54 protein-coding genes (2 of these 54 cut by a window edge) are annotated in these 56,503 nt (G+C 73.2%); 19 read left to right on the forward strand and 35 right to left on the reverse strand.

Annotation, left to right across the window (positions count from 1 at the left end; translation table 11 throughout):
• The 3 genes from H505_RS0120690 to H505_RS0120700 all read left to right on the forward strand — a co-directional run.
• Window positions 1-260: the end of an SUKH-4 family immunity protein gene (locus tag H505_RS0120690; protein WP_026403505.1), read on the forward strand. The gene continues 394 nt to the left of window position 1, outside the view; 260 of the gene's 654 nt are visible here — the last part of the coding sequence; its start codon lies beyond the left edge, outside the window; it ends in the stop codon at window positions 258-260.
• 66 nt (window positions 261-326) lie between these two features.
• Window positions 327-2,375: a WD40 repeat domain-containing protein gene (locus tag H505_RS0120695; RefSeq protein ID WP_157433072.1), complete on the forward strand. Its 2,049-nt coding sequence runs from the start codon at window positions 327-329 to the stop codon at window positions 2,373-2,375.
• A 12-nt stretch (window positions 2,376-2,387) separates the two neighbouring features.
• Complete coding sequence (locus tag H505_RS0120700; protein WP_084550588.1) at window positions 2,388-3,242, forward strand: nucleic acid/nucleotide deaminase domain-containing protein; 855 nt, start codon at window positions 2,388-2,390, stop codon at window positions 3,240-3,242.
• Window positions 3,243-3,246: 4 nt separating this feature from the next.
• On the opposite strand, the gene H505_RS0120705 is transcribed toward H505_RS0120700, so the two are convergent.
• Entirely contained in the window at window positions 3,247-3,603 is a 357-nt protein-coding gene (locus H505_RS0120705) for a hypothetical protein (protein ID WP_125621424.1), read from the reverse strand.
• Between the two features lie 299 nt (window positions 3,604-3,902).
• Window positions 3,903-4,337 carry a very short patch repair endonuclease gene (locus H505_RS0120710; protein WP_084550591.1) on the reverse strand — a complete coding sequence of 145 codons (435 nt, stop codon included), beginning with the start codon at window positions 4,335-4,337 and terminating at the stop codon, window positions 3,903-3,905.
• Between the two features lie 125 nt (window positions 4,338-4,462).
• Between H505_RS0120710 and H505_RS0120715 the strand changes: the two genes are divergently transcribed.
• Window positions 4,463-4,819, forward strand: coding sequence for a hypothetical protein (locus tag H505_RS0120715; protein ID WP_026403510.1), 357 nt, complete (start codon window positions 4,463-4,465; stop codon window positions 4,817-4,819).
• Between the two features lie 30 nt (window positions 4,820-4,849).
• Here H505_RS0120715 and H505_RS43325 read toward each other — a convergent pair whose 3' ends face one another.
• Entirely contained in the window at window positions 4,850-5,593 is a 744-nt protein-coding gene (locus tag H505_RS43325; protein ID WP_034519002.1) for an ABC transporter permease, read from the reverse strand.
• On the reverse strand, window positions 5,590-6,486 hold the full coding sequence (locus H505_RS0120725; RefSeq protein ID WP_026403511.1) for an ABC transporter ATP-binding protein: 897 nt from the start codon (window positions 6,484-6,486) through the stop codon (window positions 5,590-5,592). The genes H505_RS43325 and H505_RS0120725 overlap by 4 nt, the downstream gene beginning before the upstream one ends.
• A gap of 100 nt (window positions 6,487-6,586) precedes the next feature.
• On the opposite strand from H505_RS0120725, the gene H505_RS0120730 reads away from it, so the two are divergent.
• The 4 genes from H505_RS0120730 (at window position 6,587) to H505_RS0120745 (ending at window position 11,417) form a co-directional block, all read left to right on the forward strand.
• On the forward strand, window positions 6,587-7,684 hold the full coding sequence (locus H505_RS0120730) for a sensor histidine kinase (protein ID WP_051300955.1): 1,098 nt from the start codon (window positions 6,587-6,589) through the stop codon (window positions 7,682-7,684).
• Complete coding sequence (locus H505_RS0120735) at window positions 7,681-8,346, forward strand: response regulator (protein ID WP_026403513.1); 666 nt, start codon at window positions 7,681-7,683, stop codon at window positions 8,344-8,346. Before H505_RS0120730 ends, H505_RS0120735 begins: the two co-directional genes overlap by 4 nt.
• Before the next feature lie 163 nt (window positions 8,347-8,509).
• Entirely contained in the window at window positions 8,510-9,376 is an 867-nt protein-coding gene (locus tag H505_RS0120740) for a helix-turn-helix domain-containing protein (RefSeq protein ID WP_034519003.1), read from the forward strand.
• Window positions 9,377-9,461: 85 nt separating this feature from the next.
• Complete coding sequence (locus H505_RS0120745) at window positions 9,462-11,417, forward strand: ABC1 kinase family protein (RefSeq protein WP_026403515.1); 1,956 nt, start codon at window positions 9,462-9,464, stop codon at window positions 11,415-11,417.
• Here H505_RS0120745 and H505_RS0120750 read toward each other — a convergent pair.
• A complete protein-coding gene (locus tag H505_RS0120750) occupies window positions 11,351-12,526 on the reverse strand; it encodes an MFS transporter (RefSeq protein WP_157433074.1) in 1,176 nt (391 codons plus the stop codon). The genes H505_RS0120745 and H505_RS0120750 overlap by 67 nt on opposite strands.
• Before the next feature lie 106 nt (window positions 12,527-12,632).
• Here H505_RS0120750 and H505_RS0120755 point away from each other — a divergent pair, with 106 nt between their 5' ends.
• From H505_RS0120755 to H505_RS43330, 4 genes are all read left to right on the forward strand, one after another.
• The gene (locus H505_RS0120755) at window positions 12,633-13,250 is read left to right on the forward strand and encodes an alpha-ketoglutarate-dependent dioxygenase AlkB (protein WP_199747832.1); all 618 of its coding nucleotides are present in this window, start codon (window positions 12,633-12,635) and stop codon (window positions 13,248-13,250) included.
• 143 nt (window positions 13,251-13,393) lie between these two features.
• Window positions 13,394-16,156: a right-handed parallel beta-helix repeat-containing protein gene (locus tag H505_RS0120760; RefSeq protein ID WP_245592587.1), complete on the forward strand. Its 2,763-nt coding sequence runs from the start codon at window positions 13,394-13,396 to the stop codon at window positions 16,154-16,156.
• A 101-nt stretch (window positions 16,157-16,257) separates the two neighbouring features.
• Window positions 16,258-17,040, forward strand: coding sequence for an ArsR/SmtB family transcription factor (locus H505_RS0120765; protein WP_026403519.1), 783 nt, complete (start codon window positions 16,258-16,260; stop codon window positions 17,038-17,040).
• 11 nt (window positions 17,041-17,051) lie between these two features.
• The gene (locus tag H505_RS43330) at window positions 17,052-17,612 is read left to right on the forward strand and encodes a maleylpyruvate isomerase N-terminal domain-containing protein (RefSeq protein ID WP_211238522.1); all 561 of its coding nucleotides are present in this window, start codon (window positions 17,052-17,054) and stop codon (window positions 17,610-17,612) included.
• A 16-nt stretch (window positions 17,613-17,628) separates the two neighbouring features.
• On the opposite strand, the gene H505_RS0120775 is transcribed toward H505_RS43330, so the two are convergent.
• The 6 genes from H505_RS0120775 to H505_RS0120800 all read right to left on the reverse strand — a co-directional run bounded on the left by H505_RS0120775 (window position 17,629) and on the right by H505_RS0120800 (window position 25,019).
• Window positions 17,629-18,531: a hypothetical protein gene (locus H505_RS0120775; protein WP_026403520.1), complete on the reverse strand. Its 903-nt coding sequence runs from the start codon at window positions 18,529-18,531 to the stop codon at window positions 17,629-17,631.
• 103 nt (window positions 18,532-18,634) lie between these two features.
• On the reverse strand, window positions 18,635-21,148 hold the full coding sequence (locus H505_RS0120780) for an ATP-dependent Clp protease ATP-binding subunit (RefSeq protein ID WP_026403521.1): 2,514 nt from the start codon (window positions 21,146-21,148) through the stop codon (window positions 18,635-18,637).
• Between the two features lie 565 nt (window positions 21,149-21,713).
• Window positions 21,714-22,040: a histone-like nucleoid-structuring protein Lsr2 gene (locus H505_RS0120785; RefSeq protein ID WP_026403522.1), complete on the reverse strand. Its 327-nt coding sequence runs from the start codon at window positions 22,038-22,040 to the stop codon at window positions 21,714-21,716.
• Between the two features lie 946 nt (window positions 22,041-22,986).
• Window positions 22,987-23,607 carry an RDD family protein gene (locus H505_RS43335; RefSeq protein WP_051300957.1) on the reverse strand — a complete coding sequence of 207 codons (621 nt, stop codon included), beginning with the start codon at window positions 23,605-23,607 and terminating at the stop codon, window positions 22,987-22,989.
• Window positions 23,608-23,623: 16 nt separating this feature from the next.
• Window positions 23,624-24,499, reverse strand: a complete 876-nt coding sequence (locus H505_RS43340) for an RDD family protein (RefSeq protein ID WP_051300958.1) — start codon at window positions 24,497-24,499, stop codon at window positions 23,624-23,626.
• Window positions 24,500-24,503: 4 nt separating this feature from the next.
• Window positions 24,504-25,019 (reverse strand): amino-acid N-acetyltransferase, encoded by a 516-nt coding sequence (locus H505_RS0120800; protein ID WP_325052927.1) that lies wholly within the window; start codon window positions 25,017-25,019, stop codon window positions 24,504-24,506.
• A 448-nt stretch (window positions 25,020-25,467) separates the two neighbouring features.
• On the opposite strand from H505_RS0120800, the gene H505_RS51795 reads away from it, so the two are divergent.
• Window positions 25,468-26,412 carry a C40 family peptidase gene (locus tag H505_RS51795; RefSeq protein ID WP_245592588.1) on the forward strand — a complete coding sequence of 315 codons (945 nt, stop codon included), beginning with the start codon at window positions 25,468-25,470 and terminating at the stop codon, window positions 26,410-26,412.
• A 214-nt stretch (window positions 26,413-26,626) separates the two neighbouring features.
• Here H505_RS51795 and H505_RS0120810 read toward each other — a convergent pair whose 3' ends face one another.
• The gene (locus tag H505_RS0120810) at window positions 26,627-26,857 is read right to left on the reverse strand and encodes a LuxR C-terminal-related transcriptional regulator (protein WP_026403525.1); all 231 of its coding nucleotides are present in this window, start codon (window positions 26,855-26,857) and stop codon (window positions 26,627-26,629) included.
• Window positions 26,858-27,331: 474 nt separating this feature from the next.
• Between H505_RS0120810 and H505_RS0120815 the strand changes: the two genes are divergently transcribed.
• Window positions 27,332-28,447, forward strand: coding sequence for a LacI family DNA-binding transcriptional regulator (locus H505_RS0120815; protein WP_026403526.1), 1,116 nt, complete (start codon window positions 27,332-27,334; stop codon window positions 28,445-28,447).
• A 22-nt stretch (window positions 28,448-28,469) separates the two neighbouring features.
• Here the strand turns inward: H505_RS0120815 and H505_RS51075 are convergent, their stop codons facing one another.
• Complete coding sequence (locus H505_RS51075; protein ID WP_051300959.1) at window positions 28,470-30,044, reverse strand: serine/threonine-protein kinase; 1,575 nt, start codon at window positions 30,042-30,044, stop codon at window positions 28,470-28,472.
• 93 nt (window positions 30,045-30,137) lie between these two features.
• Window positions 30,138-31,628, reverse strand: coding sequence for a bifunctional lysylphosphatidylglycerol synthetase/lysine--tRNA ligase LysX (gene lysX / locus H505_RS0120825; protein ID WP_026403527.1), 1,491 nt, complete (start codon window positions 31,626-31,628; stop codon window positions 30,138-30,140).
• A 32-nt stretch (window positions 31,629-31,660) separates the two neighbouring features.
• Between lysX and H505_RS52460 the strand changes: the two genes are divergently transcribed.
• Entirely contained in the window at window positions 31,661-31,786 is a 126-nt protein-coding gene (locus tag H505_RS52460; RefSeq protein ID WP_281173473.1) for a hypothetical protein, read from the forward strand.
• Here the strand turns inward: H505_RS52460 and H505_RS0120830 are convergent.
• The 11 genes from H505_RS0120830 to H505_RS0120880 all read right to left on the reverse strand — a co-directional run bounded on the left by H505_RS0120830 (window position 31,765) and on the right by H505_RS0120880 (window position 43,651).
• Window positions 31,765-32,547, reverse strand: a complete 783-nt coding sequence (locus H505_RS0120830) for a type III pantothenate kinase (RefSeq protein ID WP_026403528.1) — start codon at window positions 32,545-32,547, stop codon at window positions 31,765-31,767. The genes H505_RS52460 and H505_RS0120830 overlap by 22 nt on opposite strands.
• A 14-nt stretch (window positions 32,548-32,561) precedes the next feature.
• Window positions 32,562-33,419 (reverse strand): carboxylating nicotinate-nucleotide diphosphorylase, encoded by an 858-nt coding sequence (nadC, locus tag H505_RS0120835; RefSeq protein WP_026403529.1) that lies wholly within the window; start codon window positions 33,417-33,419, stop codon window positions 32,562-32,564.
• The gene (locus tag H505_RS0120840; RefSeq protein WP_026403530.1) at window positions 33,416-35,080 is read right to left on the reverse strand and encodes an L-aspartate oxidase; all 1,665 of its coding nucleotides are present in this window, start codon (window positions 35,078-35,080) and stop codon (window positions 33,416-33,418) included. The genes nadC and H505_RS0120840 overlap by 4 nt, the downstream gene beginning before the upstream one ends.
• Before the next feature lie 196 nt (window positions 35,081-35,276).
• Entirely contained in the window at window positions 35,277-35,714 is a 438-nt protein-coding gene (gene panD / locus H505_RS0120845) for an aspartate 1-decarboxylase (RefSeq protein ID WP_026403531.1), read from the reverse strand.
• Complete coding sequence (gene panC / locus H505_RS0120850; protein WP_026403532.1) at window positions 35,714-36,580, reverse strand: pantoate--beta-alanine ligase; 867 nt, start codon at window positions 36,578-36,580, stop codon at window positions 35,714-35,716. The genes panD and panC overlap by 1 nt, the downstream gene beginning before the upstream one ends.
• A gap of 70 nt (window positions 36,581-36,650) precedes the next feature.
• Entirely contained in the window at window positions 36,651-37,580 is a 930-nt protein-coding gene (locus H505_RS0120855; protein WP_026403533.1) for a Rossmann-like and DUF2520 domain-containing protein, read from the reverse strand.
• 243 nt (window positions 37,581-37,823) lie between these two features.
• A complete protein-coding gene (locus H505_RS0120860) occupies window positions 37,824-40,328 on the reverse strand; it encodes an ABC transporter permease (RefSeq protein WP_026403534.1) in 2,505 nt (834 codons plus the stop codon).
• Window positions 40,328-41,101: an ABC transporter ATP-binding protein gene (locus H505_RS43350; protein WP_034519008.1), complete on the reverse strand. Its 774-nt coding sequence runs from the start codon at window positions 41,099-41,101 to the stop codon at window positions 40,328-40,330. Before H505_RS43350 ends, H505_RS0120860 begins: the two co-directional genes overlap by 1 nt.
• A gap of 238 nt (window positions 41,102-41,339) precedes the next feature.
• Entirely contained in the window at window positions 41,340-41,630 is a 291-nt protein-coding gene (locus H505_RS0120870; protein ID WP_084550599.1) for a chaplin family protein, read from the reverse strand.
• A gap of 142 nt (window positions 41,631-41,772) precedes the next feature.
• A complete protein-coding gene (locus H505_RS0120875) occupies window positions 41,773-42,465 on the reverse strand; it encodes a response regulator (RefSeq protein WP_026403536.1) in 693 nt (230 codons plus the stop codon).
• Window positions 42,458-43,651, reverse strand: coding sequence for a sensor histidine kinase (locus H505_RS0120880; RefSeq protein ID WP_026403537.1), 1,194 nt, complete (start codon window positions 43,649-43,651; stop codon window positions 42,458-42,460). The genes H505_RS0120875 and H505_RS0120880 overlap by 8 nt, the downstream gene beginning before the upstream one ends.
• A gap of 110 nt (window positions 43,652-43,761) precedes the next feature.
• Here H505_RS0120880 and H505_RS0120885 point away from each other — a divergent pair, with 110 nt between their 5' ends.
• Complete coding sequence (locus tag H505_RS0120885; RefSeq protein WP_341849568.1) at window positions 43,762-44,772, forward strand: SAM-dependent methyltransferase; 1,011 nt, start codon at window positions 43,762-43,764, stop codon at window positions 44,770-44,772.
• Window positions 44,773-45,187: 415 nt separating this feature from the next.
• On the opposite strand, the gene H505_RS0120890 is transcribed toward H505_RS0120885, so the two are convergent.
• The 4 genes from H505_RS0120890 to H505_RS0120905 form a co-directional block, all read right to left on the reverse strand.
• A complete protein-coding gene (locus H505_RS0120890) occupies window positions 45,188-46,345 on the reverse strand; it encodes an RNA polymerase sigma factor (RefSeq protein ID WP_026403539.1) in 1,158 nt (385 codons plus the stop codon).
• Entirely contained in the window at window positions 46,342-46,749 is a 408-nt protein-coding gene (locus H505_RS0120895) for a YciI family protein (protein WP_026403540.1), read from the reverse strand. Before H505_RS0120895 ends, H505_RS0120890 begins: the two co-directional genes overlap by 4 nt.
• Window positions 46,750-46,864: 115 nt before the next feature.
• Window positions 46,865-48,067: a cytochrome P450 gene (locus H505_RS0120900; protein ID WP_245592589.1), complete on the reverse strand. Its 1,203-nt coding sequence runs from the start codon at window positions 48,065-48,067 to the stop codon at window positions 46,865-46,867.
• A 174-nt stretch (window positions 48,068-48,241) separates the two neighbouring features.
• Window positions 48,242-49,651 (reverse strand): aminotransferase-like domain-containing protein, encoded by a 1,410-nt coding sequence (locus tag H505_RS0120905; RefSeq protein WP_026403542.1) that lies wholly within the window; start codon window positions 49,649-49,651, stop codon window positions 48,242-48,244.
• Between H505_RS0120905 and H505_RS0120915 the strand changes: the two genes are divergently transcribed.
• Both H505_RS0120915 and H505_RS0120920 read left to right on the forward strand, forming a co-directional pair.
• Complete coding sequence (locus tag H505_RS0120915; protein WP_051300960.1) at window positions 49,650-50,591, forward strand: DMT family transporter; 942 nt, start codon at window positions 49,650-49,652, stop codon at window positions 50,589-50,591. The genes H505_RS0120905 and H505_RS0120915 overlap by 2 nt on opposite strands.
• A gap of 60 nt (window positions 50,592-50,651) precedes the next feature.
• Entirely contained in the window at window positions 50,652-51,059 is a 408-nt protein-coding gene (locus tag H505_RS0120920; protein WP_026403545.1) for a RidA family protein, read from the forward strand.
• A 23-nt stretch (window positions 51,060-51,082) separates the two neighbouring features.
• Here the strand turns inward: H505_RS0120920 and H505_RS43355 are convergent, their stop codons facing one another.
• A complete protein-coding gene (locus tag H505_RS43355) occupies window positions 51,083-52,414 on the reverse strand; it encodes a PH domain-containing protein (RefSeq protein WP_157433075.1) in 1,332 nt (443 codons plus the stop codon).
• A 218-nt stretch (window positions 52,415-52,632) separates the two neighbouring features.
• The gene (locus H505_RS43360; protein WP_245592590.1) at window positions 52,633-53,298 is read right to left on the reverse strand and encodes a PH domain-containing protein; all 666 of its coding nucleotides are present in this window, start codon (window positions 53,296-53,298) and stop codon (window positions 52,633-52,635) included.
• Between the two features lie 78 nt (window positions 53,299-53,376).
• On the opposite strand from H505_RS43360, the gene H505_RS0120935 reads away from it, so the two are divergent.
• Entirely contained in the window at window positions 53,377-54,537 is a 1,161-nt protein-coding gene (locus H505_RS0120935) for an NADH-quinone oxidoreductase subunit D (protein WP_026403546.1), read from the forward strand.
• Between the two features lie 295 nt (window positions 54,538-54,832).
• Here the strand turns inward: H505_RS0120935 and H505_RS0120940 are convergent, their stop codons facing one another.
• The 4 genes in view from H505_RS0120940 to H505_RS0120955 are tightly spaced (each overlapping or abutting the next) and all read right to left on the reverse strand, a layout consistent with a single transcriptional unit that may run on beyond the window.
• A complete protein-coding gene (locus H505_RS0120940; protein WP_026403547.1) occupies window positions 54,833-55,309 on the reverse strand; it encodes a DUF3180 domain-containing protein in 477 nt (158 codons plus the stop codon).
• A complete protein-coding gene (gene folK / locus H505_RS0120945) occupies window positions 55,306-55,893 on the reverse strand; it encodes a 2-amino-4-hydroxy-6-hydroxymethyldihydropteridine diphosphokinase (RefSeq protein ID WP_026403548.1) in 588 nt (195 codons plus the stop codon). The genes H505_RS0120940 and folK overlap by 4 nt, the downstream gene beginning before the upstream one ends.
• Entirely contained in the window at window positions 55,890-56,255 is a 366-nt protein-coding gene (gene folB, locus H505_RS0120950) for a dihydroneopterin aldolase (RefSeq protein ID WP_026403549.1), read from the reverse strand. Before folB ends, folK begins: the two co-directional genes overlap by 4 nt.
• A protein-coding gene (locus tag H505_RS0120955) for a nuclear transport factor 2 family protein (protein WP_034519016.1) crosses the window boundary here: on the reverse strand, window positions 56,252-56,503 show its 3' portion. 186 nt of this gene lie beyond the right edge of the window; only the last 252 of its 438 coding nucleotides appear in the window; its start codon lies beyond the right edge, outside the window; its stop codon occupies window positions 56,252-56,254. Before H505_RS0120955 ends, folB begins: the two co-directional genes overlap by 4 nt.

The following is a 56,503-nucleotide window of genomic DNA, read 5'->3' on the forward strand; positions in this document are numbered from 1 at the left end:
TCGCCTACTACATGTACGCGATCGAACGGGACCGCGAACGCTACAGCCGGGAATTCGCCCTCTCGATCGAACGGGACGCCGACGACCCCCGCGACGAAGCGGACGCCTACCTCGCGGCCGCCCGCGCGCTGGCGGCCGAACTCCACGAAGTCGACCCCACCCCGTTCGTCAACGGGATCGACGAGGCGTGGGAGGACGACGGCGAGGGCCCCTGGGCGTGGATCTTCCGCGACATCTCCGAGGGAGGATGGTCCGCCTAGAAGAACCCCTACCGTGGTACCGAACCGGTCGGCGGCTGAGACCGCTCCCCATCTCGGAAGGAAAGCGTGACGAACCAGGCGCCTCTCAACGTGGGCGCGGGCCGGCTCCCGGCCATGGCGACCGTCCGCCGATGGGCGCAGGACCACCTGCGTCCCGCCCTGTGCATGGTGACGGGCTCCCCCTCCTCCGGGAAGAGCCGCCTGATCGCCGAGCTGATGGCGGACGACGCGTTCGCCGCGCGCTTCCACGCGTTCGTCCCGCTCCGCGGCATGACCCTCGCATCGGCCACCTGGGCGCTCGCCGAACAGCTCAGCCTCCCCGGCGAGACGCCCGAAGGGCTGCTCGCCGTCCTCGCCGCCGACGCCCGGCGCACGATGATCGTCGCCCCGTCCCTCGACGAGAGCGGCACCCTCTGCGACGGCGCGGAAGCGGCGAAGATCGTCGAACGGCTGCTGCGGCCGCTGACCGACCTGCACCACGTCCGCCTCCTCGTCGAAGGGCGTCCCGAGCACCTCGCGTTCACCGCGCACGCCGACGTGATCAGCCTGGACGACCCCCAGTACACCGACCGGACCGCGTTCACCGAATGGCTCGGGCGCACCGCCACCGCCATGCGGGCCGACCCCCGCCTCGCCGCGGCCGCCGCGCAGTACTACCCGAACGCCGGCCTCGCCGAACTGGCCCTCCGCGCCGGCCCCGGCGACGACGTCGTGGGCCGCTGGCTCCGCCTCGTCCACCCGCAGGCATGGCCGGCCGTGGAGGCCCTGGCGTCCGCCTACGAGGACCTCGACGCCGACACCTGGTACCGCTGGACGACCGCGCTCACCGGCGACCCGCAGCGCGCCCGCGCCGCCGTCACCGCCGTCGTGCCCCTCGTCCAGCGCGTCGGCGACGGCTACCTCCTCGGCTGCCGCCCCGTCGTCGAAGCCATCCGGCGCGCCCGCACCCCCCAGGTCACCGCGCACATCGACCGGGCCCTCGGCGCGAGCCTGTACGCGTCCGTCCCGCAGGCCGGCGGCAGGCCCGACTGGTCCCGCGCGTCCGGCTACGTCCTGCGGCACCTCGCCCGCCACGCCGTCGAGTCCGGCGTCGCCCGGCAGCTCCTCGCCGACGCGGGCTTCCTCGTCCACGCCGAACCCATCGGCGTGACCGGGGCGCTCGAAGCGGTCCCCGGCCCCGCCACCGACGCCTGGCTGTCGGTCGGCACCGGCCTGCTCTCCGCGAACTCCGCCGCCGAGCGCGCGTCCGTCCTCCGGCTCGGCGCCCTCTCCCTCGCCGACGGCACCCTCGCGTCCCACCTCGCCTACTACGCCCAGCACGCCACGTGGGTGCCCGCCTGGGGCAACGTCCGCCCCGGCGACACCTGGCCGGGCACCGTCTCCAGCCTCGCCCTCGGCACCGAACCCGGCGTCCTCCACGGCGCGAGCATCGACGGCCCCGTCCACACGTTCTCCACCGGCGACGGCACCGTCCTCGGCCGGACGCCCGCCAAGCCCGAGACCGCACGGGGCCTCGTCCCCCTCCCCGACGGCACGCTCCTGCGCCTCGACTCGTCCGGCGCCCTCACCCTGCTCGGCCCGGACCCGGACGACACGCTCCTCGCCCGCCTCACCGGCAACGCGCCCCTCAGCGCCCTCGGCGCCGACCCCGCCGCCTCCACGATCGTCCTCGGCGACCGCTCCGGCGCCCTGCACGCCGTCCGCCCCGGCACCGACGACACCGACCGGTGCGACACCCCCTTCGGCCCGATCCAGGCCGTCACCTGCCTGACCACCCCCGACGCCCGCCTCGCCGTGTTCGCCGGCTCGGACGGCGCCGTCCGCATGTGGAACATCGGCGCCGACCTCCTCGACCAGCCCGCCGCCCGGCGCCCCACCGCCGTCTCCGCCGTGGCCTCCGCCCTCCTCCCGGACGGCCCCGCCTTCGCCGCCGCCTGGGTCGACGGCTGGATCTGGTTCTGGCGCTCGTCCCAGCCGGACATGCTGCTGGCCCCCTTCGGGCGCCCCGTCCGCACCCTCGCCCTCGCCCCGGACGGAACGCTCTACACCGGCGGCGCCTTCGGCGTCGTCGCGCTCCGCCCCGGCCGTCCCGCCGCGACCGCCCCCGCGAACTGAAAGACTGGCGCCATGACGGAAGACCTCGGACCCCGCTTGCGGAAGCAGTTCGGCCCGAAGGGCCTGCGGCCCCTCACCCCCCAGGCGCTCGCCGGCACGGCGCTCCCGCCCGCCTCCGTCACGTCCCTCGCCGCGGGCGTCCCCCTCCAGGTCGGCCCGTACTTCACCGCGACCGACCGGGAGTCCCTCACCCTCGGCGACCACGCGACGGCCACCGACGCCCGCCGCCTCTCCCCGACGCTCTCCACCTGGTGCCGCCTCGGCACCGACCAGGGCGCCGAGATCTGCGTCGGCCCCTCCGGCGCCGTCCAGGCGGTCTTCATCGCCACCGACGCCGCCCCCCTGCACGTCAACGACACCGCCGAAGCCTTCCTCGACTCCCTCGCCGCCCTCGACCGCGCGCTCCCCGCCCTCCGCACCCCCGGCCGCCGGGACCCCCTCGACGTCTTCCGCGAGCTCCGCGCCCGGCTCCTCCAGATCGACGCCGCCGCCCTCGACGACGACGAGTCCTGGTGGTCGCGCGTCCTCGAGACCATCCGGCACGCGCTCAGCTTCCCCGCGTCCGTCGCCTTCGAGGTCGAAGGCATCGGCGGCCGCCGCCGCATCGAGACCGAACAGACCCGCGTCGGCGTCCAGCACCCCGAGCATCTCCTCTGGGACCGCCTGCAGGCCCAAGGCGTCCGTCCGGAGCAGGTCACCCGCGTCTACACCGAGCTCGAACCGTGCCTCATGCCGGGCAACTACTGCGCGATGTGGCTCACCCGCTTCCCGAACGCCGACTTCACCTACAGCCACGACTACGGCGCGACCGCCCAGGACCGCGAAGCCGGCCTCCTCGAACTGATGCAGCAGGCCGCCACCAAGTGACCCGTCACCAGTAGAGGTAGACCTCGACCAGGAAGTTCCACCCGGAACTGGTCACCTGCTGGAACCGCACAACGGCCTTGTGCCCGTCCCGATAGAAGACCCGCTCGCACCCGTCCCGGAAGCACTCCGCGGCCTCCGCCTCGGTCATGCTCCCGACCCCCCGCCCGAGCCACCGCACGATGTCCTCGACCGGCGACACCCTGCACCCGCCGTACCCGGGAGCACACGCCTGCTCCAGCCGAACGTACGCCTTCTCCCGGTCCGCGAACCCCTGCGTCCGGACGAGCGTGTCGGCGTACCCCATCTCCCAGCTCCAGTCCTCGAGGTACTGCCGAGGCCGGTACTCGCTGAAGTAGTACACACCCCCGACTCCACTCACCAACAGCACCACGAGCCCCACCAACACCAGCGGCACAACCAGCGCACTCTTCCGCCGCCGAGGCCGATAAGGCGGCAACCCCGCATAGGGCTGCGGCACCCCACCCCCATAAGGCGGCCCATACGGCGGCTGATTCATCCCGCGAGCGTACCGACCCACCCCGTCCGATTCACGGCCCTTGCCACTCCTGGCCGTCCGGCGGTACGCGCCCGATAGACGCGGTCACCGTGACTGCGCGAACGCACCGACCCACGTCGACGGCGCTCCGAAAGTCGACCGTCTCACTTCCCATTCCGGGCGCGAACCTCGTCGGCCACCCTTCGCGCGGCCTCCCCGGTGTCTTCGTGCGCCCAGATGCGGATGACGTGCCAGCCCGCATCGCGGAGAAGGGCGTCGGTCTCCCTATCTCGCTCCCGATTCTTCACGATCTTTTCGGCCCAGTAGTCGGCGTTGGTGACCGATTTGGTGTGGTGTTCGGGACAGCCGTGCCAGAAGCAACCGTCGAGGAACACGGCCACCTTGGCTCGCGTGAAGACCATGTCCGCGGTACGCCTGACCTTCGGCAACGGCAGCCGGGCGGACACCCGATAACGCAGTCCCATGGCATGAACCGCCCGCCGCAGCGCCAACTCGGGCTTGGTGTCCCGACTCTTGTTCGCCTGCATGCTCTTGCGCACGCCCTCACTCGACGCGCCCACCGGCCTGACCGCACCCATACCCCAACCGTATTGAACACCCCGGACACTCACCGGCCACTTGGAAGCATGCACAGGACGTTGACTCGCCGTCCGTGGCCGGTGTCGGACATTTGCGAGTGGCCGGAAAATCCCCATACGACGCTATGGACGAATCTCGCCGTTACCAGGTGGGCGATGACCAAGGGTGGGTGATGTCCGTGTCGGACGTTGAGGCGGAAGGCGTCGAGGGCCAGGGCGCGAGCGAGGGGTCGTGGTTGGGGCGGGGGGTTGCTCTGTTCACGCCGGTGTTCGCGGTGTTCGCGGGGTGGTCGGCCGGGGTCGTGGCTCAGCTGGTGCCGGGAGCTCAACTCGATGAGGCGCAGGTGACCACGTTCATGGTGGCGGCGACCACGGCGGCACTCGGATCCGGGTGGAAGTGGCTGCAGGGGTGGCAGCAGCATGAGCGGTTCGTGGCCGAGGGCAAGGCCGCTCCTGTTAAGCGGCCCCGCTCGTCGAAGTAACCCCAGGGGCCCGGCGTACTCGTTCGCCGTTCATGTCCAGCGGAAGGTTTTGGTGGCGGTGGCTACTGCGGCGAGGGTTGTGGTGGCTAGGGCTGCCAGGGAGGTTATGTCGGGGGTGGTGCCTTGCCAGGTTGCGGAGAGGGCGTCTAGGGCGGCGCCGTAGGGGAGGTGGGCGCCGGTGGTGGAGAGCCAGTCGGGGAGGTTTTGGCGGGGGCCGAAGCCGCCGCCGGTGGCCATGGTGGCGAAGAAGAGGAGGAGGCCGATCGCCACGGCGGAGTTGGGGGTCGGGGCCAGGGCCGCCACGAGGAGGCCCACCGCGAACATCGTGGCCGTGGCGAGGGCGAACACGGCGAGCGCGGCGAGGGGCGAGCGGGGCATGGTCGCGTCGAACGCGTAGCGGGCGAGGAGGAGGGCCAGGGTCACGCCCAGGAGGGTGTGGGCCAGGGCCACCGCGGCTTGGGCGGCCAGGACGGACAGGGGGTTCGCGGGGGTCACCGAGAGGCGGCGGAGGATGCCTGCTTTGCGGTAGGCCGCGAGGAAGGACGGCATGTTCACGATGCCGATCAGCGCCGTGATCATCGTGAGGGTGAGGGGCAGGACGTACGCGTCGAAGGCCGTGAGGCCGGCGAAGTCGGCGGTCGGGTCGGACGAGCCCAAGCCGTTCATCACCATGATGAGGGCCGGGAGGGCGAAGGGGACGACCAGGCCGGCGGTGTCGCGGGCGACGAGCTTGGCCTCGGTCCAGGTGAGCAGGGCGTACGCGCGGGGGGTCACTCGAACCTCCGGCCGGTGAGGGCGAGGAACGCGTCCTCGAGGGTGGCTTCTTCGAGGCGGGTCTCCGTGGCGGTGATGCCGTGGGCGAGGAGGGTCGCGGTGACCGTGTGGAGGAGGTTGCCGCCGCCGGTGATGGTGGTGCGGTCCCCGTTGCGGACGATGCCGGTGATGTCGGCGTCCGCGAAGACGGCGGGGTCGAGGGGTGTCGCGGTTTTCACGTGGACGCGCTGTGGTGCGTCCACGCGGGCGATGAGGTCGGCGGGGGTGTCGAGGGCGATGAGGCGGGCCCGGTCGATGACGGCGACGCGGTCGCAGAGGCGTTCGGCCTCGTCCATGAAGTGGGTGACGAGGAGGATCGTGACGCCGGTGTCGCGGATCTGGGCGATGAGGTCCCAGGTGTCGCGGCGGGACTGGGGGTCGAGGCCGGTGGTGAGCTCGTCCAGGATCGCGATGCGGGGCTTGCCGATGAGGGCGAGGGCGATGGAGAGGCGCTGGGCCTCGCCGCCCGAGAGCGTGCTGTACCGGCTGTTCTGGAGGTGGGTCAGGTTCAGGTCGGCCATGAGTTCGGCCGGGTCCGCGGATTCTGCGTAGAACGAGTGGTAGAGGGCCACGGCTTCGCCGACCTTGAGGGCGTCCGGGAGGTTGCCGTGCTGGAGCTGGACGCCGAGGACCCGGCGGAGGCGGGCGCGGTCGCGGACGGGGTCGAGGTCCAGGACGCGGACGCGGCCGGAGTCGGGACGGTGCAGTCCGGCGATGCACTCGACGGCGGTGGTCTTGCCCGCTCCGTTCGGGCCCAGGATGCCGAAGATCTCGCCGGGTTCGACGGTGAGGCTGAGGTCGTCGACGGCGAGCACGTCGCCGTGCCTCTTGGTCAGGGATTCGACTTCGATCACGGTGGGGACGGTAGGCGGCGCGGCGCGTCCTGTCGGGTGCCCGTGGTCACGTGACTTGTGGCACGGGCCGTCCCGCACGGACCGGCCGTACGCTCGGGGGATGAGCGATTCGCGGCTGGAGCGGTGGGGGACGGCGTGCCTGCTGGGCGTCTGCCTGGTGATCGCGTGCCCGGTCGCCCTCACGCAGCTGGCCGGGGAACGGCCCACCGTGGGGCCGGTGTGGCTGTGGTGGGGCTGCTACGCGCTGTTCCTCGCGTCGTTGTTCGTGATGTTCCTGTCGGCGCGGCCGCCGCGGCTGCTCGGCACGGTCGCAGTGACGGCCGCGGCGGCCGTGCTGCTCGCGCCGCATGTCGCGTGGACCGCGATCGTGCTCGTCTTCGTCACCGCGATCGCCGCCCACCTCGCCGGGCCCCGGACGGTCGCGGTGGCGCTGGTGGGCAACAGCGTGGTCGCGGGCCTCGCCGCGGTCCTGCGGGACGGCTCGGTGATGGACGTGGTGCTGTCCGCGGCCATCTACGGGATGCTGCAGGTGTCGGCCGTCTGGGCCGTGATGAGCGAGCGGCGGAACGCGGAGACGAGCGAGCGGCTGGCGGTCGCGAACACCGAGCTGCGCGCGGCGACGGAGCTGCTGGCGGAGTCGAGCCGGTCGGGCGAGCGGCTGCGGATCGCGCGGGAGCTGCACGATCTCGTGGGGCATCAGCTGACGGCGCTGGTGCTGGAGCTGGAGGTCGCGGCGCACAAGGCGGACGAGCCCGCGAAGGCGCACGTGGACCGGGCGCGGGGGCTCGCGCGCGACCTGCTGGGCGACGTCCGGACGGCGGTCGGCGAGCTGCGGGGACGGGCGGTGCCGCTCGATCGGGCGCTGCAGGAAATCGTGATGGATCTGCCGCGCCCGCGGGTGCACCTGCGCGTCGAGGAGGTGGAGCCGGACGAGGCGTCCGCGGCGGCGCTGATCCGGTGCGTGCAGGAGGTCGTGACGAACGCGATCCGGCACGCGCGCGCCGACAACCTGTGGCTGGAGGTCGTGCGGGAGGGGGACGGCGTGGTGCTGAACGCGCGGGACGACGGGTGCGGGACGAGCGTGCTGCGCCTGGGGAACGGGCTCGCGGGGATGCGGGAGCGGGTGGGGCAGCTCGGCGGCGACGTCGCGTTCGACACGCGCGAGGGGTTCGGCGTGCGGGTGCGGGTGCCGTCGTGACGGGGGCGATCCGGGTGTGCGTGGTCGACGACCAGACGCTCGTGCGGCAGGGCATCCGGCATCTGCTGGAGCTGTCGCCGCAGGTGACGGTCGCGGCGGAGGCGGCGGACGGGGACGAGGCCCTGCGGGTGGTCGCGGACGCGGCGCCGGACGTCCTGCTGCTGGACCTGCGGATGCCGGGACGGGACGGGATCGCGACGCTCGAGGCGCTGCGGGCGCGGGGCATGGGCGTGCCGACGCTGGTGCTGACGACGTTCGACGACGACGAGCTCGTCCTGCGGGCGCTGCGGGCGGGGGCGGACGGGTACCTGCTGAAGGACGTGACGCTGGAGGAGCTCGTCGGGGCGATCAGGACGCTCGCGGGCGGGGGGTCGCTGGTGCGGCCGGCGCTGACGGAGCGGCTGCTGCGGGCGGTGCCGCGGCTGCCGGAGCCGATCGACGACCTGCCGCCGCCGCAGCCGCTGACGGAGCGGGAGCTGGAGATCCTGCGGCTGCTGGCGGGCGGGTACGCGAACCGGGAGATCGCGGACGCGCTGCGGCTGGCGGAGGGCACGGTGAAGAACCACGTGTCGAGCCTGCTGGCGAAGCTGGGGGTCCGGGACCGGACGCGCGCGGTGCTGCGGGCGCTGCAGCACGGGCTGCTCACCAAGAATGGATCTTGAACGGGCGACGGAATGGCCACGCGGTCATTGTTGGACCACTCCTTTGAAGCGTCCGGATTTGCCCGGCGACGCGAAAGTCAGGTACCTCTGACCGGTGGTTCCCTGCGGTGCGGCCATTGCCTGTGAGAAGCTCCCAAGGTCGCCACGGGACAATGGAGATCTTGTGCTGGACAATTTGCACGCGGGTCCGACGGCGCTGCGCATGCAGATCGGCGCGCGGCTGCGGCGGTTGCGGGAGCGGAACGGGATCGGACGGGCGGAGGCCGGGCGGGCGATCCGCGGCTCGGCGTCCAAGATCAGCCGGCTGGAGCTGGGACGGCACGGGTTCAAGGAACGGGACGTGCTCGACCTGCTCGATCTCTACGGCGTGACGGACGCGGCGGAGCGGGGGACGCTGGTCGAGCTCGTCCGGGAGGCGAAGCGGCCCGGCTGGTGGACGGCGTACGGCGAGGTGGTGCCGAGCTGGTTCGAGCAGTTCCTCGGGCTGGAGCAGTCGGCGACGACGATCCGCAACTACGAGGTGCAGTACGTTCCCGGCCTGCTGCAGACGCGGGAGTACGCGCGGGCCGTGATCGGCCTGGAGCACCACGACGCGCACCCGGACGAGCTGGTCAAGCGGCTCACGGTCCGGATGAACCGGCAGGCGGTGCTGCACCGGCCGGTCGGCGCGGCGGCGCTGTGGGCGATCATCGACGAGGCGGCGCTGCGGCGCCCGATCGGCGGGCCGGCGACGATGCGCGGCCAGCTCCGGCACCTGATCGACGTGGCCGAGCACCTGCACAACGTGAACATCCAGGTGCTGCCGTTCGCGGCGGGCGGGCACCTGGCGCTCGGCGGCCCGATCACGATCATGCGGTTCGCGCAGTACGACCTGGACGACGCGGTGTACCTCGAGCAGCTCACCGGGGCGCGGTACCCGGAGGGGGCGGAGGCGTCCCGCTACCAGGAGATCATGGATCTGCTGGCGATCCGCGCGGCGCGCCCCGCCCGGACGATCGAGTTCCTCAAGGACCTGCTGGACGAGTCCTGAACCGGGCGGCGCTCCACCGCCCGGGGGGCGTCCCTCACCCGGAAGCGGGAGGGGCCGCGGTGGTGCCGCCGCTAAGGTCGCCCGCATGGATTCCGCCGTGACGGTCGCGGCGTTCGCCGCCGGGACGCTGCTCAACACGCTGGTGCTGGCGTTCGGCGCGCGGCGGCTGCTGAACATGCGGTTCTCGCTGTTCCGGACGGTCGTCGCGGGGGCGGCCGGGCAGGCGGTGGCGAGCCCGGTCGCGGGCGCGCTGTTCGCCGGGATCGACCCGCGGCGGCAGGTGCCGACGACGCTGTGGTTCATCGTGCTCGGGTTCGCGTGCGCGGTCCTGGTGTCGATGACCGTTCTGGTGCTGTGGGAGGCGTTCATCCCGACCGGGTCGATCCCGTCGCCGCTGTACTGGTTCGGCAGCGTCCGGTCGCGGATCTCGCGGACGCGGCGGTACTGGCAGATCTCGTTCATCTTCCTCCGCCACGGGTTCGGCCCGTACCTGCGGGGGCGCGCGCGGCGGGAGCCGAGCACCGAGAACGAGCGGGTGCGGCTCGCGCGGTCGCTGACGGAGGCGCTGGAGCAGGGCGGCGTCGCGTTCGTCAAGCTGGGGCAGGTGCTGTCGACGCGCCGGGACGTGCTGCCGCCGGAGTTCGTCGCCGCGCTGGGGCGGCTCCAGGACCGCGCGGCGCCCGTCCCGTGGGAGCGGATCGAGCAGGTGATCCGGGACGAACTGGGCGCGGCGCCCGAGGACGTGTTCGCCGAGTTCGACCGGACGCCGCTGGCGGCGGCGTCGGTGGCGCAGGTGCACACGGCGCGGCTGCGGTCCGGCGAGGACGTGGTGGTGAAGATCCAGCGGCCGGGGATCCGGACGGTCGTGGAGCGCGACCTCGACATCGTCGGGCGGCTCGCGCGGACGCTGCACCAGCGGGCGGGGTGGGCGCGGGCGTTCGGGGTCGTCGACCTCGCCGCCGGGTTCGCGGTCGCGCTGCGGGAGGAGCTCGACTTCCGGGTGGAGGCGCGGAACATGGCGTCGGTCGGGGCCGCGCGCGGCACGGACGTCCTGGTCCCGCGGCCGTTCGACGACCTGTGCACGGGCCGGATCCTGGTGATGGAGCGGCTGGCGGGGACGGCGCTGAGCAAGGCGGGCCCGCTGATCGACGAGCGGGGCATGGACCGGTCGAAGCTCGCGCAGGCGCTGCTGGACACGCTGCTGCGGCAGATCGTCGTGGACGGCACGTTCCACGCCGACCCGCACCCGGGCAACATCCTGCTGCTCGACGACGGACGGCTCGGCCTGATCGACTTCGGGTCGGTGGGGCGCCTCGACACCGAGCTGCGGGCCTGCCTGCAGCGGCTGCTGCTGGCGATGAACCGCGGCGACACGGTGGGCGTCACCGACGCGTTCCTGGAGATGGTGGCGCGTCCGGACGAGCTGGACGAGCAGGGCCTCGCGCGGGCGCTCGGCGCGTTCATGGCGCGGCACCTCGGCCCCGGCAGCGCGCCCGACATGACGATGTTCACCGAGCTGTTCCGGCTGGTCGCGCGGTACGAGCTGGCGGTGCCGCCGGAGATCGCGGCGGTGTTCCGGGCGCTGGCGACGCTGGAGGGCGGGCTGACGGAGCTGGCGCCGGGGTTCGGCATCGTGACGGAGGCGCAGTCGTTCGGCGAGACGTACCTGCGGGAGCGGCTGCGGCCGTCGTCGCTGCAGGAGGCGGTGACGGAGGAGGTCATGGGCATGCTCCCGATGCTGCGGCGGCTCCCGCGCCGCCTCGACCGCATCACCGCCGCGGCCGAGGCGGGCCGGCTCACGCTGAACGTGCGCCTGTTCGGCGACGAGCGCGACCGCCGCACCGTCACGGGCCTCCTGCAGCAGGTGCTGCTGACGATCCTGGCGTCCACGGCGGGGATCATGGCGGTGATGCTGCTCGGCCTCAAGGGCGGCCCGGCGATGGCCACGGACGTCTCCCTGTACCAGTTCCTCGGCTACTGCATGCTCGTGGTCTGCTCCGTCCTGGCGCTGCGCGTCCTGGTGGTGATCTTCCGCAGGTGACCGGGGCGCCGCGCGGCGGCCGTCCCGGCGCCGAGCAGCGCGGGCACGAGGAGGAACGCCGCACCGGCCGTCGCCATCGCCGCCCCCGTCGCCGCGACCAGCACGGGCACGGCGGGCTGCGCGACGCCCCAGGACGACCCGAAGAACGCGAACCAGCGCGGACGTTCGGGTTCCGGCGCGGTCTCGGCCACCACGGCCTGCCAGCGCCCTTGCAGGACGCTGTCGACCGCGGCCCACGCCACGTACGCCGCGACGAGCAGCGGGACCGCCCGTCCGGCGGCCATCACGAACGCGAGCACGCCGAGGACGGCGGTGCCCGCCGCGAGGACGCGCCCGTGCGCGAACGCGTCGAGCCCACGGCGGCCGAGGCGTCCGGTCAGCGGGGCCAGGAGGGCGGCGCAGGTCAGGGCCGCGCCGGGCAGCCACTCGGGCGCCCCGCGCTCCAGCAGGACGAGCGGCATGAACATGACCACGGCCAGGTAGCCGCACGCGAACGCCGTCCCGGCGAGGGTGAGCCGGACGAGCGCCGCGGACGGCCGCCAGCGCCCGCGTCCCGCGATGGCCCGGCGGACGGGTTCGCGCTCCAGGAACACGTACGCGACGCCCGCCGCGACCAGGCACGTCCCAGCGTCGACGACCGCGAGCCAGCGCGCGCCGATCGGGAGCAGGACCGCGGCGATCAGCCCGGCGACCGCCCCCGCCGCGACCAGGGACGTGCCGAGCAGCCCGTAGACGTCGCCGCGCCGCTCCTCCCCGGTGAGCCGGGCCAGGGCCTCCTGCGTGGCGGGCTCGTAGAGCTCGAACACGAGCCCCGCGAGCGCGACCGCGGCCAGCACCTGGACGGGCCCGCGCGCGGCGGCGAGCAGCAGGAGGGCCGCGCCCGTCGCCGCCAGGCCCGCGACGATCAGGGTGCGCGGCGGCAGCCGGTCGAGCAGCAGCCCGCCCAGCCAGCGGGACGCCAGCGCGGCCGCGCCGAAGACCGCGAGCGCCTCCGCGGCGAGGCCCGGCCCCGCGATGACCGCCAGGAACGGCATCACGTACGCGCCGAGCTGGTTCAGGACGCGCACGCCGACGAGCGCCCGCACCGGGCGCGGCAGTTCTCTCCACACCCGCGCACCCTACGGGGCGCCACCGACAGAATCCGGTGCGTCATCCCCACAGGTCGCACGGCAATCTTCGAACATGTGTTCGCCGACAGCGGGTACGGTGGGGAGCATGCTGCAAGGGTCGCTGCTGGACTTCACGGACGGGACGGGTCCGCGGCCGCTCGCCGACGCGCGGCGGACGCGGCTGTCGCACGGGGCGTGGATCGACGTGCTCCCCGGCTGGATCCCCGACGCCGACGCGCTGTTCGAACGGCTGCTGTCGTCCGTCCCGTGGCGGGGCGAGCGGCGCCGGATGTACGAGCGGGTCGTCGACGTGCCGCGCCTCCTCGCGTTCTACGACGAGCACGCGCCCCTCCCCGACCCCGTGCTGGCCGACGCGAAGGCCGCGCTCGACGCCCACTACGCGTCCGAACTGGGCGAACCGTTCCGGACGGCCGGGCTGTGCCTGTACCGGGACGGGCGCGACAGCGTCGCCTGGCACGGCGACACGATCGGGCGGGGCGCGACGCACGACACGATGGTCGCGATCCTGTCCGTCGGGGCGCCCCGCAGCCTGCTGCTGCGGCCCCGGGGCGGCGGGCCGACGATCCGGCGCGACCTCGGGCACGGCGACCTCATCGTCATGGGCGGGAGCTGCCAGCGGACCTGGGAGCACGCCGTCCCCAAGAGCGCCCGCGCGACCGGGCCGCGCATCAGCGTCCAGTTCCGCCCGCGCGGCGTCCGCTGACCCTCCGCGGCGCACCGAACCGGCGCGGTATCGCCCGGCATCTCACGGAATGGCACCATGGCGGTGGTCCAGGTTTTCCGTGAGGAGGGGCGTTGCTGCGTCTGGTCGTTTCACAGACCTCCCCCCGGGCGTTCCGAAGCGTCTTGGACGCGCTGCAGGCGACGACTCACCACGCCGCCGCGGGACGGCACATCCTCATCGAACCGGGGCAGTACCCCAACACGGGTTTCCGCAGCTCCAGCGACTTCGTGCTGACCGCCATGGACGGGCCCGGCACCGTCACCCTGGACGGCGCGACCAACGCGACGATGGAGCTCACCGGGCACGTCACCCTGCAGGGCGTCACCGTCCGGAACTGGAACGAGGACGGCTGCGCGCTGAACGTCAAGGACGGCAGCGTCCTCGCGGAGGACTGCGAGTTCGTCAGCCGCCGCGGGTCGGTCGCGGTGCGGGCGTGGGGCGGCGGCAGGCTCGCGCTGAAGAACTGCCGCGTCGAGGACGGCGTCGTCGTGTACGCGGCCGCGTCCGGGCTGCTGGAGGGCACGACCGTCACCGGCACCGGGCACAACGCCGTCGCGCTGCGGATGGGCAGCTCGGTGACGCTGCGGGCGTGCGTGATCGAGAAGGCCGGCGGCAACGGCGTCTGGGTCACCGAGGGCGCCCGGCCGCTGATCGAGCAGTGCACGATCAGCGACTCCGGGGTGTCCGGGATCCGGGTGGACGACCGCGCCGACATCGTCGTCCGCAACACCGCCGTGCGGGGGTCGAAGGAGTCGGCGCTGGTCGTCGCCGACAACGGGATCGCCCTCGTCGAGGACTGCCTGATCAAGGACGCGGGCCTGGAGGCGGTGTGGGCCGCGCGCGGCGGGACCGTCGTCGGGCGGCGCGTCCGGATGGAGACGCCGAAGCGGACCGGGATGCTCGTCGAGGGCTCCACCGGCACCTTCGAGGACTGCGCGATCATCGCGCCGCCGCAGAACGGCGTCGCGGTCGGCGAGGCCGGGCACGTCACGTTCGTCCGGGGGCGGGTCGAGGACGCGGGCGTCGTCGGGCTCAACGTCCTGGACGGCGGCAACGGCCTGTTCGACGGGACGGTCGTCACCGGCAGCGGCGAGGAGGGCGTGGGCGCCCACCCCGGCGCGGAGCTGACGCTGCGCGCCTGCACGGTCGCGGACGGGCGCGGCGCGGGCGTCGCGACGTCGCGGCGGGCGCGCGTCCGGATCGAGGGGCTGACGAGCGAGCGGAACGCCCGCCCCGACCTGATCGGCTTCGACGAGCCGCCCGCGGAGCTCCCGGCGGCGAACGACCCGCCGGACGGGCGGGAGAGCGAGGACGCCGTCCTCGCCGAGCTCGACGCGCTGATCGGCCTCGCCGCGGTCAAGGAGGAGATCCACAAAATAAGGAACCTGCAGCGGGTGTCCGAGCAGCGGCGGCGCGCGGGCCTGCCGCCCGGCCCCGCGATCGGGCGGCACATGGTGTTCGCGGGCCCGCCCGGCACCGGCAGGACCACCGTCGCGCGGCTGTACGGCCGCCTCCTCGCGGCGCTCGGCGTCGTCTCGACCGGCCACCTCGTCGAGGTGGGGCGGTCGCAGCTCGTCGCCGAGCACGTCGGCGGCACCGCGCCGAAGACCGCGCAGATGTTCAACGAGGCGCGCGGCGGCGTGCTGCTCATCGACGAGGCCCACACCCTCGCCCGTCCCGTGGGCGGCGTCGACGTCGGGCGGGAGGCCGTCGACACCCTGGTCAAGCTCATGGAGGACCACCGCGACGAGGTCGTCGTCATCGCCGCCGGCCCCCCGGCGGAGATGCGCGCGTTCCTAGACGCGAACCCCGGCCTCGCCACCCGGATCCCCCGCACCGTCGTCTTCGAGCCCTACGGCCCGTCCGAACTCCTCGGCATCGTCGAACTGCACGCCACCCGGGACGGCTACCGGCTGGCGGGCGAGGCCCGCGACGCGGTCCTCGCGCACTTCGCGGCCGTCGAGCGCGACGCGGCCTTCGCCAACGGCCGCGCGGCCCGGCGCGTCTTCGAGGCCGCGGTCGAACGGCAGGCGCAGCGGCTCGCCGAACGGGACGACCTGCCGTCCGGCGACGAACTGTCCGAGCTGCGCGCCGAGGACCTCGACGTCGACACCGGACTCGCCGTCCGGGCGGGCGACTCCGCGCAGGTCCGCGCCATCCTCGACCGGCTCGACGCGCTGACCGGGCTCGACGACGTCAAGCGCGGGATCCGCGACCTCGCCGACGTCCTCGGCGCGGGCCCGGAGGCCGGCCCCTTCACCGGCCACCTCGTCTTCGCGGGCCCGCCCGGCACCGGCAAGACCACCGTGGCCCGGCTGTACGGCGAACTCCTCGCCGCCCTCGGCGTCCTCGCCGGGGGCCAGGTCGTCGAGGCGTCCCCCGCGGACCTCGCCGGGCCGCACGCGGACGTCTTCGAGCGGGCGCGCGGCGGGGTCCTGTTCATCGACGAGGCCCACGACCTCGGGCAGGAGGCCGTCGACGCCCTCGTCAAGCTCATGGAGGACCACCGCGGCGAGGCGGTGGTCGTCGCCGCGGGCCGCACCGCCGAACTGGAGGGGCTCCTCGCCGCGCACCCCGGCCTGGCGTCCCGCTTCGCCCGCACCCTCGGGTTCCGCCCGTACGACGTCCCCGGCCTCATGTCGATCTTCCTGGGCAAGGCCGCCGCCGCGGGCCACCTCGTCCCGCAGGCCACCCGCAAGGCCCTGGCGGCGCACCTGAACGCCCACCGCGACCGCTACCGGGACGGCAACGGCCGCGAGATCGACGAACTGTTCCGCACGTCCGTCGCGGCCCACGCCCGCCGCACCGAGCAGCCCCCGACCACGGCCGCCGACCCGACCCGCGAGCAGCCCTCCCCCCTCGCCCCCGAGGACATCCCCACCTGAAGCCCGTCCCGCCCCATCGCCGCACCCGGGCGCGTTGACATGCAGCCAACCGGCTGCCTATCGTTAAGCAGCCAGAAGGTTGCCTAATTTGCGGAGGCGCGATGGACGCGGTGTTCAAGGCCCTGGCCGACCCCACCCGCCGCCGCCTGCTCGACAGCCTCAACGCCCGCAACGGGCAGACGCTGCGCGAACTGTGCGCCGGGCTCGACATGACCCGCCAGTCGGTCAGCAAGCACCTGGCCCTGCTGGAGGACGCCGAACTCGTCACGCCCGTCCGGCAGGGGCGGGAGAAGCTGCACTACCTCAACGCGGCGCCCATCAACGCGATCGCCGACCGCTGGATCCGCCGGTACGACCGCGACCGCGCCCAGACCCTCGCCGACCTGAAAACCGCACTGGAGGAAAGCCCGATGAGCAACGACTTCGTCTACACGACCTACATCAAGACCACGCCGGAGCGCCTCTGGCAGGCCCTCACCGACCCGGCCTTCACCGCCCGCTACTGGGGCGTGACCTTCGAAACCGACTGGTCCCCCGGATCCACCATGGTCTGGGAGGAGAACGGCCGGAAGATCGCCGACCCCGAACAGGTCGTCCTCGAATCCGACCCGCCCCGCCGCCTCTCCTACACCTGGCACACCCCGACGTCCGAATGGGCCGAGGCCGCCGGCATCGGCCCGGACGTCCTCGCGAAGCTCCGCGCCGAACGCCGCACCCGCGTCACGTTCGACCTCGAACCGCACGGCGACGACACGGTCAAGCTCACGGTCGTCCACGACGGCTTCGCCCCCGACAGCACCATGCGCACCATGGTCAGCCAGGGCTGGCCCGAACTCATCGCGGGCCTGAAGACCCTCCTGGAGACAGGCGAGCCCCTGCGGTGACGACGCCCGCGGTGGAACCGCTCGAGCGGATCACGGCGGCGACCGAGGACCTCGTCGCCACCGCCACCCGCCTCGACGACACGGACGTTCGCGCGCCGTCCCTGCTGCCCGGCTGGACACGCGCGCACGTCCTCACCCACGTGGCGCGCAACGCCGACGGCGGCACCCGGCTTCTGACGTGGGCGCGAACCGGCGAGGAGACCCGCGAGTACCCGAGCATGGACGCCCGCTCCGCCGAGATCGAGGCCGGCGCGGAGCGCGGCGCCGCCGCCCTGGTGGCCGATGTGCGGGAAAGCGCCGAGCGGTTCGCCGCCGCCTACGAGGCGATGCCCGCGGAGGCCTGGGGACGAGCCGTGGAGTGGACGTCCGGTGCCGCACACCCGGTGGCGCGTGCGACCGACGCGCGCCTCACCGAGGTGCTCGTCCACCACGTCGACCTCGACGCGGGGTTCACCCCGGACGACTGGCCTGCAACCTGGACGTCCCGCAGCCTGCAGGGCATTACGGCGTCCTTCATGCGCCGCACGGACGCGCCGACCTTACACCTGCAGGCGTCGAATTCGGGCCGCTGACTGTAGTCGATGAACGTCATCCGGTGAACAGTTCGTCGACCGAGGCGACCGTTCCGGCATCCAGCACCCACTCCTCGAGCTGTTCGAGGTCCGTGCACTCGGTGATGCGCCGGCGCGCATCATCAGAAACACACACTCCGCGCTTCTGCAGGATGCGCAGGACCAGCTTTGCCGCCTCCTCCGTCCTGCCCTCGACCTTGCCCTCGGCCTTGCCCTCGGCACGGTGGTGGATGGCGAACTCCGACTTCCACTCGTAACCGGCGGCCTGCATGCGTTCCTCCATGAGCTTGCGGGCTACAGCTGACAGCTGTGGCGTTGTGTGGTCATGATACTGCGTAGCGATAGCGACCCCCTGAACCTGGGCTACATGGTCGATCGCCGCGTTGTAGCTGTCCAGGACGGCGACCCGATGCGGACCATCGGCGTGTGCGGGGGTGCTGAGGATGACGAGTTCGGGGACCTTTCGCGCCCGTTCCGGGTCGGTGATCGGGCCCACGAGCCCGGGGTGGAAGGTCAGGGGCTTGAGGATCAGCTCGGGGTGCCCCATACGGATGGGCCTGGCGCAGGCCCGCGCTACGCGTTCGTCCGGGCAGAAGACGAGCAGGATCGTGTCGCACTTATGGCGCAGGCGGACGTTCGCCACGTACGCGGGCCAACTGAAGCCCTTGCCGGGATCGTCCCTCAGCTGGGACTCGACGATGATGCCCAATGAGGGCTTCTCCGGGTCGCCCACGAGGACGGTCGCGTCGCAGCGGAGTTCCTGCGGATGGAATGCGTTGTAGGTCTCGGATGTAAGGCTGGCGTCCCCCTCCGGGATCTCAGGGATGTCCTCATGGAACACGCTGCGGAGGAGTTCGGGGACGAGGTCCGGCTGGTTGCGCACCATCTCCAGCGGGAGCTCGTGGTCCTTCGATGGCATGTTCGAAGACTAATCGTTACCGGCAAGTCACGTAACGTGTTCACCAAGGAAAGCCAAAAGGCCCGCACCGGAGCGGTGCGGGCCTTTGTGGTCGGACGGGCGGTCAGTCCTTGTTGAAGTTGACCGCGCCCTCGATCGGGGGCGGGCTGTCGGGGACGGTGGTCGGCTTCGGGACGCCCTTGAAGGTGAACTTCGCGTCCTCGCCGGTGCCCTCGACACCCACGATCACGATCTGGCCGGCCTTGAGCTCGCTGTAGAGGATCTTCTCCGACAGCTGGTCCTCGATCTCGCGCTGGATCGTGCGGCGCAGCGGACGGGCGCCCAGGACGGGGTCGTAGCCGCGCTCGGCGAGCAGGTCCTTGGCCTCCTGGCGGAGCTCGATGCCCATGTCGCGGTCGCGGAGCCGCTCGTCCACCTTGGCGATCATCAGATCGACGATCTGGATGATCTCCTTCGGGGTGAGCTGGTGGAACACGACCGTGTCGTCGACACGGTTGAGGAACTCGGGCCGGAAGTGCTGCTTGAGCTCTTCGGAGACCTTGGCCTTCATCCGCTCGTACGAGCCCTGCTCGTCGTTCTGGCGGGCGAAGCCCATCGAGACGCCCTTGGAGATGTCCTTGGACCCCAGGTTCGTCGTCATGATGATGACGGTGTTCTTGAAGTCCACGACACGGCCCTGCGCGTCGGTGAGGCGGCCGTCCTCCAGGATCTGCAGGAGGCTGTTGAAGATGTCCTGGTGGGCCTTCTCGATCTCGTCGAACAGGACGACCGAGAACGGCTTGCGGCGCACCTTCTCGGTGAGCTGGCCGCCCTCCTCGTACCCGACGTAGCCGGGCGGGGAGCCGAACAGGCGGGAGACCGTGTGCTTCTCCATGAACTCGGACATGTCGAGCTGGATCAGCGCGTCCTCGTCGCCGAACAGGAACTCGGCGAGCGTCTTGGACAGCTCGGTCTTACCGACGCCGGACGGGCCGGCGAAGATGAACGAGCCGCCGGGGCGCTTCGGGTCCTTCAGGCCGGCGCGGGTGCGGCGGATCGACTGGGACAGCGCCTTGATGGCGTCCTCCTGGCCGATGACCCGCTTGTGGAGCTCGTCCTCCATGCGCAGGAGGCGGGAGCTCTCCTCCTCGGTCAGCTTGAACACCGGGATGCCGGTGGCGGTGGCGAGGACCTCGGCGATGAGCTCGTCGGTGACCTCGGCGACGACGTCCATGTCGCCGGCCTTCCACTCCTTCTCCCGCTGCGCCTTCTGGCCGAGGAGCTGCTTCTCCGAGTCGCGGAGCGCGGCGGCCTTCTCGAAGTCCTGCGCGTCGATCGCGGACTCCTTCTCGCGCCGGACGTCGGCGATCTTCTCGTCGTACTCGCGCAGGTCCGGCGGCGCGGTCATGCGGCGGATCCGCATCCGGGAGCCGGCCTCGTCGATGAGGTCGATCGCCTTGTCGGGCAGGAACCGGTCGCTGATGTAGCGGTCGGCGAGCTGCGCGGCCGAGACGAGCGCGCCGTCGGTGATGGACACGCGGTGGTGCGCCTCGTAGCGGTCCCGCAGGCCCTTGAGGATCTCGATGGTGTGCGCCAGCGACGGCTCGGCGACCTGGATCGGCTGGAACCGGCGCTCGAGCGCGGCGTCCTTCTCCAGGTGCTTGCGGTACTCGTCGAGGGTGGTGGCGCCGATGGTCTGGAGCTCGCCGCGGGCCAGCATCGGCTTGAGGATGCTGGCGGCGTCGATCGCGCCCTCGGCGGCGCCCGCGCCGACGAGCGTGTGCAGCTCGTCGATGAACAGGATGATGTCGCCCCGGGTGCGGATCTCCTTGAGGACCTTCTTCAGCCGTTCCTCGAAGTCGCCGCGGTAGCGGGACCCGGCGACCAGCGCGCCGAGGTCGAGGGTGTACAGCTGCTTGTCCTTCAGCGTCTCGGGCACCTCGCCCTTGACGATCTTCTGGGAGAGGCCCTCGACGACGGCGGTCTTGCCGACGCCGGGCTCGCCCACCAGGACGGGGTTGTTCTTGGTGCGGCGGGACAGCACCTGCATGACCCGCTCGATCTCCTTGTCCCGGCCGATGACCGGGTCGAGCTTGCCCTCGCGCGCCGCCTGCGTCAGGTTGCGGCCGAACTGGTCCAGCACGAGGGACGTGGAGGGGGCAGCCTCCGAGGGGCCGCCCGAGGCGGCCGGCTCCTTGCCCTGGTACCCGTGCAGCAGCTGGATGACCTGCTGCCGCACCCGGTTGAGGTCGGCGCCCAGCTTCACCAGGACCTGCGCGGCGACGCCCTCGCCCTCGCGGATCAGGCCGAGCAGGATGTGCTCGGTGCCGATGTAGTTGTGGCCCAGCTGCAGCGCCTCGCGCAGTGACAGCTCAAGGACCTTCTTGGCGCGCGGAGTGAACGGGATGTGGCCCGACGGCGCCTGCTGGCCCTGGCCGATGATCTCCTCGACCTGCTGGCGTACCGCCTCAAGGCTGATCCCCAGGCTCTCCAGAGCCTTTGCGGCGACACCCTCACCCTCGTGGATCAGACCCAGGAGGATGTGCTCGGTGCCGATGTAGTTGTGGTTGAGCATCCTGGCTTCTTCTTGTGCCAGGACGACAACCCGCCGCGCGCGGTCGGTGAACCTCTCGAACATCTCGTCGCTCCTCACAGAGCGGTTGGGCAGAGTCCGGAACGTCCGGAACTGTCCTTCCGCATGCTAGCCCGCCCCGAGGAGGCCACCCGGTGCACTCCCACCAGGAGACGTTCCCCAGCTAAGCGCTGTTCAGTCTCATCCAACTACCGCATCGGCGCGTCATGTTCCCGCTACGCCCCAAGCGAACGGGGGCTTTCCGCAGGTCGTCCGAGGCGCGGCCGAGTTCGGAGAAGGTGTGCCTTGACGGCCGGGTCTACCTCGTCGCGCGCCCCGCGAAACGTCCGGAACGCTACGCCACAAGCGAACGGACGCATTTGCCCGTCCAGCGCGGTTCCGGGGCCCGGCCGGGCGTCTCCGGGACGCCGGACGGACGTGCGCGTGCGGTCTCTCGTAGAACGCGCCGAAGCGTCCCCTTCTTCCGGCCGGACGGCTTCGCCTTCGGACCGGACGGGCCCGCCCGTTCGTCCCGGCCCCGGACGGGCGGCGCACGCGGCGCCGTCCGGGCGCGGGGCGCGGACGCGAACGGCCCGCCCCGCGGACGGAGGCGGGCCGTCGGCCGACCGGGTCAGTGCGCCGCCTCGTACTTTTCGATCACGTGGGCGGGGATGCGGCCGCGCTCATTGACCTTGATGCCATTGTTCTTGGCCCAGGTCCGGATCTCGGCGCTGCGCTCACGGCTGGAGGCGCCCCGCTGCCGCCGCTTGTTGCGGCTGACGGTGCCCGCCTTGCGCGCCTTCTCCACGAACGGCTGCAGGGAATCCCGCAGCTTCTTTGCGTTGGCGTCACTCAGGTCGATCTCGTAGGAGGCGCCGTCGAGCGAGAACGTCACGGTCTCGTCCGCCTCACCACCGTCGAGGTCGTCGAGGAGAAGCACCTGAACCTTCTGTGCCATGAGGACAGACCTTTCGCTGGAGCAAACTGCATTGCTTGCAAAGATATACCGCGATGTGCGTGGATGACAATTCAACACTCGCGATGAAGTCCCCTTCCCCCCTGGTAACTCATCGTCATCGTCCTTGCTGATTCCGGGAGGGCGCGCCTCGATGGGCCCGTCAGGAGGCGGGCCGGTCCGTATGAATTTGCGCGCGGTCGCCCCGGCTCGGCGGATTTCGGCGTGACCGACATCACTGCCCACCCGCGCCCGACCTGGGAGGTTAGCCGGAGCTTTGCGGACGACCCCCGCCCGGGACGCCGCGCCGGCGGGGACGGAAAAGGGTCCGCGGGGGACCTTAACAGGTACGGCGCACCAACATCGCCCAGCACCGATTAACCCTGGCGTAACGGCACTAACCGCACCGCACGAGGAAAGAGCGGAGCCCCGGGAGGCCCGGTGGCGCGGGGCTTACGGGCCGTCACCGGGGCATGTCGCTCGATAACGCGACGGGGCCCGCGGGCGAAAATCGGTTGCCTCGCCGGCGGCGCGAAGTCTCCGTGCCGCGGCACCGCCGAAGCACGGCGGCCGCCACCCCATCCCGAAATCGGTTGATAAGCGACACAAACCGCCCCGCCGCCCCACTTCCTTGGCCGGCCCGAGTGCCCCGGCGGGCCCATCCCAAACCGGAGGGCTCGTCCGGGAAGGGACAGATCCTCGCCGATTCGCGGCCGTAACCGGAACGAGCTGGGATTCGCCCGCTGAACGGGGGCGTCCGAAACACGGAGGGCCACTCCCCAAAACCCGCGGGACGGCCGCAGTTGTGCGGCGGGAGGTCCACGGAAGGGGGCCGGGAAGCGGGCGCTGGAGCGGTCCTATGGCGGGCGGGGAAGCCCTTCCGCGGGAAGAAGGACGGACGGGCCTCTCGGCGGCCCGCAGGCGCACCTGCGGGCCGCCGAGAGACCCGTCAGAACGTCGTGGAACGGGCGCCCGGGCTTTTGACCACGACGGTGCCCGCGAGCCTGTCGTGGAGCGCCTGACGGCTCCGGCCCTCGAACAGCAGGCCGGCGTTCGCCACCCAGAACACGCTCGCGAGGAGCCCGGCCACGGGAACGGGGCGCGCCACGATCGGGACCGCGTAGACCGCCGCGCGGAGCGCGCCGCGCAGGGCGCCGAGGCGCGCGGGATCATCGGCCCGGCCGCGTTCGCCGCGTTCGCCGCGTTCGCCGTGTTCGACGCCGGCGCGGGCGTCCGGGGGCGGCGCGTCCTCGTCGGGCCGGTCGAGGACGGCCTCGGCCCGCACGTCCTCGGCGCGGACGACCTCGATGCCGGCGAAGCGCTTGCCGGGCGTCCGCCCCCACAGCGCGAGCTGGACGGCCTCGTAGACGAGCAGGCACCCGGCGACGGCGGGCGGCGCGACGAGGTCGAGGGCGCCGTGCGGCAGCGCCTCCCGGAGGACGAGCATGACGGGCAGGCCGACGACCAGCGTGTCGACGATGCGGGCGAGGAGCCGCTGGCCCGGTTCGGCGAGCAGCCGCACGGCGGCCGTCCCGGACGGCTCCGCGGGAGCGGGCTGCGACGTCTCCATCGCCGTCCTCCCCGGCCTAGCGGACGAACTGGGTGGTCTCGCCGTTCCCGTGGTCGCCGTGCCCGTGCCCGTCGTCGTACAGGGCGCGCTCGTCGATGACCAGGGTGTTGGAGAAGCGGTCGTGCAGGGCCTGGTGCAGGGGCTGGTCCCAGATCGCCCAGAGGTGGGCCATGACCATGCCGATCCAGACGAGCAGCATGCCGTAAGCGGCGTAGCTCCACACCATCACGGCGAGGACGAGGAAGAAGAACACTCCGAGCTGGTACGCGATGTGCGTGATGCCCGCGCGCCAGACGCCCTGCGTCGTCGTCAGCGGCTCGCCCTCGGGCTGCGCCTGGACGACGCCGATGCCGAGGAGCCGCTTGCCCCACGTGCGTCCCCACATGGCGAGCTGCACGGCCTCGTAGATGAACGGCAGCACCGAGAGCACGAAGAACAGCGTGAAGATGATGGGCCAGTTCCAGATGCCGCCCTCGTCCTTGGCGCTGCTCCCGGCCTCGTCGAGGCCGACCGTGCCGACGACGACCGGCAGGACGAGCGCGAAGCCGAACACCGCGACGATCGAGTTGTCGATGAGGCGGGCCCCGGCGCGCCGCAGAATGGGGGCCAACGGCGTGCCGGCGTAGGGAGCGCCCTGGGACGGCGCCCCGTGCTGCCCGTAACCGGGGTCGTAACCGCCGCCCCCGTAGGCCGGGTCATAGGACGACGGCTGCTGCTGCCACTGCTGCTGGGCGGGCTGCTGCTGCCATTGCTGCCGCGCCGGGGGGCGCGCGGGCTGCTGCGGTTGCTGCGGTTGCTGCCACTGGGGACCCTGGTACGAGGGCGGGGGGCCGTAGGACCCCTGACCCTGCGGCGGCTGGTACGGGCCGCCGCGGTGGGGGGATTCGCTCATTCGGTCAGTCCTCCAGGCGAAGCAACATCCGGGTGTTGCCCAACGTATTCGGCTTCACCCTGTCGAGGTCCAGGAACTCGGCCACGCCTTCGTCGTACGAACGCAGAAGCTCCTCGTACACCTCTGGCGACACCGGAGTCCCCAGAAGCTGCCGGAAGCCGTGACGGGCGAAGAACTCCACTTCGAAGGTAAGGCAGAAAACCCTCCGGACGCCGAGTTCCCGGGCGGTTTCGAGGAGCCGCGCGACGATCCGGTGGCCGATTCCGCGCCCGCCGTACCCGGTGTCGACGGCGACCGAGCGCACTTCCGCGAGGTCCTCCCACATCACGTGCAGGGCGCCGCAGCCGATGACGCGGCCGCCCGCCTGCGCGTCCTCGGCGACCCAGAACTCCTGGACGTCCTCGTAGAGCGTCACCGCGGTCTTCTTCAGCAGGCGTCGTCCCGACCCGGCGTACATGTCGACCAGCCTGCGGATCTCCTTGACGTCGGCGGTGCGCGCACGCCGGATCACGACTTCCACAAACAGGCGACATTACCGAACCCCGCGAACCGGTACGGACGCCGAGCGCGGGACACGGGCGCTGACCTGCGTCTTCGCGCGTTCTTGTTGGAATCGCACACCGGTTCCGTTAGTGTCCTGCGCTGATGTCGGCCCGGCGCAGACCCGGGCCGGACCGCCGCGTCCGAGGCCCAGCGGCCGCTCCGGACGGCGGGATTCCCGTTTTCGGGAGCGCCCGGGGTCGTGTTCCCGGTGGCGCCGCACCGTCAGGGTGATCCGACAGACCGCACGGACCGATCCGCGCGCCGCGAGCCCGCGCGCCGCGGACGGCCGGTTCGGCCCGGCACGGTCCGCCGCGGCCGTCCCGAGACCGCCGCCCCGGCGGGCGACCAGGAGAGGAGAGCGCGTGGAGCCTTCGCGACCCGCGTCCCGACCGCGCCGTGCCCGCCTCCCCCGCCGGACTGCCGCGGTGGCCGCGGCGGCCGCCGTCGTGTCGGCCGCCCCGCACGTCGCCGCCCCGCAGCGGGGCCCGGCGGCGCTCGCCGACCCCGGGCCGGCCGCAGCCGGAGACCTCACCTCGGCGGCGTACCGGCTCGCCGACGACTTCGAGAAGCTCACCGAGCAGTACAACGGCCTCCGGGCGCAACTGGACCAGGCGCGGCGCGCCGCCGCGGCGGCCGAGGCGAACGCCGGCGGGCAGCGCGCGGCGTTCGACGCGCTGCGGAAGGAGATCGGACGCCTCGCCGCGACCCGGTACATGCACGGCGGGGACGACCCGGCCGTCACGTTCATCGCGGCGCAGGACCCGCAGGCCGTCCTCGACCGGGCCGCGACCCTCGACTACTTCTCCGACCAGGAAAGCACCAAGGTCATCGCGTACATGCGGGCGATGCAGTCCGCCGAGCGCGCGCGCCGGTCCGCCGAGCAGCGGGCCGCGCAGGCGACCGAGCTGAAGGAGAAGGTGGAGGAGCAGCGCGCGAAGGTCACGCGGGAGTACGAGAAGATCCGCGGAAAGGTGATCAAGCAGGCGCCCGAGAAGCTCGCCGCACTTCCGGTGGTCGGCACGGGCAAGGCGGCGCGCGCGCTGAAGTACGCGATGAGCAAGCTGGGACGTCCGTACGTGTGGGGCGCGGAGGGGCCCGGCAGTTTCGACTGCTCCGGCCTGACGATGTGGGCCTACAAGCAGGTCGGGGTCAACCTGCCGCACTACACCGGCAGCCAGTTCACGTCGGGCGTGCGCGTCTCGAGGAGCGAGCTGCAGCCGGGCGACCTCGTGTTCTTCCACTCCGACCTGCACCACATGGGCATGTACGTCGGCGACGGGAAGATGATCCACGCGCCGCACACCGGCGACGTCGTCCGGATCGCGCCCATGGCGGGACGGCCGTTCGCGGGCGGGGTGCGCGTCGCGTGACGCGCGCGCCGCGGGAACGGCGGGACGGCTCGGACGGCTCGGGCGGCGGACGTCCCGTGAACAACGTCCGCGGCGGCGCCTCCCGCAGGGACCTACCTGCCGGGAAGCCGGCGCCGCCGCCGCGGGGTCGGACGGAGTTCGCGTCGGGTGAGTGTGCCGCCTGGTCCTGCCGGTGAACGCCCGCCTTCCCCGGACGGGCGCCGTCGTGCGCGCGCTAGATGAGCTGCCTCCGGGCCGCCCACACCACGGCCTCGATAGGGGTGCCGACCTCCAGCCGGTCGCAGATCGTCCGCAACCGGCGGCGCAGGGTCCGCGCGCTCAGTTCCAGCTTTCGTGCCGCCACATCGGCGGTGACACCGCTCGCGATCTGGGCCAGCAGTCGGATCTCCTCCTCGCTCAGCCCGAACTCGTCGGTGCCACGACGTGCGAGTGTGGCCTGTTCCACTCCGTCCTCCCTCGTCCGTGGTGATGACCGCGGGGATGCAGCCGTCCGCTGCACAGGCACGGGTTCGGCCTCGTGTACGCGCGTTGGGTTGCCGGGTCCGGAGCCCTCCGGACTAGATCATCAGGTTCCCTTGCTGTCTCACGAGCTTGGCCGGAGGTGGCCGATCGGCCGATTGCGGGGATGCGCGGGGGAACTCCGGGTGACGATTCAGTCGTTGGCCTTCCGGACGACACGGGCTCTGGTCGCCAGCCATCCGCGCCCGTCCCTTCCTCGGATCCAGCGTGGTCCTCGCCGTAGGCGAAGATCATGAATCGTTTCAAGCTACGCTTCGGCTCGGAACGCTAGGCGGCCGGATCCGGCCCGTCAAGCGCTGGTCAAATGCCTTGTGTGCTCGTATGGTCGCCATGTGTGACGGGCCGTTCGAGCCCGCGCGATAGAGAATGCCGCTACCTGGGATAACGTCGCCGGGGGCGGATGAGGAGCGAGTTGCCACAGACCAGTATTCGTGAGGTGGCGAAGCGAGCCGGGGTCTCAGTTGGGACCGTTTCGAATGTCCTAAACCGGCCAGACCTCGTGGCCGAAGCCACCCGTGACCGTGTGCGCGCCGCGATCGACGAACTCGGGTTCGTCCGCAACGAGTCGGCCCGCCGGCTGCGCCAGGGCCCGCACCGGGCCCGGTCGGGCGGCGCGGAAGGCGGCGCGGACGGCGCCGACGGCGCGGTCGACCGGTCGGCCGACGGGGCCGGCGGGCGCGCGTCCGGGCGGGGCCGCCGCGAGACGCGGCTCGCCTTCGGCGTCATCGTCGAGGACCTGACGAACCCGTACGCGAGCGACGTCGCGCGCGGCGCCGAGCTCGCGCTGAACGAGGCGGGCCACGACGCGCTGTGGATCTCCAGCGACCACTCGTCGGCCAAGGAGCGGCGCTCGCTCGACCTGCTGGAGGAGCACCGGGTCGCCGGGGCGCTCATCATCCCGGTCGGGCTCGGCCCGCGCCGCATCGCCGAGCTGCGCGCGGCCGGGCTCAGCGTCGTGCTGATCGACCGGGACGCGCCGGACGCCTGCTCCGCCCGCGTCGACCACGTGGCGGGCGGCGAGATCGCGGCCGCGCACCTGCTCGGCGCGGGCTGCGCGCGGGTGGCGTTCGTGACCGGGCGGCCCGAGCCGGCACCGTGCGTCCACCGGCGGGACGGCGCTGCCCGCACGCTCGTCGAGGCGGGCCTCGACGCGCCGGAGGTCCTGGTGCAGGAGGCGCTCAGCATCACCGAGGGGCGCGCGGCGGCGGGGCGGGTCCTGGCGATGTCGCCGCGCCCGGACGGCGTGTTCTGCGCCAACGACCTCCTCGCGATCGGGTTGATCAACGAGCTGACGCGGCTGGGCGTCCGGGTGCCGGACGACATCGCGGTCATCGGCTACGACGACATCGAGCTCGCCGCCAGCGCCGCCGTGCCGATCACGACGGTCCGGCAGCCGCGCCGCGAGCTCGGCTGGGAGGCCGCCGAGCTGGCCCTCGCCGAGATCCGCGAGGGCCCCTCGCACCAGCACCGGCAGGTCGTGCTGCGGCCCGAGATCGTCGTCCGCGACTCCACCTGACGCGGGCCCGGCCCGGGGCGGCTCAGGCGGTCGCGCAGTAGATGCTGCGGGGCACGGCCGGGTCCCGGAACCGGGCCACCGCGTCGTCCCGGCGGTACTGCCAGCGGCACGCCTCGTCGAGCGGGACCGCGTACCGCTCGGAACCGCGCTTGCAGCGCCACGCGCCGTCCAGCCAGTAGGCGCCCTCGTACTCCTTGACCCGGCACCAGTCCCACAGCGAGACGCCGCCGAGGTCGGTGCTCCGGGGCGACGGCGCGGCCCCGGCGGTCCGCCGGGGCTTCGTCGGCGCCGGGGCGGGCGCCGCCGGGGCCGTGGTTCCGGACGGCCTTGCGGCGGGGGTTCCGGACGGCTCGGCGCTCGGCGTGGTGCTTGGCGCCGCCGGAACGGCGGTGACGGTCACGACGGTCTGCACGCCCGCGCCCGTCCGCGCGTCGGCGCCGCCGCCGTCCCCGCCGGTGCTCCGGTCGACGGCGAACGTCGCGAGCGCCGCCGATCCCGCCGCGACCAGCGCGACGAACGCGAGGTGCAGGCCGTTCCGCCGGACGCGCCGGAGCCGCCCGTCCCGCCGCGGCGGCACCGTGACCGCCGGATCGGACGGACGGGCGGGCGCGCCCCCGGCGTCCGCGACCGTCGCACCCGCGCCCGTACCCGCGCTTGTCCCTGCGCCCGCGTCCGGGGCGCCCACGCCCGCGTCCGGGGCGGCGGGGTCCGGCGGGAGGGCGGCGGACGGGACCGAGACGAGCGACGCCGCGGCGCCCGCGCCCTGCCCGAGCAGGTCGCCGGGCGGCCCGGCGGCGGGCACCGCGGTCTCGGCCTGCTCGACGAGCGCGAGCAGCAGCCCGCGGGCGGTGGGCCGCGCCGCCGGGTCCTTGGCGAGGCACTCGACGACGAGGCCGCGCAGCGGCCCGTCGAGGCGGCCGAGGCCGGGCTCGCCGGTCCGGATGCGCTCGACCGTCGCCGCCAGCGAGCCCGCGGCGAACGGGGCGCGGCCGTTCGCGGCGAACGCCAGCGTGGCGCCCCACGCCCACACGTCCCCGGCCGGGCTGGGAGGGTTCCGCTCGAACTGCTCGGGCGCCATGTAGGCCGGGGTCCCCGACACGCCCGTGCTCTGCGCGTCGTTGCGCACCCGCGCGACCCCGAAGTCGATCACGCGCGGCCCGTAGGCGCCGATCAGCACGTTGTGCGGCTTGAGGTCGCGGTGCACGAGGCCGGCCTGGTGGATGGCGGCCAGGGCCGTCGCCGTGCCGATGGCGAGCCGCTCCAGGTCGGCGCCGTCCAGCGGCCCGTCCCGGGAGACGCGGTCGTGCAGGGACGGGCCCTCCACGTACTCGCTGACGATGTAGGGGCGGTCGTCGAACATGCCGGCGTCCAGCACCTGCGCGGTGCAGAACCGGGCGACGCGGCGGGCGTTCGCCGCCTCCTCGAGGAAGCGCAGCCGGGCGTCCCGGTCGGCCTTGTGGAGCAGTTTGACGGCGACGGCCGCGCCGTCCGGGCCGCGCCCCAGGTAGACGGCCCCCTGCCCGCCCTCGCCGAGGCGCGCGGACAGCGCGTACTGGCCGAGGTTTCGGGGGTCTTCGGGCCGGAGGGGGGTACTCACCGGACGATCATGCCATCCCGGCCGGAACGCGCACGGGCGTTCGGCGCCCGCGGCGCCGCGCCTCCGCGCGCCCCCCGGCCGGGGCGGCGCGCGCTACTCCGGCTTGACCAGCGGGAACAGGATCGTCTCCCGGATGCCCTTGCCGGTGAACGCCATGATCATCCGGTCGATGCCGGCGCCCATCCCGCCGGTCGGCGGCATGGCGTACTCGAGCGCCCGCAGGAAGTCCTCGTCCAGCTGCATGGCCTCGGGGTCGCCGCCCGCGGCCAGCAGCGACTGCTCGGTGAGCCGGCGGCGCTGCTCGATCGGGTCGACCAGCTCCGAGTAGGCGGTGCCGAGCTCGGTGCCGAACCCGATGAGGTCCCACTTCTCGGTGAGCAGCGGCTCCTCGCGGTGCTGCCGGGTCAGCGGCGACGTCTCCAGCGGGAAGTCCATGACGAACGTCGGCTGGACGAGCGTGTGCTCGATCAGCTCCTCGAAGATCTCCTGGACGAGCTTGCCCTGGCCCCACTTGGGGTCCCAGCTCACGCCGCGCCCGTCCGCGAGCTTGCGGACGGCCTCGATCGGGGTGTGCGGGGTGATCTCCTCGCCGAGCGCCTCCGACACCGACCCGTACAGCGTGATCCGGGGCCACTCGGCCACGCCGAGGTCGATCTCCTGGCCGTCGTGGACGACGACCGTCGTGTCCAGCGCGGCGACGACCGCCTTCTGGTACATCCGCTGGGTGAGCTCGGCCATGTCGTTGTAGTCGAGGTACGTCCCGTACGCCTCGAGCATCGTGAACTCGGGGTTGTGGGTGGAGTCCGCGCCTTCGTTGCGGAAGTTCCGGTTGATCTCGAAGACCTTCTCGATCCCGCCGACGACGAGCCGCTTCAGGTACAGCTCGATCGCGATCCGCAGGTAGAGGTCCATGTTGTACGCGTTGATGTGCGTGGTGAACGGGCGCGCCGTCGCACCGCCGTGGACGGGCTGCAGCATCGGCGTCTCGACCTCGAGGTAGCCCTCGTCGTGCCAGAAGTCGCGGACGGCGCGCACGGTCGCGCTGCGGATCCGCGCCATCCGCCGGGCCTCGTCGTTGACGATCAGGTCGACGTACCGCTGCCGCACCCGCGCCTCGGGGTCGGTGAGGCCCGCGTGCTTCTCCGGCAGCGGGCGCAGGCACTTGGACGTGATCGCGAACCGGTCGGCCATGATCGACAGCTCGCCGCGCCGCGACGTGATGACCTCGCCCTCGACGCCGATGTGGTCGCCGAGGTCGACCTCGCGCTTCCAGAAGTCGAGCTGCTCCTGCCCGACGTTCGCGAGCGACAGCATCACCTGGATCTCGCCGCCGCCGTCGCGGATCGTCGCGAAGCACAGCTTGCCGCCGTTGCGGACGAGCATGACCCGCCCGGTGACGCCGACCCGCTCGCCCGTCTCCGTGCCCGGCTCCAGGTCGGGGTGTTTCTCGCGGACCTCGGTGATGGTCGCCGTGCGCGGGAACGTCACCGGGTAGGGGTCGATCCCGCTTTCGCGCAGCCGGTCGAGCTTCTCCCGCCGGACGCGCATCTGCTCCGGAAGGTCATCGAGGGTCTCGTCACTCACGCGTCAAGGTTATCGATCCCGCTCGGTGCCCCGTGAACCACTTGACCGGACGCGTCCGCGCCGGGCCCGTCCGGATGGCGCTGCTGCTGGCCGTCCTGTCCGGGCTCGCGGCGCTGTGCCTGCTACGAGCGACCCGTCACGCGGTGTTGCGCTCGTAGATCAGCCGGAGCCCGATCAGGGTGAGCCACGGCTCGAAGACGTCGATGCAGCGGGACTCCTCGAGGACGAGCGGGGCGAGCCCGCCGGTCGCGATGACGGTGACCTCGTCGGGGTCGGCGGCGAGCTCGTCGGCCATCCGCTCGACGATCCCGTCGACCTGGCCGGCGAACCCGAAGATGATCCCGGACTGGAGCGCCTCGACGGTGTTCTTGGCGATCACGTTGCGCGGCCGCACCAGTTCGATCTTGTGGAGCTGGGCGCCGCGCGACGACAGCGCGTCTATCGAGATCTCGATGCCGGGGGCGATGGCGCCGCCGACGTACTCGCCCTTCGCGGAGACGGCGTCGAAGGTGGTCGCGGTGCCGAAGTCGACGACGATCGCGGGGCCGCCGTGCGTGTGCACGGCGGCCAGCGCGTTCACGACCCGGTCGGCGCCGACCTCCTTGGGGTTGTCCATCCGGACGGGCACCCCGGTCTTGACGCCCGGTTCGACGATGACCGCGGGGACGTCGCCGTAGTAGCGGCGGCACATCTCCCGCATCTCGTGCAGCACGGACGGGACGGTCGAGCACAGGGCGATGCCGCTGATGTCGGTCTCGGCGAGCAGCGGGCTCTGCTGCACCAGACCCTGCAGCACCACGGCGATCTCGTCGGCGGTGCGCCGGGGGTCGGTGTTGATCCGCCAGTGCTCGATCACTTCCTCGCCCTCGAACAGGCCGAGCACGGTCTGGGTGTTACCGACGTCGATGGTGAGCAGCATCAGGTCCCCGCTGGTCAGGTGAAGTCAAGGCCGATGTCGAACACGCGCGCCGAGTGCGTCAGCGCGCCGACGGCAAGGTAGTCGACTCCGGTCACGGCGACGTCTCGGGCCCGCTCCAGGGTAAGGCCACCGCTCGCCTCCAGTTCCGCCCGCCCCGCCACAAGCCGGACGGCTTCTGACATTTCGGCGTCGGTCATGTTGTCCAGCAGGATCGCGCGCGCGCCCGCGGCCAGTGCCTCCTCCACCTGTGCGAGGGTGTCGCACTCCACCTGGACGTGCAACGCGGGGTACACGTTTCGGACGTCCCGGAAAGCCCGGGTGACGGACCCGGCCGCGGCGACGTGGTTGTCCTTGATGAGCGCCGCGTCGTGCAGGCCCATCCGGTGGTTGACGCCGCCGCCGCAGCGCACGGCGTACTTCTGCAGCACGCGCAGGCCGGGCAGGGTCTTGCGGGTGTCGCGGACCCGCGCCTTCGTCCCGTCGATCGCGTCGGCCCAGCGCCGCGTCGCCGTCGCGATTCCGGACAGATGCGTCAGCAGGTTGAGGGCCGTCCGTTCCGCGCGCAGCACCGCCCGGGTCGGTCCGCTCACCGAGAGGATCACCTGGCCGGGGACGACCCGGTCGCCGTCGGCGGCCTTCGCCTCGTGCACGACGCCGAGCAGGTCGAACACGGCCGCGGCGACCGGGACGCCCGCGACGACGCCCTCCTCGCGGGCGGTGAAGTCCCCGGCCGCGGTGTCGTCCGGTGCGAAGATCGGCTCGCTGGTGACGTCGGTGTCGCCGTCCTCGGCGAGCGCCGCCCGCACAAGGTTGTCCACAGCCTGTGGATCGAGCCCGGCGGCCCGCAGCGCCGCGTCCGTCTCGGGTGTCATGCGCGTGTCCCCTTCGCGGGTTCGTAGGTGGTGACCAGTTCGGTCCGATCGTTCCCCGTGCCCGTCCGGACGAGCCGCGTGACCAGGTGGCCGCGCCAGTCCGCGTCGGACCGTTCCGGGAAGTCCTCGCGCCAGTGGCTGCCGCGCGTCTCCTCGCGGCGCCGGGCGGCGGCGACGATCGCGGACGCGACCGTGTGCAGGTTCGCGGCCTCCCACGCGGCGACGCCGGGGGCGGCGCCCGCGCCGGGCAGGGCGGCGAGCTCGCGGGCGGCGGCCGCCAGGCCGTCCGCGCGGCGCAGCACGCCCGCGTGCCCGGTCATGATCCGCTGGACGTCCGCCCGCCGCGCCGGGTCGGGCAGGCCGCCCGCGCCCGGCCCGGACGGGACGGCCGCGGCCTCGCCGGGCCCGGGGGCGTCCGCGAGGTCGCCGGGGAGGGCATCGGCGATCCGGGCCGCGAACACCAGCCCTTCCAGCAGCGAGTTGGACGCGAGCCGGTTCGCGCCGTGCACGCCCGTGCAGGCGACCTCGCCGCACGCGTACAGGCCGGGGACGGACGTGCGCCCGCGCAGGTCCGTGCGGACGCCGCCGCTCGCGTAGTGCGCGGCGGGGACGACCGGGATCGGCTCGGTCACGGGGTCGATGCCGTGGTGCCGGCACGCGGCGAGGATCGTCGGGAAGCGCGCCTCCCACATGGCGGCGCCGAAGTGCCGGCCGTCCAGGAGCATGCAGGCGGCGCCGGTCTGCCGCATCCGGTTCGTGATCCCCTTGGCGACGATGTCGCGCGGGGCGAGCTCGGCGAGTTCGTGGCGTCCGACCATGAAGCGCTCGCCCGCGAGGTCGGTCAGGTGGGCGCCTTCTCCCCGCACGGCCTCCGAGATGAGGGGCTGTTGCCCGCGCGCGCCCTCCCCGAGCCAGAGCACGGTGGGGTGGAACTGGACGAACTCGAGATCGGTGACCTCGGCCCCCGCACGCAGCGCGAGCGCCACGCCGTCCCCCGTGGAGACCTCCGGGTTGGTGGTGGCGGAGAACACCTGGCCGAGCCCGCCGGTGGCGAGCACGACGGCGCGCGCGCGGACGGCGCCCACGCCCGCGGGCTGGCCCTCCCCCATCACGTGCAGGGTGATGCCGGCGGCGCGTCCGTCCGGGTCCTTGAGCAGGTCGAGGACGAGCGCGTGCTCGATCACCTCGACGCCGGAGTCCTTGAGCGCGGCGAGCAGCGCCCGGCTGATCTCCGCGCCGGTCGCGTCGCCGCCCGCGTGCGCGATGCGGCGGCGCCGGTGCCCGCCCTCGCGGGTCAGCGCGATGGTCCCGCCGTCGGCGCGGTCGAACGCCGCGCCGAGGTCGATGAGGTCGCGGACGGCGTCCGGGCCCTCGGTGACCAGGGCGCGGACGGCGTCCTCGTCGCACAGCCCCACGCCCGCGACGAGCGTGTCGGCCAGGTGCTCGCCGGGGGTGTCGTCGGGGGCGAGCGCGGCGGCGATGCCGCCCTGCGCCCAGCGCGTGGAGCCGGCGTCCAGCAGCGCCTTCGTGACGAGCAGGACGCGTCCGTGCGGGCGGCAGCGGAGCGCGGCGACGAGACCGGCGATGCCGGAGCCGACGACGACGATGTCGGTGCGGGCGGTCCAGCCGGGTTCGGGGGCGGTCAGCGCGGAAGGGATCATGTGCCCTCCTCCGGGGGCTCGGTTCTCGTCATTGTGACACTAACCCCGGAGCGGGCTTTTCCCCGACCCCCGAACAGAACGGGCGGACCGCCCGGGATCCCCCGGACGATCCGCCCGCCCCGACCAACCGACCCCCGACCAACCGACCGAGGCCGCACCGACCACCGCGCGCCCGGTGCGGGAAGGCCGCCTGGCCCTAGCGGCCCGACGCCGAGGGCGACGCGGACACGACGTCGCCGCGCCGGTCGTCCGTCCCGGGGACGGGCTCGGCGGGGTCGGAGCCCAGCGAGATGATCCGGTTCGACCGGTCGACGTGCACCACCTGCGGGACGAACTCGCGCGCCTCGGCGTCGCTGAGCTGCGCGTAGCTGATGATGATCACCAGGTCGCCGGGCTGCACCAGCCGCGCCGCCGCCCCGTTGATCCCGATCACGCCGGAGCCGCGCTCGCCCGCGATCAGGTACGTCTCCAGCCGGGCCCCGTTGTCGATGTCGACGATGTGGACCTGCTCGCCGGGCAGCAGGTCGGCGGCGTCCATCAGGTCCTGGTCGATGGTCAGCGACCCCACGTAGTGCAGGTCCGCCTGGGTCACCGTGGCGCGGTGGATCTTCGACTTGAACATCGTCCGGAACATCAGTGCTCCTTGGTGAGCTGGAGGGGAACGTTGTCGATCAGGTGGGTGGCGCCGACGCGGCCCGCGACGGCGAGCACGGCCGGTCCGGCGTGGCCGGCGGCGACCTCGGTGAACGTCGCGGGGTCGACGAGCACGAGGTAATCCGGGTCCAGCGGCGGCACGGCGGACGCCGCCGCGGCCAGCTCCGCGCGGGCCGCCCCGAGCACCGCGTCCGGCCCGCCCCCCGCCGCGGCGGCGTCCGCCCCGGCCCGCAGCGCCCGCGACAGCGCGAGCGCCGTGCGGCGCTCGTCCGGCGACAGGTAGCGGTTGCGGCTCGACAGCGCCAGCCCGTCCGGCTCCCGGACGGTCGGCGCGCCGACGATCTCGACGGGCACGTTCAGGTCGGCGACCATCCGGCGGATCAGGGCGAGCTGCTGCGCGTCCTTCTCCCCGAACACCGCCACATCGGGACGTACCAGGTTCAACAACTTCAGAACGACGGTGAGCATTCCATCGAAGTGGCCGGGACGGGACGCGCCCTCGACCACCTCGCCCATCGGCCCCGACTTCAGCGTCACCTGCGGCTCCGCCGGATACATCACGTCGCGGGACGGGGCGAACACCACGTCCGCGCCCTCGCGCGCGCACGCCGCGACGTCGTCCTCGAACGTCCGAGGGTACCGGTCGAAGTCCTCGCCGGGGCCGAACTGGAGCGGGTTCACGAAGATGCTGACGGCCACGCCGTCCGCACGCGCGCGCGCCTCCCGCATCAAGGACAGGTGTCCCTCGTGCAGCGCGCCCATGGTCGGGACGAGCGCCAGCGTGCCCGGCACGGACTTCCGTGCGGCGGCCAGCTCCTCCCGCGTCCTCGCGATGACGGGCGTCACGACGCTCCCCTCGACTCGTTCTCGTCCTGCCGCGACCCGTCCGGCCGCGGTCCGTACCGGTACAAGACGGTCAGTCCGCCAGCGCCTCGAGGAGCCGCTCGGCGTCCTCCGGCTTGAGCATCCCGGCGCCGAGCGCCCGGTCGGCGGTCAGCCGGGCCAGCGCGACGTACGCGCGGCGGCTCTCCGGCGACACCCGGCCCAGCTCCGCGACGTGATCGGCGACCGTCCCCGCGTCGCCGCGCGCGACCGGGCCGGTCAGCCCGTCGATGCCGAGCCGCAGCGCGTTGTCGAGCGCCGCGCCCAGCAGCGGCCCGAGCATCGCGCCCGGCTCGTCCACCCCGGCGGCGCGCAGCAGGTCCATCGCCTCGACGACCAGCGTGACCAGGTGGTTCGCGCCGCCCGCGAGCGCCGCGTGGTACAGCGGCCGCCGCTCCTCGGGGATCCACACCGGCTCGCCGCCCATCTCCACGACGAGCGCCTCGGCGACCGGCCGCAGCGGCTCCGGCGCGGTGACGCCGAACGAGATCCCGGCGAGCCGCGCGACGTCGTCCGGGCGTCCGGTGAACGTCATCACCGGGTGCAGCGCCAGCGGCAGCGCGCCCGCGCGGGTCAGCGGGTCCAGGACGGCCGTGCCGAACCGGCCGCTGGTGTGCACGACCAGCTTGCCCGCGACCGGGACGCCCGCCGTCGCGAACCCCGCGGCCAGCTCGGGGAGCTGGTCGTCGGGCACGGTCAGCAGCACCAGGTCGGCGGCGGTCACCGCGCCCTGCGGGTCGGTGACGGCCGCGCCGGGCAGCCGGTCGGCCGCCCGCTCCCGCGACCGCGCCGACACGGCCGTCGCGGCGACGACGCGGTGCCCGGCCAGTTCGAGCGCCGAGCCCAGCGCCGAACCGACGCGGCCCGCGCCCACGACGCCGACCGACAGCCGGGCGGGACGGTCCTCCGGGGCGCCGGGCTGCTCGTTTCCGGGCGCGGCGGAAGGCGTGCCGTGCTCATCCATCGTTCGTTCCAGTCCTCGTGACGTAGGTACCGGACGTTGCGCGGCCCAGAGTACCCACGAACGCGGTCCGCGTCCGCCGCCGGGGCCGCCCGTCCGGGACCGATCCGGAAGACGGCGGCGCGCCGCCCCGCCGACCGGGCGGTCGGGGAAGCGGCGCGCCGTCCGAGCGGGCCACGCTACTCGCTGGACCCGGCGACTCGCTGGACCCGGCGACTCGCTGGACCCGGCGACTCGGGGGACCTGCTACTCCGTGGACAGCGACTCCACGATGGACGCCTTCGCGGCGCGGCGCGCGGGCATGACGGCGGCGAGGACCCCCGCCACCGCGGCCAGCGCGATGAACCCGGCGATCTGCCCGTAGGGCAGCGCGAACACCGAGCTCTCGCCCATCGCCTCCGTCGCCGCCCAGCCGAACGCGATGCCGAGCACGACCCCGGTGAGCGCGCCGATCACCGCCATGACCAGCGCCTCGATCGACAGCATCCGGCGGAGCTGCCGCTTGGTGATGCCGAGGGCACGCAGCAGCGCCGACTCCCGGGTGCGCTCCACCACCGACAGCGTCAGCGTGTTCGCGATGCCGAACAGCGCGATGACGATCGCCAGGCCGAGCAGCCCGCCGAAGACCATCAGCATGCTGTTCACGGCGTCGCTCAGGGTGTCCTTGAACTCCGCGACCGACATCACCCGGACGGTCGGGTACGGCTGCGCGGCGGCGTCGATCGCCTTGCGCGCGGCGTTCGGGTCCGTGCCGTCCGCCGTCTTCACCATGATCGCCTTCGGGTCGCGCTCCGTGAAGTAGCGGTCGAAGTCCGCCTCGGGGACCAGGTACGCGCCGAACGCGGGCGTCTTGTGGAACCCGACGACCTCCACCTCGACGGTGCCCCGCTCCGTGGCGATCCGCGCGGTGTCGCCCACCGACAGCCCCGCGTCCTCGGCGGTGAACTCCTCCACCAGCGCCGTCCCCGGCCGCAGCGCCGACAGCGACCCCTCCGTGACGTTCGGCTTCAGCGTCGTCCCGAGCGCCGACGCGGTCGCCGTCGACACGACCAGGTCCGCGCCCTCGACCGTCGCCATCGTGTCCCGCAGCTCGATGACCTGCGCGAACTCCGGACGCTGCCGCAGTGCGCCGGCGAGCGCGTGCGGCACCCGGTCGTCCTCGCCGCCGAACTGGGTGTTCACCTGGAACTCGACGGGGAACTGCTCCTCGATCTGCGCGACCGACGTCGCCTTACCGCTCGCCGCGACCACCGCGAACAGGCTCATCAGCCCGACCCCGACGGTCAGCGCGATCGTCGTCGTCGCCGTCCGGCGCGGCGCGCGCCGCGCGTTCTCGACCGCCAGCCGCCCCGGCACGCCCCCGGCCCGGGCCGGGAGCGCGCCCGCGAACCGGCCCAGCGGCCGCACCAGCGCGGGCATCGCCGCGATCACCCCGGCGAAGAACACCGCCCCGCCGAAGGCGACCGCGAACATCGCCGTCTCGCCCTTCTCCATCACCAGCGACGCGTAACCGCCGACCGCCAGGCCCGCCCCCGCGAACAGGACGGCGAGCAGCGTCCGCACGACGCCCAGGCGGAACCGCCCGCTGCCCGGCTCCAGCTCCGCGCGCAGCGCCGTCACCGGCGAGACGCGCGTCGCGGCGCGGGCCGGCAGCAGCGCGGACGCCACCGTCACGACGACGCCGACCGCGAGGCCGACCACGACCGTCCGGACGGCCAGCGTCGGCGCCGCCACCGGGATCGATTCGTCGAACCGGTGCACCAGCGCGAGCAGCCCCCAGCCGAGCCCCAGCCCGGCGGCCAGGCCCAGCAGCGACCCGACGAAGCCCACGACCACCGACTCGGTCAGCACGCCGCCGAACACCTGCCGCCGCGTCGCGCCGACGCAGCGCAGCAGCGCCATCTCCCGCATCCGCTGCGCGATCAGGATCGAGAACGTGTTGTAGATGACGAGCGCCGAGACCAGCATCGCGACCATGCCGAACAGCAGCAACCCCGTCCGGATGATCTCGGTGTCGGCGCCCGCCTCCTCGGCCAGCCGCGCCCCCAGCTCCTCGCCGGTGAGCACCTCGTACCCGCCGCCGACGGCCGCCGCGACCGCGGCCTCGTCCGCGCCGAGGACGTCCAGCTCCTCGTACGCCTTCTCGCCCGTCATCCGCAGCGCCGTCGCGGTGTCGAACCCGACCGCGCCCCGGTAGCTCGCCTCCTGGTCGATGCCGAAGTCGACCAGGCCCACGACGGTGAACCGGTGCGGCCGGTTCCGCCCGTCCAGCACCGTCGCCGCCTCGCCGACCTCGAAGCCCTCCCGCTCGGCCAGGCCCGTGTGGACGACCACCTCGCCGCCGCCGCGCGGGGCGCGCCCCTCGTCGACCGTGTACCGCAGCAGGTTCCCGGACGGCACCGACAGCGCCACCGTCGGCATGTCGCCGACCGCCTTGCCGTCCTTGCCGACCAGCGCCGCGCCGCCCCGCACCAGCCCGTCGGCGTCCGTCACCCCCGGGACCGCCCGCACCTTCTCGAGCACGTCCCGCGGGATGCCGTCCGCGCCCTCGGCGCCCGCGCCGTCGCCCGGCAGGACCGCGACGTCGATCTTCCCGGCCGACTTCGCGAACGTCTGCCCGAACGCCTTGTCGACCGTGTCCGTCAGGACGAACGTCCCGGCGATGAACCCGACCCCGAGGGTGATCGCGACGGCCGTCAGCAGCAGCCGCAGCTTGTGGGCCCGCAGGCCCGCCAGCGTCGTCTTCAGCATCAGGCCCCCAGGTTCTTCAGCCGGTCCAGCACCGTCTCGGGCGTCGGGCCGTGGATCTCGCTCACGATCTCGCCGTCCCGCAGGAACACCACCCGGTCCGCGTACGAGGCCGCCACCGGGTCGTGCGTCACCATGACGATCGTCTGGCCCATCTCCCGGACGGACGAGCGCAGGAACTCCAGCACCTCCGCGCCCGCACGGGAGTCGAGGTTGCCCGTCGGCTCGTCCGCGAAGATGACCTCGGGACGGGCGACGAGGGCGCGCGCGCACGCCACCCGCTGCTGCTGGCCGCCCGACAGCTCGTTCGGGCGGTGCCCCAGCCGGTCCCGCAGGCCGACGACGTCCACGACCTGGTCGAACCACTGCCGGTCCGGCTTGCGGCCCGCGAGGTCCATCGGCAGCAGGATGTTCTGCTCGGCGGTGAGCGTCGGCAGCAGGTTGAACGCCTGGAAGACGAACCCGACGCGCTCCCGCCGCAGCATCGTCAGCTGCCGGTCGCTCATCCCGGTGATCTCCGCGTCCCCGAGGGTGATCCGCCCACCGCTCACCGTGTCGAGCCCCGCCAGGCAGTGCATCAGCGTCGACTTCCCGGACCCGGACGGGCCCATGATCGCGGTGAACGCGCCGCGCGCGAACCCGACGCTGACGCCGCGCAGCGCGTGGACGGCCGCGTCACCGGAGCCGTACACCTTCGACACCTCCGCGGCGACGACGGCCGGCGGTGCGGCGGCGGCGGGAGATCCTCCGGCGGGGCCGGTGAACGTGCTGGTCACGGTGACTCCTTCATGGACGGCTACGACCGTCCACCACGCTAGGAATCCGCGCCGCCCCTGCCATCGCCCGCACGGCCACGGTCCGCATCGGCATCGAGGCTGCCTCCGGGCGCCGCGTACGACTTGAGTCGTACGTCCGGGTCAGTCGTCCCGCCGACCCGCGGGCCCCGCCGGGGCAAGACGAACGCCGGCGGCCCCTCGCGGAGCCGCCGGCGTTCGGCGTTCGGTGGGTCGACGATCAGTCGAACTCGACCTCCGCGCCGCCCTCGCAGCCGGCGCCGGCGACGCCGATGACCGCGACCGCGTTGCCGCAGACGTTGACCGGGACCGAGATCGGGGCGATGACCTGGTTGCCCCCGAGGATGCTGAAGTTCCCGCTGGTCTTGTTGCCCGAGAACGGGCCGTCGTGCCCGTTGCCGTGGCCCCCCGCGAAGGCGGCGGGGGCGGTGGCGAGGGCCGAGGCGGTGATGGCGAAGCCGAGAACACCGGTGGCGGCGAGCTTCTTGAGCACGTGAGTCCTCCCGTACATGGGCTTTATGGGCCCGAGGTGACATTGCCCGACGCAGTCCGCGAAGACGACGTCGCGTACGGTAGTTACCCAGCTACTTTCAGGTAAGCCAACCGAAAGGGGCACGACGAAGGCAAAAAGTCACCTTAGGGTGATCAATCCGTTACAGCGCGTCGCCACTTTGGCCGCTTTTCACCAGACCTGTCTCATAGGCGAAGACCACCGCCTGGACGCGATCCCGCAGGTCGAGCTTTGTCAGAATGCGCCCCATATGCGTCTTCACCGTCGCCTCCGACACGTAGAGCCGCCCCGCGATCTCCGCGTTCGACATCCCGCGCGCGACGAGCCGCAGCACCTCCCCCTCCCGCTCGGTCAGGCTCTCCAGCGCCCCGCCCGCCGCCGCCCGCTCGGCGTCCGGCAGATGCACCGCGAACCGGTCCAGCAGCCGCTTCGTCGTGCTCGGCGCCACCACCGCGTCCCCCGAGTGCACCGCCTTGATCGCCTCGATCAGGTGCGCCGGCCCCGCGTCCTTCAGCAGGAACCCGCCCGCCCCCGCCTTGATCGCCGCGAACGCGTACTCGTCCAGGTCGAACGTGGTCAGGATGACGACCTTCGGCCGCTCCCCCGCCGCCACGATCCGGCGGGTCGCCTCGATCCCGTCCATCCGCGGCATCCGGACGTCCATCAGCACCACGTCCGCCCGCGTCGCCCGCAGCAGCTCCAGCGCCCGGAGGCCGTCACCGGCCTCCCCCACCACCTCGATGTCCGGCTGCGCGTCGAGCACCATCGCGAACCCCGTCCGCACCAGCTCCTGGTCGTCCACCAGCACGACCCGGATCGGCTCGTCCTCACCCATTCCGGATACTCCTCTCGGCCGCTTCGTCCTCGCCGGTGGGGATCCGGGCCAGCACCCCGAAACCGCCGCCCGCCCGGGGCTCCGCCCGGACCGTGCCGCCGTACACCGCCGCGCGCTCCCGCATCCCGACCAGGCCGTGCCCCCGGCCGTCGCCGCCGGACGCCGCCGCGCCGCGGCCGTCGTCCTCCACCCGGACCTCCACCGCGTCCCCGCCGAACCGCAACCGCACCGACGCCGACGCCCGCGGCCCACCGTGCTTGAGGGTATTGGTCAGCGCCTCCTGGACGATCCGGAAGACCGTCAGCTGCCGCCCCTGCGACAGCTCCGGCGGCGCCCCCTCCACCTCGAACGTCACCGGCAGCCCCGACGCGCGCACCTGCCCCACCAGGTCGTCGAGCTCCGCCACCCCCGGCTGCGGCGCGTACGCCCCCGCGTCGTCGTCCTCCCGCAGCACCCCCAGCAGCCGCCGCATCTCGCCCAGCGCGTACCGCCCGGTCGTGGAGATCGCCTCCAGCGCCTGCCGGGCCCGCCCCACGTCGTGCTCGATCGCGTAGGACGCGCCGTCCGCCTGCACCACGATCACGCTGACGTTGTGCGCCACGACGTCGTGCAGCTCCCGCGCGATGCTGGCCCGCTCCGCGGCCATCGCCATCCGCACCTCCGCGTCCCGCTCCCGCTCCAGCCGCTCCGCCCGCTCCTCCAGCGACCGCAGGTACGCCCGCCGCGTCCGCATGTGCAGCCCGAGCAGCCACACCCCCGCCGTCACCACCGTCAGCATCACGAACGAGTACCGGGCGTCGGCGCCGCCGCTCGGATACCGGTACGTCGCCATCACCGCGCCGACCTCCACGACCAGCGCCGCCGCCACCCCCCACCGCAGCGAGAACCCCGCCGTCACCGTGTACAGCCCCATCAGCACCGCGATGTCGGCGGGCAGCGGAGTGATGCCCACCGCGCACTGCAAGCCCGCCACCAGCGCGACCACGGCGAACACCGCCCGCGGGTGGGTCCGCCGCAGCACCAGCGGCACCAGCAGCGCGAACGTCACCGCGGCGTACTGGACGGGGGGCACGCCGTACGACCCGCTCAGCAGCCCCGGCAGCGCCAGGAACGCCACGGGCGCCGCCAGGAACGCGTCGACCAGCGGCGTCTTGCCCCGGAGCCAGTCCCACATCCTCCCGACCATGCGGACAGGCTACGTATCGCCTGGTACGCCCCGGATCAGCCGCAAGTCGGACGGCGCTCCGCCGCGAGGATGGTCCGCCCGGGGCCGCCGCCCACGGTAACGTCGCACACGTGTTGGTCACCGAGTGGCTGCCCTGGCGCACCGCGATGGAGCGGGCCCTGTACGGGGAGCGGGGCTTCTACCGGCGCGAGCGCCCCGCCGACCACTTCCGCACCTCCGTGCACGCCTCCCCCCGCTTCGCCGCCGCCGTCGCCCGGCTGCTCACCGACGTCGACGCGTCCCTCGGCCGCCCGTCCCGCCTCGACCTCGTCGACATCGGCGCGGGCTCCGGCGCCCTCCTCACGAACGTCCGCGACCACGCCGCCCCCGACCTCCGCGACCGCCTGCACCTCACCGCCGTCGAGATCGCCCCGCGGCCCCCGGACCTCCCCGGCGTGACGTGGCGCCCCGACCTCCCCGCGTCCTTCACCGGCCTCGCGATCGCCAACGAGTGGCTCGACAACGTCCCCCTCGACGTCGTCGAGCGCACCCCGGACGGCGTCCGCACGATGCTCGTCGACCCCGCCAGCGGCGCCGAACGCCCCGGGCCCGAGCCGTCCGCCGAGGACCGCGCATGGCTCGACCGCTGGTGGCCGCTGGCCGAACCGGGCGACCGCGCCGAGGTCGGCCGCCCCCGCTGCGCCGCCTGGGGCACCGTCGTCCGCCGCCTGTCCCGCGGCCTCGCGATCGCGGTCGACTACGCCCACACCCGCACCTCCCGGCCCCCGTACGGCACCCTCGCCGGGTACCGCGACGGGTCCACCGTCCCCGCCGTCCCCGACGGCTCCTGCGACGTCACCGCGCACGTCGCCCTCGACGCCTGCGCCGTCGAGGGCGAGCGCGCGGGCGCCACCGCGACCGTCCTCACCACCCAGCGCACCGCCCTGCGCGCCCTCGGCCTCACCGGCGCCCGCCCCCCGCTCGACCTCGCCCACCGCGACCCGCGCGCCTACGTCGCCGCCCTCTGCCACGCCGGCGAGGACGCCGAACTGACCGACCCGTCCGGCCTCGGCGGCTTCACCTGGCTGGCCCAGTCGAAGCACATCCCCGTCCCCACCCTCCTCACCACCCCACCCCGCTGACCCGCACGCTCCGCGCGAAACGGCAGCGACCGCGACCGCCAGCCCCGCACCACAAGCCCACACACACTGCCCAGCAGACGGCCGGGGGCGTCAGTTGTGGTGGAGAGGCGGCCGAGACGAGCGACCCGGCCAGTACCGACAGCCGAGGCCGAGTCGCGCACCACAAGAGCACACGCGATACGCAGCGAACAGCCGGGGCCGCCAGCCGCAGTCGAGGGTGTTGCGGCGAGCGGCCCGGCCGGCGCCGACGGCCGAGGGGTCAGTTCCGCACCACAAAGCACACACGATGCACAGCGGACAACCCCGAGCCGTCAGCCGTGGTCGAGCTGCTGAGGCGAGCCGCCCGGCCCATACCAACGGCCAGGGCCGCCAGTCGCGGTCGAGGGTGTTGCGGTGGGCGGCCCGGCCGGGGGCGTCAGTTGTGGTGGAGGGTGTTGAGGCGGGCGGCTTGGCGGGTCAGGTGGTCGCGTTCGGCCAGGTTGGGCGCCTTGCGGGCCGCCTCGGCGTACAGGCGGGCGGCCGTCGCCGGGTCGCCGTCGCGCTCGTGGAGGTACGCCGCCACGGCGGTGTGGCGGGGCAGAGAGTCGTCCAGCGCGGCGAGCGCCGCCAGCCCGGCGCGGGGACCGTCGGCCTCGCCGACCGCCACCGCGCGGTTGAGCCGGACGACCGGGCTGCCGGTCAGCCGCACCAGTTCGTCGTACCACTCGACGATCTGCACCCAGTCGGTCTCCTCCGCGGTGAGCGCGTCGGCGTGGAGCGCCGCGATCGCGGCCTGGGCCTGGAACTCGCCGAGCCGGTCGCGGGCCAGGGCGGCCTGCAAGATGTCGATGCCCTCGGCGATGGCGGCCGTGTCCCAGCGGCGGCGGTCCTGCTCGGCGAGCGGCACCAGCCCGCCGTCGGGCGCGGTCCGGGCGGCGCGGCGGGCGTGGTGGAGCAGCATCAGCGCGAGCAGCCCCGCCACCTCCGGATGGTCGATGGCGGCGGCGAGCTGCCGGGTCAGCCGGATGGCCTCGGCGGCCAGGTCGACGTCGCCGGAGTACCCCTCGTTGAAGACCAGGTAGAGGACGCGCAGCACGGTGGCGACGTCGCCGGGCCGGTCGAACCGGACGCCGGAGACGGTCCGCTTCGCCCGGCTGATGCGCTGCGCCATGGTCGCCTCGGGCACCAGGTACGCCCGGGCGATCTGGCGGGTGGTCAGCCCGCCGACGGCGCGCAGCGTGAGCGCGACCGCCGACGCGGGCGTCAGCGACGGGTGGGCGCACAGGAAGTAGAGCCGCAGCGTGTCGTCCACCTCGGACGCGGACCCCGGCGCCGGCTCCTCCTCGAGGAGGTCCTCGCGGCGGCGGCGGGCGGCGTCCGCCCGCGCCGCGTCGAGGAACCGGCGCCAGGCCACGGTGACCAGCCAGCCCTTCGGGTCGCGCGGCGGGTCGTCCGGCCAGACGCGCAGCGCCTCGACCAGCGCGTCCTGCACGGCGTCCTCGGCCGCCGCGAAGTCGGCTCCGCGGCGGACGAGGATCCCGAGGACGTTCGGCGTGAGGCCGCGGAGGAGGACCTCGTCGACCGGAGCGTTCATTCCGTGATCGTGGGCGCCTCGCCCAGGAACGGGCGCACCTCGAGCCACTCGTGGATCGGCTTCCCGCCCGCCCCGGGCGCCGCCGACAGCTCCCCGGCCAGCTCGACGGCGCGCTCGTACCCGTCGACGTCGATCACCATCCAGCCGGCGATGAGGTCCTTCGTCTCGGCGAACGGGCCGTCGGTGACCGGCGGGCGCCCCTCGCCGTCGTAGCGGACCCACGTCCCCTCGGGCGCGAGCGCCTGGCTGTCGACGTACTCGCCGGTCTCCTCGAGCCGGGCCGCGAAGTCGTTCATGTACTGCACGTGCGCCGAGATCTCCTCCGGCGTCCACCGGTCCATCGGCGCGTCGTTCACCGCGGCCGGGGCGCCTCGGTAGTGCTTCAGCAGCAGGTACTTGGCCATCGCTTCTCCTCGATGCTCGTACGACCCATCTTGGTCGCGCTCACCCCTGGGACGAAGCCGTCCCCTCGTTCTCGACATCACCACCGAAAGTTTTTTGTTCGCCGGGTGGGGCGGGTCAGCATTGGACGTGGAGGGCCTCCAGGCCGCGTAGGACGAAGCCGGGCTTCCACTTCGGGTCGGCGGTCGGGCGGAGTGCGGGGGCGGCTCTCAGGAGGGCGCCGAAGGACTCGGCGAGCTCGATGCGGCCGAGCGGTGCGCCGAGGCAGTAGTGGATGCCGAGGCCGAAGGTGATGTGCGGGTTCGGGTCGCGGCCCAGGTCAAGGCGGTCCGGGTCGGCGAAGACGGCGGGGTCGCGGTTGGCGGACGCGAACAGCAGCGCGACCTCGGCGCCGCGCGGGATGTCGACCCCGGCGACGGTGATGTCTTCGAGGACCCAGCGTTCGAACATCGGGGCCGGGGTGTCGTAGCGCAGGAGTTCCTCGACGGCGGTGGGCACGAGGGACGGGTCGGCGCGGAGCCGGTCGAGTTCGCCGGGGTTGCGGAACAGCGACCACCAGCCGTTGCCGGTGGCGTTCACCGTGGCCTCGTGCCCGGCGTTGAGGAGCAGGACGCAGGTGCCGATCAGTTCGTCCTCGGTGAGCCGGTCGCCGTCGTCGACGACCTGGGCGAGCGCGCTGATCAGGTCGTCGCAGGGTTCGTCCCGGCGGGAGCGGGCCAGGCCCCGCAGGTAGTCGGAGAACTCGACGGCGGCGCGGACGGCCGTCCGCTGGGTCTCCTCGGACGGGTTGAGCTCGTACATGCCGCAGATGTCGGCCGACCAGGGGCGCAGGAGCGGACGGTCCTCCGGCGGGACGCCCAGCATCTCGGCGATCACGTTCACCGGGAGCGGCTCGGCGACCTCGGCGAGCAGGTCGCCGCCGCCCTTGGCCGCGAGGGTGCCCGCCAGCTCCTCGGCGAGTCTCCGGATGGTGGGCCGCAGCCCCTCCACCATGCGTGCGGTGAACGCCTTGGAGACCAGCCGCCGCAGGCGGGTGTGGGTCGGTGGCTCGACGTCGAGCATTCCGGCGCGGACGAGGTCCCAGAAGGGTTTGAGGAACTCCGCCTCCGCCGGCCGGCCGAACTCCTCGTGCGTGGCCGTGTGCAGGTACGAGCGGCCGAGCCTGCGGTCGCGCAGGAGCGCGTCGACGTCCTCGTACCGGCTGATCACCCATTGGTCGGTCGGCTCGTGGAAGAACACCGGACGTTCGTCCCGGAGCCGCTCGAACACCGGATAAGGGTCGGCCACGAACTCGGGCGACCACGGGTCATAGGACATCATCCTCGAACGATATTTCGCGTTGGTGCGCGTCTGTCCAGGCTGTTTCATGGGACGCCTCCGTCTCGGGCGGTCGGGACCGGTCCGCCCATCCCCCACGCTGGGCGGACCGGCCACTTCATGCTCGGTCAGGGCCGGGAGGGGGTGAAGGAAAACCGCGGCCTGTGGATAACTTCGTCAGCCGTGCCGGCGGGCGAGCACCTCGCCGATGACGCGGGCGCCCTCGGGGAAGGCGCCGGGGTTCGGGCCCGCGTAGCCGAGCCGCAGGTAGGGGCCGGTCGGTTCGGCGGGGAACCACTCGTCGCCGGCCGCGACGACGACGCCCGCGGCCTCGCAGTCCCGGACGAGCCCGGGCAGGTCGGTGGCGTCCGGCAGCCGCACCCACAGGTTCAGCCCGCCCTGCGGCACGTCGAGGCGGGCGGACGGGACGTGCTCGCGGATCGCGCCGGCCAGCAGGTCGCGGCGGGCGGTGAGCTGGCGGCGGACGCCCCGCAGGTGCGTGCGCCACGCCGGCTGGGTGACGACGTCGAGCGCGACGGCCTGCAGCACGCCGCTGACGTACATCGACTCGGCCTGCGCGTCGGCGAGGATGCGCTCGCGGGCGGGGCCGCGCGCGACGACCCCGGCGACGCGCACCGCGGGCGAGACGCTCTTGGTCAGCGACCGCAGGTACACGACGTGCCCGGCGTCGTCGCGGGCCGCGACCGGGGACGCGTCCGCGGCGATGCCGAAGTCGTGCGCCCAGTCGTCCTCGATGAGGAACGCGCCGTGCCGCCGGACGAGGTCGAGGACGCGGTCGGCGACGTCCGGGGACCAGCGGGCGCCGGTCGGGTTGGCGAAGGTCGGCTGGGCGTAGAACGCGCGGGCCCCGGTGTGTTCGAAGGCGCGCGCCAGTTCGTCCGGGTCGGGTCCGTCGATCCCGCTGGGGACGGGCACGATCCGGACGCCGACCTGCGCGGCGGCGAGGATCGCGCCCCAGTACGTCGGGGACTCCGCGAGGAGCGGGCGGCCCGCGCCGACCAGGGCGCGGAAGGCGCCGCCGAGCCCGCTCTGGCTGCCGGGGACGACGATGACGTCGCTCGGCGCGGGGGGCGCGGCCCACGCGGGGGCGGCGGCGCCCAGCTCGGCCGCGAACCACGCCTGGAGGTCGGGCAGCCCGGCGGACGGGGGACGGCCGACGGCCGCGTCGCCGCGCGCCGCACGGGCGAACGCCGTCCTGACCAGGCGTTCGGGGAGCAGTTCGCGGTCCGGGTAGCCGGAGTGCAGCGCGATCACGTCGTTGGGGGCCTGCCGCAGTGCCGTGGACGTCCGGGGGATCGGGTTCTGGGGCGACCCGAGCGCGGCGGTCTGCCAGCCGTAGTCGTTGGGGCGCGGCAGGCGGACGGCCCGGACGAACGTGCCCACGCCCGGACGGCTTTCGACCAAGCCTTGGGACGCGAGGGTCCGCAGCGCCTTCTGCACTGTGACGGGACTCGCCCCGTACTGCGCGACCAAGGACCGCGTGGACGGCAGCCGCGCGCCGGGCGCGGCGGCGGCGATCCAGTCCCGGAGCCCGGCCACGATACGCGCGCTGCTATCGTCTTTCATGAAGGCTGATAGTAGCGCTACTCTTCCGAAGCCCGTTCCGCTATCGCAGGCGGGACTCTGGTGGGGGCTGCTCGGGGTCGCGGCGTTCTCGCTCACCGTCCCGTTCACCCGGATCGCCGTGCAGGGCGGCGGGATGTCCCCGCTGTTCGCCGGTGCCGGACGCGCGGTCGTCGCCGCGGCCCTCGCCGCGGCCGCCCTCGCGGTCACGAGGCAGCGCCCGCCGCGCGGCGTCCAGTGGGTCCGCGTCGCGGTCGTGGCGGGCGGGGTCGTCGCCGGTTTCCCGCTGCTGACCTCGTTCGCGCTCACCACCGCTCCGGCGAGCCACGGGGCCGTCGTGATCGCGCTGCTGCCCGCGGCGACGGCGGTGACGGCCGTGCTGCGCGCGCACGAGCGCCGGCCGGCCTCGTTCTGGCTCGCGGCGTCCGTCGGCGCGGTCGCCGCCGTCGGGTTCGCGTCGCTGCAGGGCGGCGGGCTCGGCAGGCCGCACGGGTCCGACCTGCTGCTGTTCGGGGCCGTCCTCGCGGCCGCGATCGGCTACGCGGAGGGCGGTCTCCTCGCCCGCGAACTCGGCGCGTGGCAGACCGTGTCGTGGGCGCTGGTGGTATCCGCGCCGCCGATGCTCTTGGCCGCCGCGGCGTCGCTCGTCCGGCACCCGCCGACCGGCGGCCCGGCCGAGTGGTCCGCGTTCGCCTACCTCGGGGTCGTGAGCATGTTCCTCGGCTTCTTCGCCTGGTACCGCGGGCTCGCGATCGGGCCGATGGCGCGGGTGGGGCAGGTCCAGCTCGTCCAGCCGGTGATGACCATCGGCTGGGCCGCGCTGCTCCTGGGCGAGCCGCTCACCTGGCCGACCGTCCTCGGCGGCGTCGCCGTCGTCGCCTGCGCCGCGAGCGCCGTCCACACCCGGCGGGGACGGCCGGCCGGCGCCGGAAAAACCAGGTGAGGACCGCTTTCCGCTCTGCGACGATCACGAGACAGGTGATCATCTTCCCGAGGAGCTTCCGTGCCCCGTGCCGTCACCCTGATCCGTTCCGCGTCCCTCTCGGACGTCGCCGAGTACGCCTACGCGGCCACCGCCCCCGCCGACGCCCGCCTGATCTTCCTCGCGGGGTCGTGCCCCCTCGCCGACGACGGCTCCACCGTCGCCGTCGGCGACTACGCGGGGCAGGCGGCGCGCTGCGTCGAGAACCTGCGGACCGCGCTCGCGGACGCCGGCGCCTCGCTCCAGGACGTCATCAGCACGCGGGTCCTCGTCGCGTCCGCCCGCCAGGAGGACCTGGTGGCGTCCTGGCAGGTCGTCCGGGACGCGTTCGGCGACCACGACGTGCCCAGCACCCTGATGGGCGTGACCGTGCTCGGCTACCACGACCAGCTCGTGGAGATCGAGGCCGTCGCGGCGGTCCTCGACTGACGGACCCGCCGCCCGGACGGGCGTCAGCGCGCGGCCCAGTGGGACGGGTCGCCCGCCGCGGCCTTGCGCGCCGCGCGCGCCCTCCGGGCCGTCGAATCGACGATCGCGCGCGCCTCGCCCAGGTCCCGGTCGGCCGCGGCGACCTGGACGGACCCCGGCGGCGCGTCCACATGGACGGTCGCCAACCCCAGAAGCCTCTGGAGCGGGTTCACGGTCAGACGGACGCTCTGCGCGCGCGCGTGCGCGATCACGTCCGTCCGTCGGCAGGGCCAGCCGTGGCGGGTCACGAACACGACGTCGTCGGTGCCCGCGCCGTCCGGACGGTCGATCGCCACCGACTTGCCGGACGCCGGGAGGAGCGGGACGGCGTCCACGTGCGTCCCCGGGAACACCTGCGACACCAGGTGCAGCGCGACGTGGCGCGGGGCGACCGGCAGGAGCGTCGAGGACAGGGCCTGCCGCTCGCCCGCGTACCCCGCCACCGTGATCTCGACCCGCACCCAGCCGAGGCTCCGCCAGATCGCCGGTTCGACGATGCCGACGGCCTGCACGCGGCCGGGAGGAAGCGTCTGCATGCGCGTCTCGAGGAGCCCGTACCGGAGTCGAATCCCGTCCGGCGACAGGGCGACCCGGAAGTTCGCGTACATCACCATGGGGGCGACCACCGCGCGGAGGAGGCCGAGCAGGATCGGCACGGTGACGGCCAGGATGCCGCCTTCCGTGTAGACCACCATGAACACCAGCGTGCCGAGGAAAAGCAGGATCGTCCCTATGACCGGCCAGCGCAGCAGCAGGGACGAGAACAGCGCGCCGAAGGGGACGCGCCACACGTGCCGTTCGGGTGCCTCCGGGGTGTGGCCCGGCAGCCCGGCGGCGAGGGCGAGCAGTTCCGCGCGCAACTGCTGCGCGGAGTTCCGCCCCACGTACCGCAGGACGATCTCGCTCTGCTCGCCGCCCGCCAGCTCCACCCGCACCTCCGCGAGCGCGAACACGCGGGTGACGAGCGGCCGGACGATGTCGACGGCCTGGATGCGCGACAGCGGGATGCGGCGCTTGCGCTTGCGCAGCAGCCCGGTCTCCACGACGAGGTCGTCCCCGTCGACCCGGAAGCGCAGCGCCAGCCACGTCCACAGGCCCGTGCCGACCGCGATCACGGTGACCGGCACCGACACGATCAGGAACCGCGCGATCACCTCGGGGGTGAGGGCGAGGACGATGCCCCCGTCCGTCTGGGTCAGCAGCAGCGGAAAGCCCAGCAGGACGAAGTAGACGATCAGGAACACGAACGCGCGGAGCGGCGCCGTGGCCCAGTGCAGCCTGTGGGTGCCCTCGGAGAACCGCACCGGCGGCCGCATCGGATACCCGTGCGGCGGCCCCGGGTACGGGTGCCCCTGGTACGGGCCAGGCGGACCGTAAGGAGGACGCGGCGGCCCGTAGGGGCCGGGCGGCCCCTGAGGCGGGCCGGGCGGACCGTACGGGCCCGGCCGTCCCTGCGGGCCGGGCCCACCGGGCGGCGGTCCGTGGGGGCCGGGCTGCGGACCGTACGGGCCGGGCGGGGGGCCGTAGGGGCCGTTCACAGGCCCATGCTCCTCTCCTCGCCCTTCTGCGCGAGCCGGTCGCGCAGCAGCGCGGCCTCCGCGGCGGGCAGGCCCGGGACGGTCGCGTCCGTGGCGGCCGCCGCGGTGTGCATCCGGACGGTCGCGATGCCCATCCAGCGCTCCAGCAGCCCCGCCGTGACGTCCACGAACTGCATCCGTCCGTACGGGACGACGATGAGGCGCTTGACGAACACGCCGTGCGTCAGGATGAGGTCGTCGGCGCGCTCGGCGTACCCGAAGGACCGTCGGTCGAGTTCCGCCACGATCCCGATGACAACGACCGCCAGGACCACCGCGGCGCCCCACATCGCCGACGCGGCGACGCCTCCGTCGCGTCCGAGCATGAAGACGCCCAGAGCCCCCACGGGGACGGCCCAGAGCACGGCCGTCAACGCCCGCTGCCAGGTGTGGCGCTTGGAGATCGGCCACCACTTCTGCCCGCCGCCGGGGGCGAACGCCTCGTCCGGACGGTACCGGGGCTGTGCGGCGACCGGCCCCGCGGCGTTCGGACCGTCTCCCGGCACGGGCCGTCCCGGCGCGCCTTGCACGGGCCCCTGCGGCACGGGCCCCTGCGGCATCGGGCCGGGCGGCGGCGGGTGCGCGGCGGGGTCGTACGGCTGTCCGCCGTGGTTCGGGTTCATCGGACCCTAGTCAACCGGAAACGGGCATCGGCCGCCATGGGAGCATGGCCCGGTGACCCGAGCGGCGGAGACGCGACCATGACCACCGAACGGATCGTCGGTATCGGCGCGGGCTCGAACTCCTTGGGCAAGGAGCTCGCGACCGAGGACATGACCCTGAACATCGGGCCGCAGCACCCGTCCACGCACGGCGTGCTCAGGCTCCGGCTGACCCTGGACGGGGAGCGCATCTCCGCCGCCGAACCCATCGTCGGGTACATGCACCGGGGCGCGGAGAAACTGTTCGAGGTCCGCGACTTCCGCCAGATCCTCGTGCTGGCCAACCGGCACGACTGGCTGTCGGCGTTCTCCAGCGAGCTCGGGGTCGTCATGGCCGTGGAGCGGATGCTGGGCATGGAGGTGCCCGTCCGGGCCGTCTGGGCCAGGACGCTGCTCGCCGAGCTGAACCGGATCCTCAACCACCTCATGTTCCTGGGGTCGTACCCCCTGGAAGTGGGTGCGATGACCCCGATCTTTTACGCGTTCCGTGAGCGTGAGGAACTGCAGCGGGTCATGGAGGAGATCTCCGGCGGCCGCATGCACTACATGTTCAACCGCGTGGGCGGCCTGAAGGACGACCTGCCCGCCGGCTGGACGGGACGTGCGCGCCACGCCGTCTCGGTCGTCCGGGGCCGGATGAGCGACATCGCCGACCTCATCCTGGACAACGAGATCTTCCGCGCGCGCACACGCGGCGTGGGTGTGCTCACCGAGGAGCAGATCCTGCAGTACGGGGTCTCGGGCCCGATCGCCCGCGCGTCCGGAGTGGGCTTCGACCTCCGCAGGGACGAACCGTACCTCGCCTACGACGAACTGGACGTCCGCGTGGTGACCCGGTCGGAGGGCGACGCGCTCGCCCGCTTCGAGTGCCTCCTCGACCAGGTGTACGCGTCCCTCGACCTCGCCGACGCCTGCCTCGACCGCCTCGCCGCGCTGCCGAAGGGCCCGATCAACCAGCGCCTGCCGAAGGTCCTGAAGGTCCCGGAGGGCCACACGTACGCGTGGACGGAGAACCCGCTCGGCATCAACGGCTACTACCTGGTGTCGCGCGGCGAGAAGACGCCGTGGCGGCTGAAGCTGCGCTCCGCGTCCTTCAACAACGTCCAGGTGCTCGCGGAACTGCTTCCCGGCAACCTCGTCGCCGACATGATCGCGATCCTGGGCTCCATGTTCTTCGTGGTGGGCGACATCGACAAATGACCCGCACGGACTCCGGGCGCAGAGCGCCCTACGTCCGCGCGTGACGAGCCGCCGCCCCCACCCGAACGCCATGCCCCCACGCACGGGCAGGACGCCGCACGCGGCCCGCGTCCACTCCACCCGAACGCCATGCCCCCCACGCACAGGCCGTACGCCGCACGCGGCCCGCGTCCACTCCACCCGAACGTCATGCCCCCACGCACGGGCTGGACGCCGCACGCGGCCCGCGTCCACTCCGCGCAGAGTCGTGCCCCCGCCCGCGGGCCGTACGCCGCCCGAGGCTTCCGCGCGGGGGTCAGGCTCGGGAGGCGCCGTTGCGGCGCTCTTCCTCGTCGTCGGGGCCGCCGGGGACGCGGCACGCGTACTCGAGGAAGAAGGCGGCGCCCACCAGGACGGCGGCGGCCAGGAAGGTCGCGCCGCTGGCGAAGAAGTCGTGCCGGGGCGTCGGCTTGTCGAGGGCGTTCACGACGCTGATCGCGAACCCGCCGAACACGCCCGCGATCACCGCGGCGGCGTGCGCGCTGGCCTTGCCGAGGGCCGCGAGCCGCGCGACAGCGAGCGGCTCGACCGGGCGCGTGCCGGGCTTGCGGCGGATGCGGCGCATGACGTTGAAGCCGCTGACCCCCTCGGCAAGGGCCAGCAGCAGCAGCGTCGGCACCGTCGTCCACGGCAGCGGCGGCAGCGCCAGGTAGGCCGTGCGCAGCACCGCCCAGGTGATCACCGCGACGACGACCAGGAGGCCGACGAGGAAGAGCGGGCGCGACGGCTTCATGCAGGCTGCTGCAGGGTCAGGTCCGTCCGGCGGTGCACGGCCGACGGGCCGCCCTCCGCGAGTTTCGCTTCGGCGAGGTCGCCGACGCGGCCGTGCCCGGGCAGCAGCACGTCCGGTTCGATGTCGGCCCAGGGGACGAGGACGAACGCGCGCTCGTGCGCGCGCGGGTGCGGGAGCGTCAGGTCGGGGTCGTCGGAGGAGATGTCACCGAAGACCACGATGTCGATGTCGAGGGTGCGCGGCCCCCACCGGACCTCCCTGACCCGCTGCATGGAGTTCTCGATGTTGAGGACGCGCTCCAGCAGGTTCTCCGGGGGGAGCCGGGTGTCGGCCACGAGGATGACGTTGAGGTAGTCGTCCTGGGGCGGGATCGACTCGCCGGGGGGCGCGTACGGCGCCGTCTCGTAGACCGGGGAGCATGCCACGAAGTCGAGTCCGGGGGCGTCGAACAGCGCGTCGACGGCCTCCTGGAGGTTGTCCAGGCGGTCGCCGAGGTTGCTGCCGAGGGAGAACACGACCCGGTGGTGGACGAGCATGTGCCCGCCGGTGGCGGTGCGGTCGGGCATGCGGTCGTGCGCGGTCATGGGCGACTCCTCTGGATCTTCACGGCCACGTCCGTGAAGGGGTGCGGCACCGGGGCGTTCGGCTTGTGGACGGTGATCTCGACCTCCGAGACCGCCGCGTCTTCCAGACATATCTTCGCCAGCCGCTCGGCCAGCGTTTCGATCAGGTCGACGGGCTCGCCCCCGACCGCGGCGACCAGCCGGTCGGCCAGCGACCCGTAGTCGACGGTGAGCGACAGGTCGTCGTCCGCCGCCGCCGGGCGGGTGTCCAGGCCGAGGACGGCGTCCACGACGAACTCCTGGCCGAGTTCGCGCTCCGCCGGGAGGCAGCCGTGCCTGCCCCTGGCCCGCAGGCCGCGCAGTTCGATGCGGTCGAGACTCATTCTTCCTCTGTATCAGCGACGTTCAGCACGGGCGAACCGTGATGGAGCAGGAGCCGCCATTCTCCTTCGACCCGAACGAACACATTGGTGGCGACAATGCTTCCCCCTGCGAGGAATCCGGCCTCCGTGTCCTCGTCGGCGGTCAGGACGTTCTCCTTGCACGTGACCACCGCGTGGTCGCCGTACACGTCCGTCTCGACGTCGGTCAGCACGAACTGGATGTAGGTGGTGTTGGCCATGATGAGGGC

The organism is Actinomadura rifamycini DSM 43936 (assembly GCF_000425065.1).
Lineage (GTDB): Bacteria > Actinomycetota > Actinomycetes > Streptosporangiales > Streptosporangiaceae > Spirillospora > Spirillospora rifamycini.

Excerpts from the sequence above, each read along its gene's own strand:
- H505_RS0120940 (WP_026403547.1), bottom strand. The coding sequence starts at position 55,309 with ATGAAGCCGTCGCGCCCGCTCTTCCTCGTCGGCCTCCTGGTCGTCGTC.
- H505_RS0120935 (WP_026403546.1), top strand. The coding sequence starts at position 53,377 with ATGACCACCGAACGGATCGTCGGTATCGGCGCGGGCTCGAACTCCTTG.
- H505_RS0120870 (WP_084550599.1), bottom strand. The coding sequence starts at position 41,630 with ATGTACGGGAGGACTCACGTGCTCAAGAAGCTCGCCGCCACCGGTGTT.
- folB (WP_026403549.1), bottom strand. The coding sequence starts at position 56,255 with ATGAGTCTCGACCGCATCGAACTGCGCGGCCTGCGGGCCAGGGGCAGG.
- H505_RS0120830 (WP_026403528.1), bottom strand. The coding sequence starts at position 32,547 with ATGCTGCTCACCATCGACGTCGGTAACACCCAGACCGTGCTCGGCCTG.
- H505_RS0120765 (WP_026403519.1), top strand. The coding sequence starts at position 16,258 with ATGGACGCGGTGTTCAAGGCCCTGGCCGACCCCACCCGCCGCCGCCTG.
- H505_RS0120895 (WP_026403540.1), bottom strand. The coding sequence starts at position 46,749 with ATGGCCAAGTACCTGCTGCTGAAGCACTACCGAGGCGCCCCGGCCGCG.
- H505_RS0120855 (WP_026403533.1), bottom strand. The coding sequence starts at position 37,580 with ATGGATGAGCACGGCACGCCTTCCGCCGCGCCCGGAAACGAGCAGCCC.
- H505_RS0120745 (WP_026403515.1), top strand. The coding sequence starts at position 9,462 with ATGGATTCCGCCGTGACGGTCGCGGCGTTCGCCGCCGGGACGCTGCTC.
- H505_RS0120700 (WP_084550588.1), top strand. The coding sequence starts at position 2,388 with ATGACGGAAGACCTCGGACCCCGCTTGCGGAAGCAGTTCGGCCCGAAG.
- H505_RS0120775 (WP_026403520.1), bottom strand. The coding sequence starts at position 18,531 with ATGCCATCGAAGGACCACGAGCTCCCGCTGGAGATGGTGCGCAACCAG.
- H505_RS43335 (WP_051300957.1), bottom strand. The coding sequence starts at position 23,607 with ATGGAGACGTCGCAGCCCGCTCCCGCGGAGCCGTCCGGGACGGCCGCC.
- panD (WP_026403531.1), bottom strand. The coding sequence starts at position 35,714 with ATGTTCCGGACGATGTTCAAGTCGAAGATCCACCGCGCCACGGTGACC.
- H505_RS43355 (WP_157433075.1), bottom strand. The coding sequence starts at position 52,414 with ATGCGGCCGCCGGTGCGGTTCTCCGAGGGCACCCACAGGCTGCACTGG.
- H505_RS0120890 (WP_026403539.1), bottom strand. The coding sequence starts at position 46,345 with ATGAACGCTCCGGTCGACGAGGTCCTCCTCCGCGGCCTCACGCCGAAC.
- H505_RS0120780 (WP_026403521.1), bottom strand. The coding sequence starts at position 21,148 with ATGTTCGAGAGGTTCACCGACCGCGCGCGGCGGGTTGTCGTCCTGGCA.
- H505_RS0120815 (WP_026403526.1), top strand. The coding sequence starts at position 27,332 with ATGAGGAGCGAGTTGCCACAGACCAGTATTCGTGAGGTGGCGAAGCGA.
- H505_RS0120875 (WP_026403536.1), bottom strand. The coding sequence starts at position 42,465 with ATGGGTGAGGACGAGCCGATCCGGGTCGTGCTGGTGGACGACCAGGAG.
- H505_RS0120730 (WP_051300955.1), top strand. The coding sequence starts at position 6,587 with ATGAGCGATTCGCGGCTGGAGCGGTGGGGGACGGCGTGCCTGCTGGGC.
- H505_RS43340 (WP_051300958.1), bottom strand. The coding sequence starts at position 24,499 with ATGAGCGAATCCCCCCACCGCGGCGGCCCGTACCAGCCGCCGCAGGGT.
- H505_RS0120900 (WP_245592589.1), bottom strand. The coding sequence starts at position 48,067 with ATGATGTCCTATGACCCGTGGTCGCCCGAGTTCGTGGCCGACCCTTAT.
- H505_RS0120880 (WP_026403537.1), bottom strand. The coding sequence starts at position 43,651 with ATGGTCGGGAGGATGTGGGACTGGCTCCGGGGCAAGACGCCGCTGGTC.
- nadC (WP_026403529.1), bottom strand. The coding sequence starts at position 33,419 with ATGACACCCGAGACGGACGCGGCGCTGCGGGCCGCCGGGCTCGATCCA.
- H505_RS43360 (WP_245592590.1), bottom strand. The coding sequence starts at position 53,298 with ATGAACCCGAACCACGGCGGACAGCCGTACGACCCCGCCGCGCACCCG.
- H505_RS0120840 (WP_026403530.1), bottom strand. The coding sequence starts at position 35,080 with ATGATCCCTTCCGCGCTGACCGCCCCCGAACCCGGCTGGACCGCCCGC.
- H505_RS0120905 (WP_026403542.1), bottom strand. The coding sequence starts at position 49,651 with ATGAAAGACGATAGCAGCGCGCGTATCGTGGCCGGGCTCCGGGACTGG.
- H505_RS0120755 (WP_199747832.1), top strand. The coding sequence starts at position 12,633 with ATGCTGCAAGGGTCGCTGCTGGACTTCACGGACGGGACGGGTCCGCGG.
- H505_RS0120785 (WP_026403522.1), bottom strand. The coding sequence starts at position 22,040 with ATGGCACAGAAGGTTCAGGTGCTTCTCCTCGACGACCTCGACGGTGGT.
- folK (WP_026403548.1), bottom strand. The coding sequence starts at position 55,893 with ATGACCGCGCACGACCGCATGCCCGACCGCACCGCCACCGGCGGGCAC.
- H505_RS0120715 (WP_026403510.1), top strand. The coding sequence starts at position 4,463 with ATGGACGAATCTCGCCGTTACCAGGTGGGCGATGACCAAGGGTGGGTG.
- H505_RS0120915 (WP_051300960.1), top strand. The coding sequence starts at position 49,650 with ATGAAGGCTGATAGTAGCGCTACTCTTCCGAAGCCCGTTCCGCTATCG.
- H505_RS0120710 (WP_084550591.1), bottom strand. The coding sequence starts at position 4,337 with ATGGGTGCGGTCAGGCCGGTGGGCGCGTCGAGTGAGGGCGTGCGCAAG.
- H505_RS0120860 (WP_026403534.1), bottom strand. The coding sequence starts at position 40,328 with ATGCTGAAGACGACGCTGGCGGGCCTGCGGGCCCACAAGCTGCGGCTG.